Source organism: Streptomyces sp. NPDC087420 (assembly GCF_044744165.1).
GTDB lineage: Bacteria > Actinomycetota > Actinomycetes > Streptomycetales > Streptomycetaceae > Streptomyces.
The window spans coordinates 297,114-354,784 of record NZ_JBIUXU010000004.1 but is presented as its reverse complement, the minus strand read 5'-3'; the positions used below and the strand labels follow the sequence as shown (position 1 = coordinate 354,784).

General features: G+C 70.8%; 43 protein-coding genes (2 of these 43 cut by a window edge). 14 read left to right on the top strand and 29 right to left on the bottom strand.

Annotated elements, in window-relative coordinates; all coding sequences use genetic code 11:
- Positions 1 to 101: the start of an NAD-dependent epimerase/dehydratase family protein gene (locus tag ACIO1C_RS10175; protein ID WP_401860620.1), read on the bottom strand. The gene continues 892 nt to the left of window position 1, outside the view; only the first 101 of its 993 coding nucleotides appear in the window; it begins with the start codon at positions 99 to 101; its stop codon lies off the left edge, out of view.
- A gap of 290 nt (positions 102 to 391) precedes the next feature.
- On the opposite strand from ACIO1C_RS10175, the gene ACIO1C_RS10170 reads away from it, so the two are divergent.
- Together ACIO1C_RS10170 and ACIO1C_RS10165 are read left to right on the top strand one after the other, a co-directional pair.
- A complete protein-coding gene (locus ACIO1C_RS10170) occupies positions 392 to 1,147 on the top strand; it encodes a hypothetical protein (RefSeq protein ID WP_401860617.1) in 756 nt (251 codons plus the stop codon).
- Positions 1,148 to 1,203: 56 nt separating this feature from the next.
- Positions 1,204 to 2,742 carry a PepSY-associated TM helix domain-containing protein gene (locus ACIO1C_RS10165; protein ID WP_401860615.1) on the top strand — a complete coding sequence of 513 codons (1,539 nt, stop codon included), beginning with the start codon at positions 1,204 to 1,206 and terminating at the stop codon, positions 2,740 to 2,742.
- An 83-nt stretch (positions 2,743 to 2,825) separates the two neighbouring features.
- On the opposite strand, the gene ACIO1C_RS10160 is transcribed toward ACIO1C_RS10165, so the two are convergent.
- The 4 genes from ACIO1C_RS10160 to ACIO1C_RS10145 form a co-directional block, all read right to left on the bottom strand.
- Positions 2,826 to 3,464 carry a winged helix-turn-helix domain-containing protein gene (locus ACIO1C_RS10160; RefSeq protein ID WP_401860612.1) on the bottom strand — a complete coding sequence of 213 codons (639 nt, stop codon included), beginning with the start codon at positions 3,462 to 3,464 and terminating at the stop codon, positions 2,826 to 2,828.
- Positions 3,465 to 3,906: 442 nt separating this feature from the next.
- Positions 3,907 to 4,926, bottom strand: a complete 1,020-nt coding sequence (glnII, locus tag ACIO1C_RS10155; protein ID WP_401860609.1) for a glutamine synthetase — start codon at positions 4,924 to 4,926, stop codon at positions 3,907 to 3,909.
- Between the two features lie 99 nt (positions 4,927 to 5,025).
- Positions 5,026 to 6,225: an ARPP-2 domain-containing protein gene (locus ACIO1C_RS10150; protein ID WP_401860607.1), complete on the bottom strand. Its 1,200-nt coding sequence runs from the start codon at positions 6,223 to 6,225 to the stop codon at positions 5,026 to 5,028.
- Positions 6,222 to 7,760: a hypothetical protein gene (locus ACIO1C_RS10145; RefSeq protein ID WP_401860604.1), complete on the bottom strand. Its 1,539-nt coding sequence runs from the start codon at positions 7,758 to 7,760 to the stop codon at positions 6,222 to 6,224. Before ACIO1C_RS10145 ends, ACIO1C_RS10150 begins: the two co-directional genes overlap by 4 nt.
- 163 nt (positions 7,761 to 7,923) lie before the next feature.
- On the opposite strand from ACIO1C_RS10145, the gene ACIO1C_RS10140 reads away from it, so the two are divergent.
- Positions 7,924 to 8,838: a Gfo/Idh/MocA family protein gene (locus ACIO1C_RS10140; RefSeq protein ID WP_401860601.1), complete on the top strand. Its 915-nt coding sequence runs from the start codon at positions 7,924 to 7,926 to the stop codon at positions 8,836 to 8,838.
- A gap of 65 nt (positions 8,839 to 8,903) precedes the next feature.
- Here the strand turns inward: ACIO1C_RS10140 and ACIO1C_RS10135 are convergent, their stop codons facing one another.
- Entirely contained in the window at positions 8,904 to 9,563 is a 660-nt protein-coding gene (locus ACIO1C_RS10135) for a hypothetical protein (RefSeq protein ID WP_401860598.1), read from the bottom strand.
- Between the two features lie 298 nt (positions 9,564 to 9,861).
- On the opposite strand from ACIO1C_RS10135, the gene ACIO1C_RS10130 reads away from it, so the two are divergent.
- Positions 9,862 to 10,137 (top strand): hypothetical protein, encoded by a 276-nt coding sequence (locus tag ACIO1C_RS10130; RefSeq protein ID WP_401860595.1) that lies wholly within the window; start codon positions 9,862 to 9,864, stop codon positions 10,135 to 10,137.
- Between the two features lie 89 nt (positions 10,138 to 10,226).
- On the opposite strand, the gene ACIO1C_RS10125 is transcribed toward ACIO1C_RS10130, so the two are convergent.
- Together ACIO1C_RS10125 and ACIO1C_RS10120 are read right to left on the bottom strand one after the other, a co-directional pair.
- Positions 10,227 to 10,853 (bottom strand): GNAT family N-acetyltransferase, encoded by a 627-nt coding sequence (locus ACIO1C_RS10125; RefSeq protein WP_401860592.1) that lies wholly within the window; start codon positions 10,851 to 10,853, stop codon positions 10,227 to 10,229.
- A complete protein-coding gene (locus tag ACIO1C_RS10120) occupies positions 10,850 to 12,538 on the bottom strand; it encodes an SMI1/KNR4 family protein (RefSeq protein ID WP_401860590.1) in 1,689 nt (562 codons plus the stop codon). Before ACIO1C_RS10120 ends, ACIO1C_RS10125 begins: the two co-directional genes overlap by 4 nt.
- Positions 12,539 to 12,710: 172 nt before the next feature.
- Here ACIO1C_RS10120 and ACIO1C_RS10115 point away from each other — a divergent pair, with 172 nt between their 5' ends.
- Both ACIO1C_RS10115 and ACIO1C_RS10110 read left to right on the top strand, forming a co-directional pair.
- Positions 12,711 to 13,418: an RraA family protein gene (locus ACIO1C_RS10115; protein ID WP_401860588.1), complete on the top strand. Its 708-nt coding sequence runs from the start codon at positions 12,711 to 12,713 to the stop codon at positions 13,416 to 13,418.
- Between the two features lie 103 nt (positions 13,419 to 13,521).
- Positions 13,522 to 14,379 carry an NAD-dependent epimerase/dehydratase family protein gene (locus ACIO1C_RS10110; protein WP_401860586.1) on the top strand — a complete coding sequence of 286 codons (858 nt, stop codon included), beginning with the start codon at positions 13,522 to 13,524 and terminating at the stop codon, positions 14,377 to 14,379.
- Positions 14,380 to 14,420: 41 nt separating this feature from the next.
- On the opposite strand, the gene ACIO1C_RS10105 is transcribed toward ACIO1C_RS10110, so the two are convergent.
- Complete coding sequence (locus ACIO1C_RS10105; RefSeq protein ID WP_401860583.1) at positions 14,421 to 15,539, bottom strand: Gfo/Idh/MocA family protein; 1,119 nt, start codon at positions 15,537 to 15,539, stop codon at positions 14,421 to 14,423.
- A gap of 303 nt (positions 15,540 to 15,842) precedes the next feature.
- Between ACIO1C_RS10105 and ACIO1C_RS10100 the strand changes: the two genes are divergently transcribed.
- A complete protein-coding gene (locus ACIO1C_RS10100; protein WP_401860581.1) occupies positions 15,843 to 16,415 on the top strand; it encodes a dihydrofolate reductase family protein in 573 nt (190 codons plus the stop codon).
- Between the two features lie 43 nt (positions 16,416 to 16,458).
- Here ACIO1C_RS10100 and ACIO1C_RS10095 read toward each other — a convergent pair whose 3' ends face one another.
- Complete coding sequence (locus ACIO1C_RS10095; protein WP_401860578.1) at positions 16,459 to 16,932, bottom strand: hypothetical protein; 474 nt, start codon at positions 16,930 to 16,932, stop codon at positions 16,459 to 16,461.
- A gap of 79 nt (positions 16,933 to 17,011) precedes the next feature.
- A complete protein-coding gene (locus ACIO1C_RS10090; protein WP_401860575.1) occupies positions 17,012 to 20,482 on the bottom strand; it encodes a DNRLRE domain-containing protein in 3,471 nt (1,156 codons plus the stop codon).
- Between the two features lie 504 nt (positions 20,483 to 20,986).
- Between ACIO1C_RS10090 and ACIO1C_RS10085 the strand changes: the two genes are divergently transcribed.
- Together ACIO1C_RS10085 and ACIO1C_RS10080 are read left to right on the top strand one after the other, a co-directional pair.
- Positions 20,987 to 27,700, top strand: coding sequence for an RHS repeat domain-containing protein (locus ACIO1C_RS10085; RefSeq protein ID WP_401860573.1), 6,714 nt, complete (start codon positions 20,987 to 20,989; stop codon positions 27,698 to 27,700).
- A gap of 146 nt (positions 27,701 to 27,846) precedes the next feature.
- On the top strand, positions 27,847 to 28,773 hold the full coding sequence (locus ACIO1C_RS10080; protein WP_401860570.1) for a hypothetical protein: 927 nt from the start codon (positions 27,847 to 27,849) through the stop codon (positions 28,771 to 28,773).
- Between the two features lie 134 nt (positions 28,774 to 28,907).
- Here the strand turns inward: ACIO1C_RS10080 and glnA are convergent, their stop codons facing one another.
- Complete coding sequence (gene glnA, locus ACIO1C_RS10075) at positions 28,908 to 30,317, bottom strand: type I glutamate--ammonia ligase (protein WP_401860568.1); 1,410 nt, start codon at positions 30,315 to 30,317, stop codon at positions 28,908 to 28,910.
- 223 nt (positions 30,318 to 30,540) lie between these two features.
- Here glnA and ACIO1C_RS10070 point away from each other — a divergent pair, with 223 nt between their 5' ends.
- Complete coding sequence (locus ACIO1C_RS10070) at positions 30,541 to 31,008, top strand: RDD family protein (RefSeq protein ID WP_401860565.1); 468 nt, start codon at positions 30,541 to 30,543, stop codon at positions 31,006 to 31,008.
- 113 nt (positions 31,009 to 31,121) lie between these two features.
- On the opposite strand, the gene ACIO1C_RS10065 is transcribed toward ACIO1C_RS10070, so the two are convergent.
- The 4 genes from ACIO1C_RS10065 to lipB all read right to left on the bottom strand — a co-directional run bounded on the left by ACIO1C_RS10065 (position 31,122) and on the right by lipB (position 34,314).
- Positions 31,122 to 31,820, bottom strand: a complete 699-nt coding sequence (locus ACIO1C_RS10065) for a DUF4191 domain-containing protein (RefSeq protein ID WP_327236938.1) — start codon at positions 31,818 to 31,820, stop codon at positions 31,122 to 31,124.
- Positions 31,821 to 31,830: 10 nt separating this feature from the next.
- A complete protein-coding gene (locus ACIO1C_RS10060) occupies positions 31,831 to 32,025 on the bottom strand; it encodes a hypothetical protein (protein WP_401861023.1) in 195 nt (64 codons plus the stop codon).
- 364 nt (positions 32,026 to 32,389) lie between these two features.
- Positions 32,390 to 33,358 carry a lipoyl synthase gene (lipA, locus tag ACIO1C_RS10055; RefSeq protein ID WP_401860562.1) on the bottom strand — a complete coding sequence of 323 codons (969 nt, stop codon included), beginning with the start codon at positions 33,356 to 33,358 and terminating at the stop codon, positions 32,390 to 32,392.
- A 146-nt stretch (positions 33,359 to 33,504) separates the two neighbouring features.
- Positions 33,505 to 34,314, bottom strand: coding sequence for a lipoyl(octanoyl) transferase LipB (lipB, locus tag ACIO1C_RS10050; protein WP_401860559.1), 810 nt, complete (start codon positions 34,312 to 34,314; stop codon positions 33,505 to 33,507).
- A 329-nt stretch (positions 34,315 to 34,643) separates the two neighbouring features.
- On the opposite strand from lipB, the gene ACIO1C_RS10045 reads away from it, so the two are divergent.
- The gene (locus ACIO1C_RS10045; RefSeq protein WP_401860556.1) at positions 34,644 to 36,167 is read left to right on the top strand and encodes a regulator; all 1,524 of its coding nucleotides are present in this window, start codon (positions 34,644 to 34,646) and stop codon (positions 36,165 to 36,167) included.
- Between the two features lie 59 nt (positions 36,168 to 36,226).
- On the opposite strand, the gene ACIO1C_RS10040 is transcribed toward ACIO1C_RS10045, so the two are convergent.
- The 4 genes from ACIO1C_RS10040 to ACIO1C_RS10025 form a co-directional block, all read right to left on the bottom strand.
- Positions 36,227 to 37,636, bottom strand: a complete 1,410-nt coding sequence (locus tag ACIO1C_RS10040) for an FAD-dependent oxidoreductase (protein WP_401860553.1) — start codon at positions 37,634 to 37,636, stop codon at positions 36,227 to 36,229.
- Between the two features lie 343 nt (positions 37,637 to 37,979).
- The gene (locus ACIO1C_RS10035) at positions 37,980 to 40,751 is read right to left on the bottom strand and encodes a DNRLRE domain-containing protein (RefSeq protein ID WP_401860550.1); all 2,772 of its coding nucleotides are present in this window, start codon (positions 40,749 to 40,751) and stop codon (positions 37,980 to 37,982) included.
- Positions 40,752 to 41,036: 285 nt separating this feature from the next.
- Entirely contained in the window at positions 41,037 to 41,315 is a 279-nt protein-coding gene (locus ACIO1C_RS10030; RefSeq protein WP_401860548.1) for a hypothetical protein, read from the bottom strand.
- A gap of 491 nt (positions 41,316 to 41,806) precedes the next feature.
- The gene (locus tag ACIO1C_RS10025; protein ID WP_401860545.1) at positions 41,807 to 42,697 is read right to left on the bottom strand and encodes a TIGR01777 family oxidoreductase; all 891 of its coding nucleotides are present in this window, start codon (positions 42,695 to 42,697) and stop codon (positions 41,807 to 41,809) included.
- 43 nt (positions 42,698 to 42,740) lie between these two features.
- On the opposite strand from ACIO1C_RS10025, the gene ACIO1C_RS10020 reads away from it, so the two are divergent.
- Positions 42,741 to 43,235, top strand: a complete 495-nt coding sequence (locus ACIO1C_RS10020; protein ID WP_401860542.1) for a GNAT family N-acetyltransferase — start codon at positions 42,741 to 42,743, stop codon at positions 43,233 to 43,235.
- A gap of 34 nt (positions 43,236 to 43,269) precedes the next feature.
- Here ACIO1C_RS10020 and ACIO1C_RS10015 read toward each other — a convergent pair whose 3' ends face one another.
- On the bottom strand, positions 43,270 to 43,791 hold the full coding sequence (locus ACIO1C_RS10015; RefSeq protein WP_401861021.1) for a DUF4240 domain-containing protein: 522 nt from the start codon (positions 43,789 to 43,791) through the stop codon (positions 43,270 to 43,272).
- Between the two features lie 159 nt (positions 43,792 to 43,950).
- Between ACIO1C_RS10015 and ACIO1C_RS10010 the strand changes: the two genes are divergently transcribed.
- On the top strand, positions 43,951 to 44,868 hold the full coding sequence (locus tag ACIO1C_RS10010; protein WP_401860540.1) for an SDR family oxidoreductase: 918 nt from the start codon (positions 43,951 to 43,953) through the stop codon (positions 44,866 to 44,868).
- 22 nt (positions 44,869 to 44,890) lie between these two features.
- Here the strand turns inward: ACIO1C_RS10010 and ACIO1C_RS10005 are convergent, their stop codons facing one another.
- From ACIO1C_RS10005 to ACIO1C_RS09975, 7 genes are all read right to left on the bottom strand, one after another.
- Positions 44,891 to 45,856 carry a helix-turn-helix transcriptional regulator gene (locus tag ACIO1C_RS10005; protein WP_401860538.1) on the bottom strand — a complete coding sequence of 322 codons (966 nt, stop codon included), beginning with the start codon at positions 45,854 to 45,856 and terminating at the stop codon, positions 44,891 to 44,893.
- A 95-nt stretch (positions 45,857 to 45,951) separates the two neighbouring features.
- Entirely contained in the window at positions 45,952 to 48,636 is a 2,685-nt protein-coding gene (gene aceE, locus ACIO1C_RS10000) for a pyruvate dehydrogenase (acetyl-transferring), homodimeric type (protein ID WP_401860535.1), read from the bottom strand.
- A 217-nt stretch (positions 48,637 to 48,853) separates the two neighbouring features.
- Entirely contained in the window at positions 48,854 to 49,477 is a 624-nt protein-coding gene (locus tag ACIO1C_RS09995) for a GntR family transcriptional regulator (RefSeq protein ID WP_161309229.1), read from the bottom strand.
- A gap of 109 nt (positions 49,478 to 49,586) precedes the next feature.
- The gene (gene sucB, locus ACIO1C_RS09990) at positions 49,587 to 51,491 is read right to left on the bottom strand and encodes a 2-oxoglutarate dehydrogenase, E2 component, dihydrolipoamide succinyltransferase (protein WP_401860532.1); all 1,905 of its coding nucleotides are present in this window, start codon (positions 51,489 to 51,491) and stop codon (positions 49,587 to 49,589) included.
- Positions 51,492 to 51,544: 53 nt separating this feature from the next.
- Complete coding sequence (lpdA, locus tag ACIO1C_RS09985) at positions 51,545 to 52,933, bottom strand: dihydrolipoyl dehydrogenase (RefSeq protein WP_401860529.1); 1,389 nt, start codon at positions 52,931 to 52,933, stop codon at positions 51,545 to 51,547.
- 297 nt (positions 52,934 to 53,230) lie between these two features.
- The gene (locus tag ACIO1C_RS09980; protein ID WP_401860526.1) at positions 53,231 to 54,763 is read right to left on the bottom strand and encodes a leucyl aminopeptidase; all 1,533 of its coding nucleotides are present in this window, start codon (positions 54,761 to 54,763) and stop codon (positions 53,231 to 53,233) included.
- 213 nt (positions 54,764 to 54,976) lie between these two features.
- A complete protein-coding gene (locus ACIO1C_RS09975) occupies positions 54,977 to 55,831 on the bottom strand; it encodes an adenosylcobinamide-GDP ribazoletransferase (protein WP_401860524.1) in 855 nt (284 codons plus the stop codon).
- 130 nt (positions 55,832 to 55,961) lie between these two features.
- Here ACIO1C_RS09975 and ACIO1C_RS09970 point away from each other — a divergent pair, with 130 nt between their 5' ends.
- Positions 55,962 to 56,720: a hypothetical protein gene (locus ACIO1C_RS09970; RefSeq protein WP_401860521.1), complete on the top strand. Its 759-nt coding sequence runs from the start codon at positions 55,962 to 55,964 to the stop codon at positions 56,718 to 56,720.
- A gap of 39 nt (positions 56,721 to 56,759) precedes the next feature.
- Here the strand turns inward: ACIO1C_RS09970 and cobT are convergent, their stop codons facing one another.
- Positions 56,760 to 57,671, bottom strand: the 3' portion of a protein-coding gene (gene cobT, locus ACIO1C_RS09965) for a nicotinate-nucleotide--dimethylbenzimidazole phosphoribosyltransferase (RefSeq protein WP_401861018.1). The gene runs 198 nt beyond the window's last position; 912 of the gene's 1,110 nt are visible here — the last part of the coding sequence; its start codon lies beyond the right edge, outside the window — the gene reads right to left on this strand; the stop codon is at positions 56,760 to 56,762.

Genomic DNA, 57,671 nt, shown 5'->3' with positions numbered 1-57,671 from the left:
CGGCCGCGGTGGAGGGCGGTCACCTCCCACCCCCGCTCCACCGCCGCCTCCGCGACGGCGCGCCCGACAAATTCCGTACCACCGAGGAGGAGAAGTCTCATGGAACCGACTCTGCCCGCCGCCGCGCCCGCCGCACAGAGGAGTTCGCTGCTGGGGCGTGTCCGCAAAGTGGGGTCTGGCTCGCGAAGCCTGGCACGCGCACGCGCGGCGTTGTCGGACCCACCCCGTACGTCCAGTACGGGGTAGGTCCTCCGCCTTGCGATTGCACGCACCAGACGCCGCGAGCCCCGCCCTGCGGGCGGACGACCCCACTTTGCGGACACGCCCCAGGCGAATCGGCGGCTTTTGGGACCTGCCGCGCGCCCGGTCGGGATGGCAGCATGTGCGCACCATGACAGATGCCCGGTCGCCGATGCGCGCCCTGCGGGCCGCGGCCTTCGCGGCGGTGTGTGTGACGCTGGCGGCGCTGGGGCATTTGTACACGTCCGGGCACGAGATCCCGTTCGGGGCGCTGTTGACCGCCTTCGGGACGACCGGAGGTGTCGCCTGGCTCGCCGGTGGGCGCCGCCGGGGGTTCCTGTCCCTCGGGGCCGGACTGCTCACGGTCCAGGGCACGCTGCATCTGCTCTTCGCGGGGGTGCTGCCGTACGGACCGTCCCCGGCCTCGCACGACCGGCACGCCATGACGGGGGGCGCGGCGGGCGGCGGGACAGGAGCAGGGCCGGGCGCGGGGGCGGACCCCGGCCTCGGCATGGGCTCCGGCATGGGCGGGCGCTCCGGCATGGACATGGGTACGGGCGGCGCGGGCGAGCCCGCGCTCGCCGCCGTCACGGACACCCCGGTCGCGATGATCGCCGCGCACGTGCTCGCCGCCGCCGTCTGCGCCCTCTGGCTCGCCCGCGGCGAGGCCGCGCTCTTCCGGCTCGCGCGGACGCTCGGCGCCCTCGCCCTCATCCCGCTGCGGCTGCCGCTCACCCCGGCCCGCCTGCCCGCCGTACCCCGGCCGGCCCCGCTCGCCCCCGGCGCACCAGCCCCGCGCCGCTTCCGTGGCGTGGTCCTCGCGCACAGCCTGTCCCGGCGTGGTCCGCCCGTCGTGCGCACCGCTCGCACCACGGACCCGGGAGCCGCGCCCACCCTCACTGTCTGACGTCGGCCGGCACCGGGGCCGCTTCCCCCATGCCCACGCCAACACCTAGGACAGTCATGGCCATTGACGATCCCCTCAAGGACGCGGACCCCATCAAGGGCACCGACGCCACCGTCTCCGACACCCTGACCGACCCGGCCACCCCCACCGCCCCCTCCACAGGCGCCGACCCGGCCACCCCCACCCCCACCGGCACCCCCTCCGCGTGGAGTTCCCTGCGCCCGCTCGTCCTGCGCCTGCACTTCTACGCGGGCGTCCTCATCGCCCCGTTCCTGCTCGTCGCCGCCGTCAGCGGGCTCCTCTACTCGCTCTCCTTCCAGGCGGAGAAGGTGGTCTACCGCCAGGAGCTGCGCGTCCCGGTCGGCGACCGTGCCCTCCCGCTCTCCACCCAGGTCAACGCGGCCCGTACCGCCCACCCGGACGGCAAGGTGACGTCCGTACGCCCCTCGTCCGAGGACGGCGCCACCACCCGCGTCCTGATGTCCACCCCCGAGGTCGGCGAGGGCAAGTCCCTCGCCGTCTTCGTCGATCCGTACACCGCGGAGGTACGGGGACAGCTCGCCAGCTACGGCAGTTCGGGCGCCCTCCCGCTGCGCACCTGGCTCTCCGAACTGCACCGCCATCTCCACCTGGGCGAACCCGGCCGCCTCTACAGCGAACTGGCCGCCAGCTGGCTCTGGGTGGTGGCGCTCGGCGGGCTGGTCCTGTGGCTCGCCCGCAGGCGCACCTCGAAACGCGCCCTGATCCTCCCCGAGAGCGGGGCCACGGGCCGGCGCAGGACACTCACCCTGCACGGCTCGCTCGGCCTGTGGGCCGTGACCGGACTGGTCCTGCTCTCCGCGACGGGCCTGACCTGGTCGACGTACGCGGGCGCGAACATAGGCAAGGTCCAGGACCAGCTCGGCGGCTCCACCCCCACCGTCTCGGCCACCCTCGACGGCGGGACCGGCTCCACCGGCGGGGGCCACGAGGGCCACGAGGACATGCCGGGGATGACGGACGACATGCCCGGCATGGAGGGCATGGACGTCGGGGTGGACCTGGCGGTCGTCGCCGCCCGCCAGGCCGGCCTCGACGGACCGCTCCAGGTGACCCTGCCGACGGAGGGGACCGGGTATGTCGTCGCGCAGACCGACACGCAGTTCCCGGTCCGGCTCGACTCGGTCGCGGTCGACCCGGCCAACGGCATGGTCATCGACGAGCTGCGCTTCGCGGACTACCCCGTGCTCGCCCAGCTCACCCGCTTCGGCATCGACGCCCACATGGGGGTCTTCCTCGGGCTCGTGAACCAGCTGGCCCTCGCCGCCCTCGCCCTGTCACTGATCCTGATCATCCTCTGGGGCTACCGCATGTGGTGGCAGCGCAGGCCCACCCAGGAGCGGAAGACGGGCGTCGGCCGGCCGATGGCGCGCGGCGCCTGGCGGCGGGTGCCCCTGAAGGTGCTGCTGCCGCTGGCGGCGGTGACCGCGGTGGTCGGCTGGTTCGTCCCGCTGCTGGGGATCAGCCTGCTCGCGTTCCTGCTGCTGGACGGGGCGCTGGGCCTCTCGGCCCGGACGCGGACGCGGGCGCGGCAGGATCCGAAGACGACGGCCTGAGGCGTGAAGCGAGGACGCACCGGCCCGTCAGGGTCCCGGTGCGTCCTCGTGCCGGTACTTCGTGGCCGACGGCAAGGCACTCCCTAGGGGGCGTACTTGTACCCGACCCGCCGTACCGTCTGGATGGTGTGGCGGTGCTCGACGCCCAGCTTCCGGCGCAGCCGCGCCACATGGACGTCGACCGTCCTGCCGTCGCCCACGTGTCCGTAGCCCCAGACCGTCGTCACCAGCTGGTCCCGGGTGTGCACCCGGTGGGGGTGCGCCACCAGGTGCGCGAGCAGCTCGAACTCCAGGTAGGTCAGGTCCAGCTGCTGTCCGTCCACGAGGGCCGTCCTCTGGACGCTGTCGATCCGTACCGGACCGCCGGCGCTCTCGGTCCTGGGCGCGGCGCCCCGGCCCGCCCGGTCGGCCGGGTCGGCGGCGAGGTACGGCACGGAGGCCGCCAGCGCGGCCGCGTGCTGGTCGGCCGGGACGAGTACGAGGTAGCCGACCATCGGCGGCTGGCCCGGCAGGGAGGGCAGGGTGTGCTGCGGCGCGGGCAGCCAGGTGGCGCCCGGCGGCAGGAAGTCCACGGCCTGCCCGGCGGTGACGGCGGCGGGAAAGGCGGCGGGGACGGTCTCGTCACGGTCGACGGCCCGCAGCCGGTGACGGCCGGGGACGGGCGGCTTCTGGTTGAGCGGGGCGGCGGCGGTCGCCGTGGAGAAGGAACGGGGGTTCGCCATGAGAGGTCAGCTCTTTCGCGCGAAGGAGTCGTCGTGTCGACAGGACGTACGTCATGCGCGGCGGCCGAAGGCCAGAAAGGAAGCTTTAGAGGGCCGGCGCGTTCTTCGCGCGACAACACACCCGGTCGAAATCGTGATGCTGCCGGGACGGCCAGAACGGCTCCAGGTCGATGCGACCCGTCGCGGTGTGCTGGAAGCTGGCCATGCCCCCCATTGAAGCAGATAGCTGTCCGGGGCAGCAGACCCTTTTCACGCGACTACGCGCACGCCGGGCGCAGGACGGGTCGCGCGCCACCTCCCGGCGGCCCCGAAGCCGCTTTCCGGACGCCTCCCGGCTCCCATGCGGAAGGGGCGACCGCCTTGCCCGGCGGTCGCCCCTCAGCTGCGATTTGTCGTGTTTATGCGACTTCGTACGTGCTTTGTATGTGCTTCGTACGAGCGGTCAGACCTGCCCGGCCTTCTCCAGCGCGGTGCAGCAGGTGTCCACGATCAGGCGCGTGACCACGTACGGGTCGACGTTCGCGTTCGGACGGCGGTCCTCGATGTACCCCTTGCCGTCCTTCTCGACCTGCCACGGGATGCGGACGGACGCGCCGCGGTCCGAGACGCCGTAGCTGTACTCGTTCCACGGGGCGGTCTCGTGCAGACCGGTCAGGCGCTCGTCGATGCCCGCGCCGTAGTTCTTGACGTGGTCGAGCGGCTTCGAGCCCTCGCCCAGCGACTCGGCGGCCGTGATGATCGCCTCGTACGTCTCGCGCATGGCCTTCGTCGAGAAGTTCGTGTGCGCGCCCGCGCCGTTCCAGTCGCCCTTCACCGGCTTGGGGTCGAGCGTCGCCGAGACGTTGAAGTCCTCGGCGGTGCGGTAGAGCAGCCAGCGCGCGAGCCACAGCTGGTCCGAGACCTCCAGCGGCGACAGCGGGCCGACCTGGAACTCCCACTGGCCCGGCATGACCTCGGCGTTGATGCCGGAGATGCCCAGACCCGCCTTGAGGCAGTTGTCCAGGTGCGCCTCGACGATGTCACGGCCGAAGATCTCGTCCGCGCCGACACCGCAGTAGTAGCCGCCCTGCGCGGCCGGGAAGCCGCCCTCGGGGAAGCCCAGCGGGCGCGCGCCCTTGAAGAAGGTGTACTCCTGCTCGATGCCGAAGATCGGCTCCTGGCCCGTGAACTTCTCCGCGACCTCGGCGAGCTGTGCCCGGGTGTTGGACTCGTGCGGCGTCATGTCGATGTTCAGGACCTCGCACATGACGAGGACGTCGCCGCCGCCGCGGATCGGGTCCGGGAAGGAGGCCACCGGCTTGAGCACACGGTCGGAGGCATGGCCCTCGGCCTGGTTGGTGCTCGATCCGTCGAAGCCCCAGATGGGCAGCTCGGCACCGTCGTCCAGGATCTTCGTCTTCGAGCGGAGCTTCGCGGTCGGCTCGGTGCCGTCGATCCAGATGTACTCAGCCTTGAAGGTCACGGGGCCTCATCCTTTGCGGGTGCAGCAGTTGTGGCCAGAAGCGTCGCAATCTGTCATGTCCCGGTTGTTGCCCGTTCATGAACTGCGTGTTACTCAGGTTTATTTTGTTTCCGCGATCCTCCGCGCGACCACGTGCGCGTTCAGCAGGGGCGCGAACCCGGCGGCGCGGATCCGGCGCACCAGCTCCTCGTACGTGGTGCCCAGCGCCGCCGCCGTCCCGTCCAACCGCCAGTCGTGCGCGGCCAGCACACTCAGCAGATGGCCGCGCCTGATCTGCGCGTCGGACAGCCGGAACGTCTTGAGGTACGCCGTGCGGCCCTTGTGGTCCGTGATCAGCTCACCGATGTGCTGCTCCTGCCGCCCTCGGTGGAACGGCGGCAGGAAGCGGCGCAGTTCGTACGAGCCCATCCGGTAGACCCGCTCGGAGGCGTACGACTCCGTGAGCAACTCCCGTGCCAGGACGGCCTCGTGGTTCTCGCTCCACAGCCGCTCCTGCGCCACCGCGCGGGCCCGGAGATCGGCGAGGGTCGTCACGTACCGGCCGGAGATCCGCGCCTCGAACTCCGCGACGGGCGCGCCGAAGCGGGCGTACTGATGGACCAGTTCGCCGTACATGTCCTGGAGCAGGCTCGGGTGCAGCGCGCGGTAGTCGTCCGGGTGCGGTACGACGAAGGCCGCGGCCAGCGAGTCGGCCGTGTAGACCAGCACCCCGCACTGTCCGGGATGGATCTCGAAGACGCGCAGCGCGTCGGCCAGTCCCCGGACGTCGAGCCCCAGGTACGCCTCCTCCTCGCGGGGCGAGAACCCCTGCCGTACCGCCTGCCGCGACCACTCCTCCCAGGCGACGGAGGGACCGCCGAAGTGCAGCGCCAGATAACCCTCCAGGGCCAGGTGGAGCGGCAGGAAACGGCAGCGGGTCGTGGCGGCGCCGCCGGACAGCCCCTTGCCGGGCCTGCGGCGCTTCACCATGCGGTGGTGGCGGTGGACGGTCACGGTGTCGGGCCGCCCGGCACCCAACCGCGTTCCGTAGGAGGCCCGCTGGGCAGTCCTCCGCCCGCCGTCCTGCCCCGGTGCCGTCTCCTCCCCCTCCTCCCCGGACCAGTCCGCGACAAAGCCGTGCGGGATGTACGACACGTACGCGGTGGAGTCGTCGAGCGCGACCGTCCCCAGCCCCGCGTAGATCTCCGCGTGCAGCCGCAGTCCGGGCACCGGCTCCGCGCGCACCAGCGGCACGAGCCGGATGCCGCCCCACACCTGCGCCGGGCGCGTGGTCAGCCCCGTCAGGTCGAGCCGGTTCATCGCCGTTCCTCCTGCGTGGGCCCGTCCGGTACGCGTACCGGCTCACCCGGGAAGTAACAGAACGGATCGTCGTCCACGAAGAGCTCCACCCGCCGGTCCAGGTACTCCCGCAATTCCGCCATGCCCGTACGCCCCTCCGCGAACTGCGCGATCTCCACCAGCGCGGGCAGATCCTCCGCGTCCCTGATCCCAGCCGTCGGCACGCTCGGTGCGAGCCTGCGTACGTCAAAACCATCCGTGTCGTATACGGGGTTGAGATGAACCACGCTCGTCCGCCCCTCCCGGTCGAGCCGCGACCGCCACACCCGCAGCACCTCACCCGCCAGCCCGGGAGGCGCGTTGTCCCACCCGTCGGAGACGATCACCAGCCGCTCGGGGGCGTGCTCCAGGGCGTCGAGGATCCGCGTCCCGAGCGGGGTCGGGCCCCAGGGCCGTACCAGCAGCGGATCCGTCGTGCCCGAGGTCCACCACGCCGTGTACGCGCCCGGCGCCGCCAGGGACTCCAGCAGGTAGTGGCAGGCCAGGGCGGTACCCAGCGGGCGGCGGCGCTTCTCGCCGGAACCGGACGACGAGTAGCTGTCGTCCAGCACGGCGGCGACCCGCCCCCACGTCCCCCGGTACGGCCCCGCCGTGCGGCGCGCCGCCGCCCGCAGCGCCTTCGTCAGCTCCGCCCGCCGCCGTACCCGCTCGTCCACGGGCAGCGACAGGACGTACAGCGCCAGCCGGGTCGGCGGCATGACGGTCAGATCCGTCCGCACCCCCGTGGACCCCTGCGTCCGCAGCCGCTCCAGCCGGGTCATCCGGGGCACCATCCGTTCCACGAGCGCCTCGCGGCCCACGCCGCGCCGGGCCGCGAACCCCTCGGCGACCGTGAACGGCAGCTCGTACAGCGCTCCCCGCTCGAAGTGGGCGCGGCGGTGCGCGTCCAGCAGGGGATGCAGGTACTTCGTGCGCCGGCCGGGCGCGAAGAGGAAATCACCGACCTCGCCGGGCGTACCCTTCGTGCCCGCCCCGAGCGAAAGATGGGCGTGCCGCGCGGCGGTCTTCAGGCCCCGCCGGTACTTCACCGCGTCATGGCCCAGATCCGGCCGCGCGGCCAGCCAGTCGCGCAGGATCGCGCGCGTACGGCGGTTGTTCACCCGGGCCGCGCGCAGCGCGCGGAACAGCCGGTAGACCCGCTGCGGCGGCAGCACCGCCAGCCGCCGGGCGATCAGTCGTCCCTCCACCCTCTTCTCCTCCGCGCTCGCCTCACCGGCACCGCGCAGCAGCGTCTCGATGATCCGTGCCGCGTTGTGGTCGTTGATGTCGAGCGCGAGCGTGGCGGCGTACAGGGGGCGGTAGTTGACGCACACGTACTCGTGCAGGAAGTCCAGCGACAGCCGCTGCGCGTGCGCCTCGGACCGGAACTCCCGCTGTCCCGTCGCCGTCACGGCCGCGTTGACGAACAGCAGCACGTCCTCGGCCGCGATCAGGTCGGCGAAGGTCTCCGCCACGGTGTCCCCCCGGTTCGTGCGGTCGGATGCCGGCCGGGGCATGGGGGCGCGAACAGCGAAATGTTTGCTTAAGAGGCAAGTCCCGGAAGTCGCACCGGAGGCCCGCGGCCGGCCCGTGCAACGTAACACCGACCCCCACCACCCCGGCCAGGGAATTTCCCCCCGGCCGTGTCCCCGCCGTGGTGCCCGGTGCACACTGAGCGCCATGAGCAAGCCACCACGTATCGGACTCCTCGGCGCGGGCCCCTGGGCGGAGCGCACCCACGCCCCGGCCCTGGCCGCCCACTCCGGCCTCGAATTCAGCGGTGTCTGGGGGCGGCGCCCCGAGGCGGCCGCGGCCCTCGCCGCCGCCCACGACACCACCGCGCACTCCGGCGAGGCCGGGATCGACGCGCTCTTCGCCGAGAGCGACGCCATCGCCTTCGCCCTGCCGCCGGACGTCCAGGCGCCGCTCGCGGTGCGGGCCGCGGCCGCCGGCTGTCACCTGATCATGGACAAGCCGGTCGCGACGACCGTCGACGCGGCCCGCGCGGTGGCGGACGCCGCCGCGGCCGCGAACGTCGCGTCGGTGGTCTTCTGCACGCTGCGCTTCTCGCCCGTGACGTCGGCCTGGATCGACGAACAGGTGGCCACCGGCGGCTGGTTCACGGCCCACGCGCACTGGCTCGGCTCGCTGTACGGGCCCAGCGCGGTGAGCAGCCCGTTCGCGGACTCGCCGTGGCGCCGGGAGAAGGGCGGGTTGTGGGACGTCGGCCCGCACGCGCTGTCCGTACTGATACCCCTGCTCGGTGACGTCACCGAGGTGACGGCGGTACGGGGCGAGCCCGACCTCACCCACCTCGTCCTGCGGCACACGTCGGGCGCGACGAGCACCGCCGCGCTGAGCCTGAGCGCGCCGGCGAAGGGGTCGGGCACGGGGTTCGTCGTGAACGGGGAGCACGGCATCGCGTCGCTGCCCGAGGAGTGGGGCGACCCGATCGGTTCCTTCGAGGCGGCGGTCGACGCGCTGCTGTTGTCGGTCCGCACGGGGCTGCCACACGCGTGTGACGTGCGGTTCGGACTGCGGCTGACCGAGATCCTGGCGGAGGCCGAGGAGCGGGTGGCGGCGGCGGGGAAGTAGGCGCGAGGGGTACGGGTACGGGTGCGCGCACCCGTACCCGTACCCGCGCAGGTCTTGCGTCCCCCTCAGCCGACGCGCTCGATCCGGGCCTTGCGGATCAGGAACTTGCCCGGCTCGCGGACCTGCTCGAAAGCGGCGTTGTTCAGCAGGACGCAGCTCGCCGACGTCGAAGTGACCTTCACCGTGGTCGACTTGGAGTTGTCGAGGTTGGTCACCCGCAGGGTCGTCCCGACCGGGAACTGACCGCTGGAGGCGCCCGGGGCGCCTTCCTCGTTGAAGAGGGTGACGGTCGAGCCGGGGCAGACGACCTGCCCCGCCCCGGTATTGGCCCCACCCGTCGCGGGCTGCTGCTGCGCCGGCGGGGTGTTGACGGGAGCCGTTTGCGCGGGCGGCGTCTTCACGACCGGGGGCTTCTGCGCCGCGCCACCGGCGAGGACCCCCTTGCCGCCCTCGCCGACCTGGCAACCGGACGCCTTCTGCTGCACCTTGATCTGCTCGATGACCGCGACCCGGTTGGCGATCCGCGCCTCGGACTGCGCGTCCGGCGCGGAGCGCTGCCCGGCGATGAACGACTCGTTGTTGCCGAGGGCCGTCGCGAACCCGTCACAGGCGACGGACGCCTGGCTCGTACCGGTCATCACCACCGCCGTACCGCCGACCAGGGCTGCCGCCCCGACGAGCAGGGAGATCTTCTTCTTACGGCTGAGCGTCTTCTTGCGGGACACGTGTGGGGGCTCCTGTTCCCGGCCGCGCGCGGCGGGCCGGCTGGGGTTCCGTGTGCCCTGGGATACGGGTGGGGCGGTCGTTGCGCTCAATCGCGGGGGCGTCAACTTCCCCTTCCCGCTGATTCAGCGGTGGTGACGTCACCGACTTCGGCACCGCCGTTTCAGCCTCTTCCGCCACTCTTGCCACCGGGCCGTACTTCTGTCGTCAAACAGCCTCTGGCCAGGCGCGATTGTCAGTGGGGGGCGGTAGAATTGAGGGAGTTCGTGAGGGTTCCACCACCGTGCCGGGAGGTCGCCGATGGCCGTTGCCACAGTCACGACAATTACCACAAAAACGATCCGGATCCAGCCGACGCCAGAGCGCAAGCCACTGCCCGCGGGACAGCCGCGTGAGTGGTACGAGACCCACAACCGCCGACTGAAGGCCATGCGCCTTGCCATCGCCCTGCTGGACTCGGGCGTGTACCACCCGGCGAACGCCGGCAACCGCAGGATAAGGAGCACGGCGGCCAGGATCGGCATCCACCCGCCGTCCGACACGACGTGCCGCATGGTGCGCGCGCTGATCGGGTAGGGGCGCGGGCCGGGGCGCCGGGCGTACGGGATTGTTTCCGGCGTCCGGCGTCCGGCGTCCGGCGTCCGGCGGTCCGGCGTCCGACACCGTCAGCTGCCCGCTTTACCGCTTACCCCCTCTCCATCACCCGCCGCTCCACCGAGCCGCCGTTCCCAGCGAACCTCCCCGTCGTGCCACACGTCGGTCGGCGTCAGACCGCACGCGCGGGCCACGGCGGCAGACGCGCCGTGCTCCGGGTGGATGTGCGCGACGACCGTGCCGACCCCTCGCGCCTCCAGCCACCGTACGAGCGCCCGCGCCGCCTCGGAGGCCAGTCCGCGGCCCTGCCACGGAGTCCCCACCACCCAGGCGATCTCGGCGACGGTGCCCCGGCCGGGAGCGCGGCCCGGGTCGGCCGGCGTGACCGTGGCCTGTACGGTCCCGGCCGGCGCGCCCTCGCCGCCCCGGCCCACCTCGGCACCCCCGGCGCCGTCCACGCCCTCCGTACGGAGGCTCAGCACCCAGTTGCACCACGACACGTCCGGGTCGGGGGAGCCCCCGACCATCCGCGTGTAGCGCGCCCGCAGTTCCGCCTCCGTCTCCGGGGCCCCGCCGATGAAGCCGTGCAGAGCGGGATCGGAGAGCACCACGGCCATCTCCCGCGCGTGCCCGACCCTCAGGGGGACGAGCGTGAGCCGTTCCGTTTCGATCGGTTCGGGCCGCAGTGTGGTTGTCATCCGGCGGCGATCCACGGCTCAGCGACGACGGCGTGCAACCGTCCCCGCCGCAGGGCGAGTTGGGGCAGCGCCACACCGAAGGCCCCGGTGACCGCGTCGAGCGCTTCGTACTCGTCGTCCACGTCCAGCGCGACCTGCCCCGACCCCTCGTCCTCCTCGGACTCCTCCGTGCCGGGAAACAGCTCCTCAGGATCGAGGGCCTCGGGAACGTCCCCCCACTCCTCGATCTCGTCCCCGCGCACGGTGAATCCGTACCCGCGCTCTCCGTCCTCCGCGCAGGAGAAGTAGAAGACGCCGGGCCGTCCCGCCGAGGTGTCGCCCCGCTCGACCCATATGGTGACCGCCTCGGTGCCGCGTGAGGCCCGCTCGCCCGGATCGTTCAACCGCCCCGATCCGAAGGGCTCCAGGACCGTCCCATAGGCGAAACTCCACCCCTCCCCGGCCGACCCCACCCGGACCACCGGCCGGCCGTCGGGGCCGAACGACCTCCGCCGGACGTCCCCTTCGTCGCTCGGCGGGAGCAGCGGCCCCTCTCCGACCCGCGCGGCCACCTCCTCCGGTGACACACCCCGGACGAGGACAAAGCGGTAGTCGCCGGGCTGTGCCACGTGATCGGCGAGCCAGGTGAGCCCGATCTCCCGGGACACAAGCCCGGCCGCGTCCCACGCCCCACCGTCGTGTCCTCCGCCCCGCCCACCCCCGCGCGGCGTCTCCAGCAGGTACCCCCCCCGCTCCGGAGTGATCACCGGACCGAGTATCGGATCGGCGAGGAGTCCGACCGGGGCGACGTGTTCGTTGCCGTACGGCTCCCACGTGCCCACGGCCGTCGCGAGTGTGCGCCAGGCCGCGTCGGTGTCGCCCCAACGGGCCTGTTCCCGCGCGGTGTCGACCGCCGTGCGGAAGGGCCCGACCGGCTCGTACGGCAGCAGTCGGCCCCCGGCGCCACCGGGCCGGCCGTTCAGCAGGGCCCTCAGCTCGTCGCGGAACCCGCCCGCCCGCGGCCGGCCGTGCTCCGCCGCGTCCTCGAACACATCGAGCTGTTCGTCGATGTCCTCACCCGCCAGACACGCCACCCGCGCCTCCTCCACGGACGCGTCGAGCTCGCGTGTGGTCGCGTTGACGAACTCCGGGACCGCGCTGCGCCGGTGGAAGTCCCGGAAGAGTGCCTGCATGAGGTCGAGGAACGACTCGTGACGGACCGGCAGTTCGCCCGACCACGCGCGGTGGAGGTACGCGGCCCACTCGCCGTCCGCGTTCACGTCACCCGGGTCGAGCAGGAGGTCGGTGGCGTCCGACGCGACGGACAGCTGGAGCGCGCGCCCCCACATCCCCGCCCGGACCACCTCGTCGTCGGACGACTCCTCGTCCAGCGCGCTCTCGTACAGCTCCTGGAGCTCGGCGCCCTTGTGCCAGTGGACTCCGTCCACCGTCCCGAGCAACTCGACGGCCGTCCCGGCCGGCCGCCACCCGTCCGTGACCGCGAGGAAGGACCGGTAGGACGGCGGCAGCTCCGCGCCCAACCGCTCCTCCAGGGCCGCGATCCGCTCCGCACCGGCCGGCGCGAACCCGAGCCAACGGTCCCGCACGATCTCCTCGGCCGCGTCCTCGCGCCCCTCCGCGCCGGGCGAGTCGATCCAGTCCGCACTCCACCGGTCCAGGAACGGGCGCCAGTTGTAGATCTTCATGCGGTCATGGTGCCAGCGCCCACTGACAAGGGACACATCCCGGCGGCCGATGCCACACTTTCCCCAGCACAGGGAGTAGCGGGACGCGAGAATGACAGACATGACACACACGGCAGGCACCCCAGGCACCCCAGGCACCCCAGGCACCCCAGACACGACAGGCACCACAGGCGTGAACGGCAAGGATCTCCAGAGCCGGTTCGCGGCGGTGACCACCGCCCATCTGGCGGACGCGTGCATCCGCGCTGGTATCCCCGTGCGCTGCGCCCCCACCGCCCTGCGCGCCCTGGAACCCGGCAGCCGCCTGGCCGGCCGGGTCGTCCCCGCCCGTCACGCCGGCAGCGTGGACGTCTTCCTGGAGGCCTTCGAAGGGGCCGACCCCGGCGACGTACTGGTCGTCGACAACGCCGGACGGCACGACGAGGCCTGCGTGGGCGATCTGATGGCCCTGGAGGCCCGTACAGCGGGACTGGCCGGGATCGTGATCTGGGGCCTGCACCGCGACACGGCGGACCTGCGCGCGATCGGACTCCCGGTCTTCAGCCTGGGGGCGCTCCCCACCGGCCCGCAACGCCTCGACCCCCGCCCCCAGGACGCCCTGACCTCCGCCACGGTGGGGGAGTGGACCGTGGGCCGCGACGACCTGGTCGTCGCCGACGAGGACGGCGCCCTCTTCCTGCCCGCCGCCGGGGTCGAGGATCTCCTCACCCTGGCCGAGACGATCCGCGACACGGAACGCCGGCAGGCGGAACGGATCCGCGCGGGGGCCTCCCTCCGCTCCCAGGTCCGGTTCGGCGCGTACCTGGACGAGCGGGGCCGTAACCCCGCCCTGACCTTCCGCGACCACCTCCGCGCGGTGGGCGGGGCGGTCGAGGAGTAGGCGTACGCCGGGGGCGTGACGCGGTGGTGGGGGAGGCACCGACAGGGGAGGATGGAACGACGTGTCACCGATCGATATACGCCGTCGAGCAAGGAGCGGACCCATGACCACCGTCGCTGTCACCGGAGCCACCGGAAAGACCGGCAGGGTCGTCGTAGCGGATCTCCTGGATCACGGCTTCGACGTCCTGGCCGTGGACATCGCGACCGACGGCGGTGAGCGGGGCAGGACGGCCGACACGGACGTACCGCTCCTGCTCGCCGACCTGACCGACTACGGGCAGGCCGTCGACGCCCTCAGCGACGTCGACGCGGTGGTGCATCTGGCCAACATCCCGGCGCCCGGGCTGTTCCCCGCCGCCCACACCCTCCACACCAACCTGGCGATGAACAACAACGTCTTCCTCGCCGCCGCGCACAACAAGCTCTCCCGCGTCGTATGGGCGTCCAGCGAGACCACCCTCGGCCTGCCCTTCGACGTCCCGCCCCGGTACGCGCCGGTGGACGAGGACCACTACCCGTACCCCACCTCGACCTACGCCCTCTCCAAGGTGGCGAGCGAGACGACCGCCCAGCACGTCGCCGACTGGTCGGGCATCCCCTTCGTGGCGCTGCGGCTGTCCAACGTCCACGTCGAGGACGACTACCGGCTGGTGCCGGGCTACTGGTCGGACCCGCACCTGCGGAAGTGGAACCTCTGGGGCTACATCGACGCCCGGGACGCCGCCGCGGCCTGCCGCCTCGGGCTCACCGCGCCCGTGACCGGCGCGCCCAGCTTTGTCATCGCGGCGGCGGACACCGTCATGGACCGGCCGTCGGCCGAGCTGCTGGCCGAGGTGTTCCCGGGGGTGAAGCTGACGCGTGAGATCGGCACGTACGAAACGCTGTTGGGCATCGACCGCGCCCGCGAGGCGCTCGGCTTCGAACCGAGGCACTCCTGGCGGAACACGATCACCTCCTGACGCCTCTCCCCGCGGTCCCCGGCCCTCGGCCCGCCCGCGCCTCAGCCCGCCCACGCCTCCCGGTCCGTGGTGACGGGCCGCCCGGTCCGTACGGACTCCTGGATCGCCAGGCTGAGCAGATGGTCCTGGCACCCCTCGGCGAGGGGGTACGGCTCCGGCCCCTCGCCGCGCACCCACGCGCCCGTACGGCACAGCAGGTCGACAACGGCGAGGTCGTCCTCGGACAGCTGCGCCCCGACGTACTCGTTGCGGTAGACCACCCGGCCGTCGAAGGAGATGTGGTGCAGCTCCCGCCCCTCCAGATTGAGGTCGGTCCCGGTCAGGCGGCGGACCAGGGGTGATTCCACGGGTGTACGGGGGTCGGCCATGCGGACCACCTGGTCGTCGACGATCTCGCCCAGCGAGCCGCGTACGACCATGCGCCGGCCGCGCAGCGGGTTCCACCACTGGTTATCGGTGAAGTCGTACAGCCCCATCCGCCCGCCGCCGAAGTCGAGGAAGGCCAGGCATGTTTCCGCGTCCCGGGGCGTCAGATCGTCCGTCCAGCCGTCGCGGGACAGCGGATCGGCGAGCGGGGCGGTGAACGCCCGGGCCGTCACGGTGGCGGGCTCGAAGCCGGCCCCGAGCAGGTGCCGGATCAAGGACACCGCGTGGTAGAGGTGCGTGGACGACAGCTGTACGGAGGTCACGTCGCCGATGACTCCGTCCCGTACCAGCCGCAGCCGCGCCGCGTGGCCCGGCATCAGCGGATACTGCTCGGCGACCTGCACCAGCCCGCCGGCGCCGGTCGCCCGCCACAGGTCCCGCAGGCCTTCGGCGTCGGGGGCGGGGGGTGTCTCGGCGAGGACGGGGACGCCGAGGGCGACCAGCTCCTTGGTCACGCCGGGAGTGGCGTCCCACGGCACGGAGGGAATGACAAACTCCGGCCGTACGTCCGCGTCCGCGGCCCCGCCCCCGGCACCCGCCATCAGCGCGTCGACGGTGCGGTGGACGGGCACTCCCCACGCGGCCTCCACCTCCGCGGCCCGCTCGGCGGACCGGCTGACCACCCCGACGACCGTGAGCCGGCCGGGCAGCGCGCGGGCGAGCCGTACGAAGAACTCCGACCGCCACCCGGTCCCGACCAGCCCGAACCGCACCGGTGCCGCACTCGCACTCACGTCATTCGCTCCTCGTACCTGGACCGGTTTTGTTTCGCTGCTGAACGATAAACGCACCCGCCGCCCGCCCGTGGAGGTACCCGATCGACGCCGACTCGGGCGACGCCGCTGCCGGGCCCGTACACAAGGAAGCGTACGGTCGGTCCGCGTCGGCACAACGGTGACAACACACTGGCACCACACCGAACAATTCCGATGAGTTTCCCAGCGATCACCAGTCAATCAATCACCGAGAGTCGGCGAACCGTCCTGACCGACCGACCGACCGACCGAGCGACCAACCAGTCACAACAGGAGAGCAAGATGCGCACCCTGATCAGCACCGCCTTCGTCTCACTCGACGGCGTCGTGGAGGCCCCGGGCGGCGAGCCGGGCTACCGGAACTCGGGTTGGACCTTCAAGGACGTGGAGTTCCTCCCCGAGGCGTTCGAGATCAAGGGCCGCGAACAGGAGGAGGCCGCCGCGATGCTCCTGGGCCGGACCAGCTATGAGTCGTTCAGCGCGGTCTGGCCTGACATGGAGGAGTTCGCCACGTACAAGGTGATGCCGAAGTACGTCGTCTCCACCACCCTCACCGACGACGACCTGGTCACGAACTGGGGCGACACCACGATCCTGCGCTCACTCGACGACGTCGCCGCACTGAAGAAGACCGAAGGCGGCCCGATCATCATCCACGGCAGCGCCACCCTCAACCGAACCCTCTCGGACGCCGGCCTGATCGACCGGTACCACCTGCTGGTCTTCCCCCTCCTCCTCGGCGCGGGCAAGCGCCTGTTCAGCACGGCGGACAGAGACACCCAGAAGCTCCGCCTCACCGAGCACGAGACCTACGCCAACGGCCTCCAGAAGAACGTCTTCGACGTCCTCCACTGACCACGACGGCGCGACACCGGCGGACCACCCCGGAACGGACGTGTCAGTCTCCTGAGAAACCGAAGATTCCCAGGTGAGTCGGACGGTCGTCGCGGTAGAGGACGACGTAACAGCCGGTCCACCGCGTCCGACACTCGCCGAGCAGGCTCCGCTCGTGCTCGTCGTGGCTCGCGGCCTCATTGGCGGCAGCCACGAGCTCCTCGTACTGCCCGACCGACGGGCGGTCCGTGCCGAAGTGGTGCACCACACGGCTGAGTGCCAGGGGGCGGAGGGTGCCGTGGTCGGCGACACCGGATCGCGTCGGCGGGGCATCCGTGGCAACGATCCTGTCGATGTCGAGGACCGTATGGGTCCCCTCCGTGCCCATGAACTCCTCGTCCTTGTACAGGTTCTCCAGGCTTCGGTACAGAGTGCCGTCGCCGTACTCCTCCTGGAACACCCTTGCCCGCAAAGTCGCCAAGGCCGCCTCGACGCTGCCGTCGTATCCGGTGACGTAGTCCCATCCGCTGGCACCCATCGAGTCGCCTTTCCCGAAGATGGTGAATGACCGAACCGTAGGGGTTTCCGGGCCCCCTGTTCCAGGGCGGGACAGGGGGTCAGCCGATGGCCATCTTGTTCTGCCATCCGCTGCCGATCTGGGTCCCGGACCCGGAGAGCGCGGTGCGGGAGCCGGCGTAGAAGCGTGTGGTGCCGTCGGCCTTGAGTGCCCAGATGTCGGGGATGAGGTCGCTGTTGGCGTCGGGGGTGCCGAAGAGCAGGCGGATGTTGTCGGATCCCCAGCCGCTGGTTCCGTAGGCGGTGTCGACGCCTCCGGCGGAATTGGCCGCGGAGGCCAGGGAGTTGAGGTCGACGCCGCCGCCCGTGGCCTTCTTGCCGGTACGCAGGAGGAGGCGGCCGGAGTCCTCGGAGCGGTAGACGAGGTCGGTGGCCCCGTCGCCGGTGATGTCCTGGGCGGTGACGATGTCCCGGTTGGTCCAGGGGGAGCTGGAGAGCTGGAGGGCCTGTTCGACGGTGGCGCCGTTGTACCCGACAAAAGCCCAGATCGCGTCGCCGACGGTGGCGAAGAAGTCGGTCTGTCCGTCGCCGGTGGCGTCCCCGGCGGAGACGATCTGGCTGATGGTGTCGGGTTTGGGCGCGTTGGCCGGCAGGAGGATTTCCTGGCGCTTGCCGATGTTGACGGCGCCGTATCCGTCGCCGGGGTAGACCCACAGTTTGCCCTCGCGGCGGGCGACGAGGTCCTGGAGCCCGTCGCCGCCGTAGATGTCACCGAGGTGGGTGATCAGGGTGTTCTTCCAGTATCCCTTGGGCGCGGCGACGTAGAGGGGTTTGTCGTCCTGTCCGTTGGGGTTTCTGTCGGGGTTGTCCTGGTAGGCGCCGGACCCGGAGTACGAGAGGCGCCCGGTGCCCTTGGTGAGATCCGTGGAGTACTCGGAGGGGTAGGCGCGCAGGTCGCCGTTGCCGTCGATGACCATGAGGTCGGGGAGCTTGTCCCCGGCGAAGTCGCCGGGGGCGTCGGCCTGGTCGCGGGGGGTGACGTAGAAGAAGTATTTCCGCGGTTCTGACTTGTTCCCCGCGTCGTCCACGGTTCGCGCGTAGAGGACGTTGGGTCCGGCCAGCGGTGGTTTGGCGTTGGAGAGGGTCGTCAGGGTGGTCACCGGGGCGCCGTTGGTCCGGGTGAGGGAGGCGTTGTACGTGCCCTGGTTGAAGCTGTACTCGTACTTGACCACGTCGGTCTGGGCGGCCTTGAGCGTGAAACTGCCCCCGGTGCCGAACTTGACGGTGCTCCACCTCGAGTCTTCGGGGGCGTTCGCGAACCCGTCGTCCGCGGCGTCGGCGTCCGGGAACTGGGTCGAGGTGATGGTCGGCGGTGACGGCTTCGCGTTGTCGAAGACGAAACGGCACGGGACGGCCGAGGACGGGGTGTAGCCCGAGGTCGCGCCGTACTTGTCGACGGATCTGGCGCGCCAGGAGTACGTCACGCCGTTCTTGAGGCCGCTGGTGGAGAAGGGGTCGGTGTGGACGCGGGCCGAGGAGGTGCCGCTGCCCACGGACACGTTGGCCTTGGCGCCGAGCAGGTTCCCGGTCCCCTTCGTGGGCCACAGTTCGAAGCGGACGGTGGCGAGGTTCCCGTCCTTGTCGGAGCTGTTGGCCCAGAAGGTGATCTGTGAGGCGGCGACGTTGAGATAGGGGGAGGTGGTGTCGCAGCTCAGCTCGGGGTCGAGGTCGAGGCTGGTGGGCGCGGCGGGCGGCCGGTTGTAGAGGAGATCGACGTACGGGTCGTTGCCGCCGTCGGCCTGGAGCTTCTTCCAGGAGTACTGCGAGTTCTCGTCGGTGGCCCGGAAGCCGAGCGTCATGCTGTCCCAGCCGCCGTTAACGGCGCGCTGCGCGGTCGGTTTGACGTTGAACGCCTCGTACTTGTCGGGACAGGAAGACGATTTCCACCCGTGCGCGAAGCTGCGGCTGGCCAGCTTGTTGCCGCTGGTCATCTTCGGCGCGTTCTTCCAGGTGGTCTTGGAGCTGATCTCCCCGGTGAGGTAGATGTCCATCCGGCGGGGGCTGCACGACCAGGAGTACGTCTCCAGCACGCGCAGGGTCGCCTCGTGGACGGTGGCGCCCTTGAGGTCGTCGTCCCAGTCGATGGTGAAGAAGGACCGGGAGGTGCCCCAGGTGTCGGACTCGAAGCCGACCCGGGCCTCGTGCGTGCCGCCCTTGTTGAAGTTCCGGCCGTTGTAGAAGTTCGCGTTCGGGTGGCGGCTGTAGGCCGTGGTCCAGTCGTTGGTGTGCTTTTTCACCGAGGGGTCGATGAAGACCGGATAGACGGTCCGGGTGTCGGTGAGGAAGTCCTGGTCCGGTGTCAGGATCCAGTCCGCGCCCGAGAGATCGGCGCCGACGAGGGTGCCGCGGGAGTCGGGCTGCGGTCCGGACAGGGCGGGCAGCGAGAGGGTGGCGGCCGGTCCGGTCCGCGTGGGCTCAGGAGAAGGATCCGGCGGTACGGGAGGCGCGGAGCCGGTCGGTTCGGTGGCCGAGGGGTCGGGCGCCTCGTCGGTCGCCGAGGGCAGGACTTCGTTCCAGATGTCGTCCTGGTCGCCGTCGTTGACCGTGTCGGACGGTTCTTCCGAGGGGGTGGGCGACTCGTCGCCGACGGTTCCGCCGTCGGGCGTGTCGGTCGGTTCCGGCTCGGGACCCGGCGGCGGGCTCGAACTGCCGGCCTCGCTGTCGGTGAGCGCGGGGGTTCCTGAGCTGTCCCACATCAGCGGGGTGGGGGAGACGGCGATCTCCCCGCCCTCGGCGTCCTCGACGCTGAGGATCCTGCTGGTCGGGTCGAGCAGGAACTTCAAGTCCGGTGAGGACAGCCCGTACGAGAGCTGGGCCACGCGGGGATCGGCGGCGGCCTGACGGTTCTTCACCACGACCAGCTGCGCGAATCCGCCGTCGTCCGCGGTCAGGACGAGGTCCGCGCCCGGAAGGATCTCGGGGTAGAGCGCCCGAGGTCCGTCGATGATCGGCTGCGGTACGGGACCCGGCCAGGTCAGCACGATGTCATGACCGCCGACCGTCAGCGTCACCAGAGGACTGCCGTTCGCCGCCACGGCCGAGGGCGCGGTCAGAGAGGCCCGGCGGACGCTGCTCCGCGACGACCGTTCCGTACCCTCGCCACCCGCCGATCCGGCGGAGAAGATCATGCGCGTATTGGTGGCCCTCGGCGACCAGCCGTTCCTCACCCGGGCCAGCGACGCGTCGATCGCCTTCCACTGCCCGCCCACCTTCGCGCGCACCGGACTGGCGTGGATCCGCCGCTGAAGCTGACCGTCCGGCCGGGCCCACGTCGTCGAGTACGCGGTACGCAGCGCCGAAGCCTCCACCGGCGAACCCGTCCGGACGGCCCGCGCCGCCGCCGCGCCCTCGTCGAGCGGCGCGCTCGGACCACGGTCGGGCCGCGCAGTCCCGCGGTCCGGCGCATCCGACCGCTGAAACCCGGCATAGGTCACCCCGGACGCCACGACAACAGCCACCGCGATCGCCGCCGTGGACCTGCGTGTGACCGGACGCCGCCAGCTGCTGCTCATACGCGCGTTCCCCCGTTTCCGTCCTCGCCTCGTCCCGGCCGCAGTTGTGCGTAGGGCGTGAAGACGCGAGCAGATCATCACCCAAGAAGTCGGTTCCGTCACGCCTTGCCGAGAGCGGGGCGCGTGCATCGGCCGACGCTCCGTCATCGGCGCGTCCAGGGGCCGGAGTTCATTTTCTCCGGCTGGCCGGATGTCCATTGAGTGTCTAAACAGTCAAAGTTTGGTGCCAAGTAGGCTAAATTCACCACTAGTTTTAGATATTTTCAGGTTCATTTGGTGTGGAAATTACCAAGTAGCTGGTAAGTGCTCTCTCTGTGGCTATGGCGGTCTCATGAGCCTTGTTCGCCACTCGATGGATTTGATCGATTTCGCGGAGTGATGATCATCACTTGATCGTCTCTCTGCTGGGTTTCTTCACAACGTGCCCACAGAATGCGTGTGTTGTTCAGTGGCATCGCCTGTGGTCTGCCAGGCGCCGCTCATGCCGTCCGGGGGGACCACTCCATGTTCTTTCTGTCCGCACGCCGTTGGCTCCGCCGCTCCGCCGCCTTCTCGGCCGTTGCCGTGGCCCTGGTGCTGGCTCAGCTGCCGACTCAGGCATTCGCCCTGCCGCCGGATCCGACGAGGGCGGAGGTGCCACGCGAGGAACTCGTCCTGGAAAAACTCAACCAGGAGAAGCTGGTTGACGGGACGACACGCAACCCCGGCCTCGAGAGCATCGCGCTGGAGACTCCCGAGAACACCACTGAGGCGCCGGCCGGAACCACCACCCCGCCGCCGGCCGCGACGGCACCCGTCACCTTCAGCAGCGCGGTCCAGCGAAACGGGGCCGGCGCCCCCAGCGCCGCCCCACAGGCCGACCCCGCGCCGGTTCCCGCAGGCTCGCTCCCCGTGAAACTGGGCCGCGCCCCGGGCGCCGCGATACCGACGGGCACCTGGCAGGTGGGCATCGCGGCCCGTACCGACGCGGTGGCCGACGGTGTGGACGGTGCTGTCCTCACCGTCACCGCACCGGTCGGAGCCTCCGTGCCGGTCTCCGTCGAACTCGACTACAAGACGTACCAGAACCTCTACGGCGCCGACTGGGCCTCCCGGCTGCGCTTCGTCCAGTTCCCCGAGTGCTACGTCACGACTCCGGACGTCGAGGAGTGCCGGACCTACCAGGAGCTGGAGACAGCCAACAACACCGGCTCCAAGACGATCACCGCCACGGTCGACACAGCCGCCGACGGCACGGTGACACCCGTACTCGCTCCGCCGGCCCCCCTGGCCCCTGGCGCCGTACAAGCGGCATTCGTCACGCCCTTCGCGATGGCGGCCGAGGGTGACAAGGCGGTGATCGGGGCGGTCGACTCCGGTGCCGGCGAAGGAGGTTCGTTCAAGGCGACCCCGCTGATCAGCGACGGCAAGTGGTCCGCGGGCAGCTCCTCGGGCGGATTCAACTGGTCGTACCCCCTGGCGGTGCCCCCGACCCCGGCCGGTCCCGCCCCCGAGATCTCCTTCACCTACTCGTCGCAGAACGTGGACGGCAAGACCGCCGTCAGCTCACCGCAGGCCTCCTGGATCGGCGAGGGCTGGAACTACGAGCCCGGCCACATCGAGCGCCGCTACCGCAGTTGTCTGGACGACCGCGAGGACATCGCCGCGGGAGCGCCCAACAACAAGGACAAGAAGTTCAAGACGTCGGACCTGTGCTGGGTGTCCTCCAACGCGGTCATGTCGCTCGGCGGCAGGACGACCGAGTTGGTACGCATCGGTGAGACGGACTTCTACCGGCCCCAGAGCGACGACGGCACACGGATCGAGCTGCGGAAGGACGGTGACAACGGGGACAACAACGGCGAGTACTGGGTCGTCACGACCACCGACGGCACCCAGAACTTCTTCGGTCTGCACAAGGTGGGCGGTGGCCACGCGGACACCAAGTCGGTACTGACCGTTCCCGTCTACGGCAACCACCCCGGAGAGCCCTGCCACGCCACCGCCTTCGCGGACTCCCGCTGCGCCGAGGGGTCCGCCAAGAAGCAGCAGGCCTGGCAGTGGGGCCTGGACAAGGTCGTCGACGTCCACGGCAACACGATGATCGTCAACTGGGCCCAGGAGACGAACTACTACGCGCCCAACAAGAAGTTCAAGACGCCTGAGCAGTACCACCGGGCCGGCTACCCGACGAGCATCGAGTACGGGCTGCGCCCCGGCACGCTGACGTCGCCCGCGGCCCGGGTCGTCTTCAACACCAGGGAACGGTGCCTGGAAGCGGGAAGCGTCTGCGACGAGGCCAAGTTCGACAACACCAAGGACCCGGCGTCCTACCGCCCCTGGTGGGACGCGCCGGGCAACCTGAACTGCAAGGCCGGCTCCAAGCTCTGCCCCGCCTTCCCGTCCTTCTGGACCAGGAAGCGCCTCGAGTCCGTCACGACCGAGGGCGTCCGCCCCGGTGCGACCGGCCTGGCCAAGGTCGACACGTACTCACTCCACCAGAGCTTCCCGCGCGACTGGTACGACACCTCGCCGGGACTGTGGCTCAACAGGATCACCCGGAGAGGCTTCGCCCCCGGTGACACCACCGGCACCCCGCTCTCGGACTCCGGTGTGAGCTTCGGACCGTACGTGGTCGGCAGTGACCATCCGCTCGGCAGCTACCTGAAGGACCGTCAACTCCGCAATCTGGTCCCGGACTCGGCGAACGACGCCAGGCCGGGTTTCACCCGCCCGCGCATCGGTACCGTCTCGACCGAGCACGGCGCCGACATCGAGGTCGTCTACAAGGGCGGCTGCCGCGTCCGTCCCGATGTCGCCCCGGACAAGAACACCACCACCTGCTATCCGACCCGGTGGTCACCCGACGGCGAGGAGGAGAAGCCGGCCCTCTCCTGGTTCAACAAATACGTCGTGGACTCGGTGACCGAGACGGACAAGATCACCGGTGTCTCCGACCGCATCACCACGAAGTACACGTACACAGGTGCCGGCTGGGGCAAGAGCGACGACGAGTTCACCAAGCCCTCACTGCGCACGTACAGCGAATGGCGCGGTTTCCGGCAGGTCGTCACGGTCAAGGGCGGCAAGAACGTCCCGACCGCGGACCGGCCGCAGACGCAGTCGTACGCGGTCAGCAGGTATTTCCTCGGAACGGGCGGCCCGGTCAAGGACTCGCTGGGAGCCGTCACCCTCGTCGACGACGACCAGCCGCAGTACGCAGGTCAGCTCGCCGAGACGCTGTCGTACGACGGCGCCGGAGGGCGGCTGCTCAACCGGACCCTGACCTTTCCGTGGTCGAAGCAGACCGCTTCGCGCACCCGGGACGGGACCGAGGCCCTCCTGGCACACCGGACGGGAGTCAGGCGCACCGACGACATCCGTACGGTGGGAACGAGTTGGCAGGCGATCCGCACCACCTCCGAGGTGGACGCCGAGTACGGGCTGCCGGTCGAGGCGGAGAGCGCGGTCGTCAAACCCAGCGGCACCGGCGAGGCACTGAGCGACCGCGCGTGCTCCAGGACGCAGTACGTGCACAACGTGGGCGCCCACATCATCGGGCTGCCCTCGCTCGTACGCTCCACGGCGACTCCGTGCTCGGCCTACGACTCGGCCGACCCCGCCACCCAGCTCACGGGCGCCACCCGCACGTCCTACGACAATCAGGCCTGGAACGCCGCCCCCACGAAGGGGCTGGCCACCACGACCTCGGAGATCAACGGCGAGGGGACGGCGTACTCGGTCAACACCACGATGACGTACGACCCCCTCGGACGGATCCGGACCGTCACGGAACCGGAGACCGGTGTCACGGAGACCCAGTACACCCCCGCCGACGAGGGCGGTGCGGTGACCTCCGTGAAGACGATCAACTCCAAGAAACACGCCACCGTCACGGCTCTCGACGCCGGCCGCGGGCTCACTCTCTCCGCCACCGACGCCAACAGCCGTGTGACGCGCAGTGAGTACGACGCGCTCGGCCGGCTGGTGAAGGGATGGGCGCCGGACAACTCCGCGTCGGGCGCCCTTCCCAACATTCAGATCTCCTACCAGATGGCGGTCGCCACCCCCACGGAGACCAAGCCGACCACCGTCACCGTCCAGACCCTCGGCGACAACGGCGGCTATTCCAAGCAAGTCACCGTCTACGACGGTCTGATGCGCTCGGTCCAGAGCCAGAGCGAGGCGCACGGCGCGGGCCGGGTCATCACGGACACCCGGTACGACGACCACGGTCTGCCGTACGAGCAGACCAGTCCGTACCTCGCCGAGGGCGACCCGCGACCCGCACAGTTCAAGCGCCCGTCGGACAGCTTGGTGCCCAGCCTCACCCGCACCCGTTTCGACGGTCTCGAACGACCCGTCAGGGTCACCACCTTCCACACCGGCAAGGCGATCCACTCCTCGGTCACCAGCTACGGGGACACCAGCACCTACACGTCACCGCCGATGGGCAGCGGCGCCCCCGCGACCAACACGTGGACCGATCCGCGGGGCCGGATCGTGCGGATCCAGCACTACACGAACACCGCGACCAACCAGTGGCGCACCACGAACTACAGCTACGACAGCCGCGGTATGCGCGACAAGGTGACCGACCCGGCGGGCAACGAGTGGACCTACACCTACGACGCCCGGGGGCGGATCGTCCACGCCACCGATCCCGACACCGGCGCCACGTCGTTCACCTACGACAACGCGGACCGGCGGACGGTGATCAACGACTCACACGGTGACACCTACACCAGCTACGACGAGCTCAGCCGGATCACCGCGGTGCGCGAGGGCTCGAAGACCGCCGCACCGGTGAAGGAGTACACCTACGACTCCCTGCCCGGCGGACTGGGCCAGCCCGTCTCCTCGGTGCGCCACGACAAGAGCGGCGACTACGTCAACCGCGTCACCGGGTACGACGCCGGGTACCGGCCGACCGGCCGGCAGGTGGTGGTCCCGGCCAACTCCATGACGCAGGGACTGTCGGGCACCTACGGCTACGGCTACACGTACACACCGACCGGCAAGCCGCTGTCCGTCACGATGCCCGCGGCCGGCGGGCTCGCGACGGAGAAGGTGATCACCCGGTACAACAGCGACGGTCTGGCGGAGTCCACCTCCGGCAGTGACTGGTACACCACGGACGTCACCTACTCTCCGTACGGCGAGCCGCTGAGAACGGTGAGCGGCCCGCAGCCCTACCGGGTGTGGACGACGAACTTCGTCGACGACAACAGCGGCCGCCTCCAACGGACCGTCGCCGACCGGGAAACCGCCAACTCGCACCGGATCCAGGACAGCCAGTACGCCTACGACGCGGTCGGCAACATCACCGCCAACGCGCGCAAACTGACGGACGGCACCGTGTCCGCCTCGGACAACCAGTGCTTCACCTATGACGCGATGGGTGAGCTGGTCCACGCCTGGACGTCGAACCTGGCCGTGTCCGGCGGTGGTACGGGCTGCACATCCGCCGGGGGCGCTTCCTGGGGACCGCGGACGGACGGAGCCGACTCCGCCGCCCCGGTGGCGGACGCGGCCAACGAGGTCGCCGACACCGAAACCCCGGACGAGTCGCTCAGGACCACGCTCCAGGCCGCGGCCCCGGCCGCCGGGACCGTGACCACCGGCGGCACCGCCTACTGGGACAGCTACACCTTCGACGTCATCGGCAACCGCCGTTCCCTCACCACCCACGACGCGGCCGACTCGGGCGCGGCGGTCACGTCCACCTACCGGTACGGAACGACCACGGTGGCCAACGGGGCTCTCGCCCCGGTCGCGACCCAGCCGCACGCCCTCACCTCGATCAGCTCGACCAAGGCGGGCGCGGGCAGCGCGTACACCTACGACGCGGCGGGCAACACCACCGTCCGCGATCTGCCCGACGTCACCCAGAGGCTGGTCTGGAACGAGGAGAACAAGGTCGAGTCGGCCACGGTCGACGGCGTCACCACGACGTACGTCTACGACGCCGACGGCAACCGGGTCCTGGAGAGCTCGCCCCGGGGCAGCACCCTCTACCTCGGGGAAACCGAACTCACCACGGTGGCCGGCAAGATCACCAAAGCGGCCAGGGCGTACGTCCAGGAAGGCGCGCCACCCGTCCTGCGCACGGCCGTCAACGGAGCGGCCACCGGCCAGCAGCTGGCCGTACTGCTGGAGGACCACCTCGGCACGGCGACCACCGCGGTCGGGCTGTCGGCGGGGCAGCCGGTCATCCGGCGCGCCTTCAAGCCCTACGGCGAGAAGAGGGGCCCGACGTCCGACTGGCCCACCAAGCGCGGTTATCTCGGCGTCGGCATCGACGACACGGCAACCGGCCTGATCCATCTGGGTGCCCGCGAGTACGACCAGTCGGCAGGCCGCTTCCTCTCCGCGGACCCGCTGATCGACATCGGCGACCCGCTCCAGATGAACGGCTACGCCTACAGCCACAACAGTCCCATCACCCGAAGCGACCCCACCGGGCTCTACGACCCCGACCAGCGCGAGTTCGAACGGCAGAAGGCCGAGAAGAAGAAAAAGGCCTTCGACTGGCGAACGATGTGGATCAACCGCCACGACACGGCCGTCATGCTGCGGGCACTCATCCTGCGGGCCTGGGTCTACCTGCGCAGGATCAAGCCGGGCACGGTGACCACCAGCAGGAAGGACAACTTCATCAGGGGCGGGTCCTACGACACGAGGGGAAAGCCGGAAAAGAAGAAGAAACCCGGCTACGCGGACCTCATCTACTGGACCGAGGACAAGGTCTACGTGTGGGAGATCAAGCACGCGGGCGGGGGAGCCGAGGCGCAAGGACCCGACCAGCTGAAGAACTACATCAGGCAACTGACCAAGCAGTTGCGCAAGGCCGGGGACAACCGGCAGGTGGTGGCGGGGTTCAAGCTGCCGAGTCCGCAGGTCGGCACGAACCAGGGCAATGTCCGGGAACTGATATCCGTCAGCTCGTCCCCGACCTCCCCGGGCATCGAGGCGTACACGGTCAGCAAGGCCAAGGAAGTGAGACCCAAACCGCGCACAGAGCCGAGAACGGTGCCGGTGCCCCAGCCCGCGCCGCAGGAGGCTCCCGTACCGGTCCATCCGGACACGTCCGTGAACACCACCGACGGGAATGAGTGGTCGGTGGAGTGGAACACCGGCGGCCTCGATGCCAAACAGGTGGGCGCCGCGATCGGTACGGGCCTGCTCTTCGTCGTCGCGGGCGCCTTCCACACCGTCACCGGATGTGCCACCTGCTGATCCGGATATGATCGCGTCCCCCGGTCTCGGTGACGGGGCCGGGGGACGGCCGGGCGGGTCAGTGGCACACCGGCCGGCTGAGCCGTGCTCCGTGACCTGGACAACGCCGACTCGAGGACGAACCCGACATGCCCGACAGTTTTTCCGTGACATCGCTCAACGACAGCGTGACCGTGACGGTCAGCCGGGCGATTCCGGCCGACGCGTCGGCGTTCCGGGCCTGGGTGGAGTCGTGGCTGCTCGACGCTCTCGGCGTCCTGACGGGGCCGCGCCTGGACCCGTTCGCCCATGCGCTCGACCTCAAGGGCCGGGCGTCGGTGCTGCGGCGCCCGGGGGTGCCGTACGGCGAACCCGGTGAGCTCTGGGGCACGCTGTGGGTGTCTCCCGCCTACAGGCCGGGAAAGTCCACGAAGCTCTCCGGCCAGGTGTGGACCCCGGGGAACTGGGACGCCTTCCTCGGACGGCTGGAAGAAGTACCGGCGAAGGCATGGGTGTCGCTGGGGCGGCTCGCCTCCAACGGGTTTCCCGGCCCGGAACACTGGGCGGCGTCCGTGGTCCGGGACGTCGACGCACCGGAGTTCGCGACCCTCGCGGTCCGGGCCTCCAGCCAGGAGTTCACCGATCCCGCGACGAGCCGGGACGTCCAGCGGCGCTGGCTCGACTTCCTCGACCGGCGGCTGCGCGCGGATCCGGAGATCCTGTTCGGTTCGCTGGCCGACGACGGGGAGGACGCCGACCGCACGGAACTCGAGGTCGCCCTGGGGCTGTTCCCCGACGAGACCCTCCCCGGCCTCGACTCCGTCCTGCGTGGCTACTCATGGGTCACGGTCTGCTCCGCCGGCGTGACGCGGCGACTGGGCGGCGCCGAGTCCCTCGCCGAATCGCCCGCGTTCGCCCGTGTCGTCCCCCTGGGCGGCGGCGGGGTGCTGCTCCAGGCGACCGACGACATCAGGGAGTACGGCCCGGAGCGCGTCGCGGCCGTCTTCGACCGGCTCCGCACCGCCCTCCCTCCCGGCACGCCGAGTCCCGCCTACATGGACCGCGTACCCAGGCTTGTCTTCGAGGCCCCCTGACCGGCGTTCCGACGCCCGTACGACATCAGGCCCCCGCCGCTCTCCGTGAGAAGAGCGACGGGGGCCTGACCGATCCTGGCGAGCCCTCGGGCTCCGCGAGATCCGTACCGGGGCGACCGTGACGGCCGGGGGGCCTAGATGTCGAAGTACAGCTCGAACTCGTGCGGGTGCGGGCGGAGCTGGATGGGGGCGATTTCCTTGGTGCGCTTGTAGTCGATCCAGGTTTCGATCAGGTCGGACGTGAAGACTCCGCCCGCCTGGAGGTACTCGTTGTCCGCCTCCAGGGCTTCCAGGACCGCCGGGAGCGAGGTGGGGACCTGGGCCACGCCCGCGTGCTCTTCCGGGGCCAGTTCGTAGAGGTCCTTGTCGATCGGCTCGGCCGGCTCGATTTTGTTCTTGACGCCGTCGAGGCCCGCGAGGAGCAGGGCCGAGAACGCCAGGTACGGGTTCGAGGACGGGTCCGGGGCGCGGAACTCGACGCGCTTGGCCTTCGGGTTCGAGCCCGTGATCGGGATGCGCATCGCGGCGGAGCGGTTGCGCTGCGAGTAGACCAGGTTGACCGGGGCCTCGAAGCCGGGGACCAGGCGGTGGTACGAGTTCACCGTCGGGTTCGTGAAGGCCAGCAGCGACGGGGCGTGCTTGAGGATGCCGCCGATGTAGTAGCGGGCGGTGTCCGACAGGCCCGCGTAGCCCTGCTCGTCGTAGAACAGCGGCGTGCCGCCCTGCCACAGGGACTGGTGGACGTGCATGCCGGAGCCGTTGTCACCGAAGATCGGCTTGGGCATGAAGGTCGCGGTCTTGCCGTTGCGCCACGCGACGTTCTTCACGATGTACTTGAAGAGCATCAGGTCGTCGGCCGCGGCGAGCAGCGTGTTGAACTTGTAGTTGATCTCCGCCTGGCCGGCGGTGCCCACCTCGTGGTGCTGGCGCTCGACCTGGAGGCCGGAGGCCTCCAGCTCCAGGGAGATCTCCGCGCGCAGGTCGGCGAAGTGGTCGACCGGCGGGGCCGGGAAGTAACCACCCTTGTAGCGGACCTTGTAGCCGCGGTTGTCCTCCAGGGCGCCGGTGTTCCACGCGGCTGCCTCGGAGTCGATGTGGTAGAAGCTCTCGTTCGACGTGGTGTTGAAGCGCACGCTGTCGAAGACGTAGAACTCGGCCTCGGGGCCGAAGTACGCGGTGTCCGCGATGCCGGTCGACGCGAGGTAGGCCTCGGCCTTCTTGGCGATGTTGCGCGGGTCGCGGCTGTACTGCTCGCCCGTGATCGGGTCGTGGATGAAGAAGTTGATGTTCACCGTCTTGTCACGGCGGAACGGGTCGACCCGGGCCGTGGACAGGTCCGCGCGCAGCGCCATGTCCGACTCGTGGATGGCCTGGAAGCCGCGGATCGACGAACCGTCGAACGCGAGCTCCTCGGTGGGGTCGAACGCCTTCGCCGGGATCGTGAAGTGCTGCATCACGCCAGGCAGGTCGCAGAAGCGGACGTCGACAAACTTGACGTCGTTGTCCGCGATGTACTTCTTTGCCTCGTCGGCGTTCTGGAACATCCAGCTCCTCCTCCTCCCGACCCGAGGAGGGGCGGGGGTTTGTCGCTCGGTGGTGCGGCCAGTGCGGTGGCACACGCTGGACCCGACCATAGGTTTCCGGGATTTCTCAAGCGTGACCCATTTGTTTCGTAGAAGTTAACCAGGCCCGGTGCGTACGGGGCCGCCGGGATGCTCCCCGACCCCCGTCAAGAGGGGGTAAATCCCCGCCCAGTACCGTGGACGGGTGGACAACAGGCAAGTAATCGGATCCTGGCTCTCCGGACCACGCGCCGCCGCCGAGAACATGGGCGTCGACTTCGGCTACCGGGGCGAGCGGCTCGGTCTCCCGGAGCACGGCCCGGGGTCCGTCGCCCCGCTCGGCCGCCGCTTCGGCGCCCTCTTCCTCGACTGGGCGCTGTGCATGCTGATCGCATACGGGCTGCTCGCGGCGGGTGACTGGCAGAAGACCGGCAACTGGGCGCTCGGCGTCCTCTTCGTCCTCAGTCTTCTCACCGTCGGTACGGTCGGTTTCACGCCCGGAAAGCGCGTCTTCGGCCTCCGCGTCATCGCCGAGCACGGCGGCCGGCTCTCCTTCGTACGGGTCCTCGTGCGCACCGTACTGCTCTGCCTCGCCGTCCCCGCCCTCATCTGGGACCGGGACGGGCGCGGCTTCCACGACCGCCTCTCCGGCGCCGTACAGGTCAGGACCTGAACAGGTCAGGATCTGAACGGACGAAACGACGGAGGAGGGCGGCGCGGGAGTCTTCCCGCGCCGCCCTCCTCCATCAGCAGCACGTCAGCGGTACGTCAGCAGTACGCGACCGCTCAGCGCATCTTCCCGCCCCTCGGCATCCGCATGCCCTTCGGCATCGGACCCTTCGGCAGCGGCATGTTGCTCATCAGATCGCCCAGCGCCCGCAGCCGGTCGTTGGTCGACGTCACCTGCGGTCCCGCCAGCACGCGCGGCAGCTTGAGCAGGGTCGTCCGCACCTTCTTCAGCGGCACCTGGCCCTCGCCGTCACCGACGATGATGTCGTGCACCGGCACGTCCACCACGATCCGTGCCATCCGCTTCTTCTCCGCGGCCAGCAGGCTCTTGAGCCGGTTCGGGTTGCCCTCGGCCACCAGCACGATGCCGGCCTTGCCGACCGCCCGGTGCACCACGTCCTGGCTGCGGTTCATCGCGACCGCCGGAGTGGTCGTCCAGCCGCGCCCGACGTTCTCCAGCACCGCGGCCGCCGCCCCGGGCTGGCCCTCCATCTGACCGAAGGCCGCCCGCTCGGCACGGCGGCCGAAAACGATCGCCATCGCGAGGAACGCCAGGATGAAGCCCAGGATGCCCAGGTAGATGGGGTGGTTGATCAAGAACCCGACCGCGAGGAAGACACCGAAGGTGACGATTCCCACACCCGCGACGACAAGACCGACCTTCGAGTCGGCCTTCCGGGTCATCTTGTAGGTAAGGGCGATCTGTTTCAGTCGCCCGGTGTTCGCAGCAGAGTCTGCGTTTTCCTTCGCCGCCATGTACGGGAGTTTACGTGGCCCGGGAAGTGCGGTCCGACACCGCCTCCAGCACATGCTGTGCCTCGACCCGGTCCTTGGCCCTGCGGCGGTCCTCCTGGACGGCTGTCCAGGCGTTGCGGCGGGCCGTGCGCTGCCCGCCGCTGAGGAGGAGGGACTCCACCACGCGCAGCGCGGTACCCACCGACGGGAGGGCGACGGCGGGCAGGGAGGTGGTGGGGCGGATCACTGTCGCCCTGGCGTCCGCACCGGATTCGGTGACGGAGCGAACGGGCCGTATGTGCGCGACCTGCATGGTGGCATTCCCCCTGGAGCGGCGTGGAGCGTGTCCGTGGCGCGTGGTTTCAGCGTCACGGACTGGTGTTACCAGGGCGTGACCGACCGGTCAAACGCCCATGAAGCCTGGGTACGCGGCCGGTGTACGCCCCCGTCGGCGCCCGGGAACGCGGACGCGGCCCGTAGGCCGCCCCCGACCTGCGGGGAGGGTACGGACCGCGTTCCGCCGGGGTTCCACCGGCGCGCTACTCAGAGGTAATCGCTTGTGCTGGGATTCACACGGCGGCTGTACGACCTCACACCACGGCCTCGGCGCCCACCACCGCGCCCCGCCGGTCCATCGCCTGCTGGTACAGCCGGCCCGCGCGGTACGACGAACGCACCAGCGGCCCAGACATCACACCGGAGAAACCGATCGCCTCTGCCTCGTCCTTCAGCTCGACGAACTCGTGCGGCTTCACCCAGCGCTCGACCGGGTGGTGCCGTACCGAAGGACGCAGGTACTGCGTGATCGTGATCAGCTCGCACCCCGCCTCGTGCAGGTCCCGCAGCGCCTCGCTGACCTCCGCGCGCTCCTCGCCCATGCCCAGGATCAGGTTGGACTTGGTCACCAGACCGGCCTCGCGGGCCCGCGTGATCACGTCGAGGGAGCGCTCGTACCGGAAACCGGGGCGGATCCGCTTGAAGATCCGCGGCACCGTCTCGACGTTGTGCGCGAGCACCTCGGGGCGGGACGAGAAGACCTCGGCCAGCTGCGCGGGCTCGGCGTTGAAGTCGGGGATGAGCAGCTCGACCTTCGTACCGCCGGCCTCACGCCCCGCCGTCATCCCGTGGATCTGGCGCACGGTCTCCGCGTACAGCCACGCGCCACCGTCCTCCAGGTCGTCGCGGGCGACACCGGTGATCGTGGCGTAGTTCAGGTCCATCGTGACGACGGACTCACCCACGCGGCGCGGCTCGTCACGGTCCAGCGCCTGCGGCTTGCCCGTGTCGATCTGGCAGAAGTCACAACGCCGCGTGCACTGGTCACCGCCGATGAGGAAGGTCGCCTCGCGGTCCTCCCAGCACTCGTAGATGTTGGGACAGCCCGCTTCCTGGCAGACGGTGTGCAGGCCCTCGGACTTCACGAGGCTCTGCATCTTGGTGTACTCGGGACCCATTTTCGCCCGGGTCTTGATCCACTCGGGCTTGCGCTCGATGGGAGTCTGGCTGTTCCGGACCTCCAGACGCAGCATCTTGCGTCCGTCGGGTGCGACAGCGGACACGTCCGGCACCTCTCTCTGCTGGCGCGGCATTCGATTCTTCGGCGAACACCAGGTTACGCCCGTTGTTTGCGCGGCATTACGTCTGGCCAACCCGGGGCCGCGAGGGCGCATTCCCCCGGTCGGCCCCTTCCACGGGCAGACCGGATCTACGCGGTCGCGTGCTCCGGCTCGCGCACCACCGCGCGCGGCTTCGGCTCCGTGCTCTCCAATACGTCCCGCAGGTGCCTTTCCACGGAGGGCAGCACCTCCGCGATCGTGACGTCGCGGCCCAGTTCGTACGCGAGCGAGGTGACCCCGGCGTCCCGGATCCCGCACGGCACGATCTTGTCGAACCAGGTGTTGTCCGGATTCACGTTCAGCGAGAAGCCGTGCATCGTCACGCCCTTGGCGATACGGATCCCGATCGCCGCGAGCTTGCGGTCCTCCCGGCGCTGGCCGGCGTTGGACGGCGCGTACTCCGGTCCGTTCAGCCGCGGGTCGAACTCGTCGTCCTGGAGGCGCGGGTCGAAGTCCAGCGTCAGCCCGCCCGTCGCCGGCCGGTCCTCCACCGCGTCCCCGAGCACCCACACCCCGCTGCGGCCCTCCACCCGGGACGTCTCCACCCCGAACTCGGCGGCCACGCGGATCAGCGCGTCCTCCAGCCTGCGGACGTGCGCGACGACGTCGACCGGGCGCGGCAGCTTGAGGATCGGATAGCCGACGAGCTGACCGGGACCGTGCCAGGTGATCTTGCCACCGCGGTCCACGTCGACGACCGGAGTGCCGTCGAGGGGGCGCTCGCTGTCCGCCGTGCGCCGTCCGGCGGTGTAGACCGACTGGTGCTCCAGCAGCAGACAGGTGTCGGGAAGCTCGTCCGCGAAACGGGCCGCGTGGACCCGGCGCTGCTCCTGCCAGGCCTCCCGGTACTCGACGGATTCCTCGCCGAACCCCAGATGGACGTACCGCAGCTCACTCACGGCCGTGCCTCCTCTTGAGAAGCTTCATGGCGCGTTCGTCACGCCCTCGCCACTGTACGGCGGCGCGGGACGGAGCCGCCGGGCAGGTGTACGGGGCGTCCCGCCCGGGTCGCCCGGCGCCGGTGACCGGGCCCCGGCCGGACTGGCAGTTGCCGCCGGCACACGCCGCCCGCCCCTGCCGTACGCGCTTGCGTCAGCCGCGCCGTGAATCCTCACACGATCGGATGAATGTAGGACGAAGGTGGCGGTACGGACCCCCCGTGCCGCTAAATTCACGCCGTTCCATGAGGGCTGCTCCGGGGCCCGGAAGGCAGGAGACCCTACAGCTGATGTCGGAACGACCACCCCAGCGCACCCCCAACCGCCAGCTCGCCGCGCTCATCGCGGAGGCCGGGTTCTCCCACGCCGGGCTCGCCCGCCGCGTGGACCAGCTCGGCGTCGAACACGGCCTCGACCTGCGCTACGACAAGACCTCGGTGACCCGCTGGTTACGCGGGCAGCAGCCGCGCGGCACCACCCCCGCGCTGATCGCCGAGGTCTTCACACGCCGGCTCGGACGCCGGCTCTCCGCCCAGGATCTCGGCCTCGACGCGTGCGCGCCGGTGTACGCGGGGCTCGAATTCGCCGCCTCGCCCGAAGAGGCCGTGGACATCGTCGGCGGGCTCTGGCGCAAGGACTCCGGCAGCCAGGCCGAACTGCGCAAGATCGCGTTCACCCCGGCCGGGCTCGTCGTCCCCAGCCGCGACTGGCTGATCGGCCGCGCCGACGAACGCGTCGGCCACCCCGACCTCGCCACCGGGAGCGGGGCAGGGGCCAACGGGCCCGGAGCCCCGTACGACAAGAGCCCGCGCCGGCCACGGGACCCCGCCGCCCGCGAGGGCCCGGCCCGCGTCCCCGCCCAGGGCCGCCCCGCCACCGTCCCCCGCCCGCGCACGGAACGCACCACCGGCCAGCGGGTCACCGCCGGGGACATCGCCGCGCTGCGGTCGGTCGGCGAGCTGTTCCGCGCGCTCGACCAGGCGTACGGCGGCGGCCACGCGCGCCAGGCCCTCGTCCGGTACCTCGAACACGAAGTCGAGCCGATACTGCGCGGACTGTACGGAGAGGGCACCGGACGCCGCCTCTTCGCCGCCGCGGCCGACCTGACCCGGCTGGCGGGCTGGACCTCGTACGACATCGCCGCGCACGGCCTCGCCCAGCGGTACTTCGTCCAGGCCCTGCGCCTCTCCCAGGCCGCCGGGGACCGCGCCTACGGCTCGTACGTCCTGATCACCATGAGCCGCCAGGCCGTCTACCTCGGCCACGGCCGCGAAGCCGTCCAGCTGGCCCGCGTCGCCCAGCAGGGCGTCGGCTCCTCCGCGCCCCCGGTCGTCCAGGCCCTGCTGCACGCCGTCGAGGCGCGCGGGCACGGGGTCCTCGGCGAGGTACGGGCCTGCACCTCGTCCCTCGTACGGGCGGAACGGGCGCTGGAGACCTCACGGCCCGGGGACGACGTACCGCACTGGGGCCGGTACTTCGACGAGGCACAGCTCGCCGACGAGTTCGGGCACTGCTACCGCGACCTCCAGCAGTACCGCGCGGCCGTCCAGCACGCCGAACGCTCCCTCCAGCTGCGCGCGCCCGCCCTGGCGCGCAGCCGGCTCTTCTGCCGGGTGGTGCTCGCCACCGGCCGCCTCGGGCTCGGCGAACTGGACCAGGCGTGCCTGCTGGGCGCGGAGTCGGCCCAGCAGGCCGCCGAGATGCGGTCGGTACGGGCGGTGGAGTACGTACGCGACTTTGAACGCCGCCTGGAGCCGTTCCGGGACGCGGTGGCGGTACGCAACTACCGGGACCGGGTCGCGACGATCGGCTGACGCGGCGCGGGTCGGCGAGGGTCGGCGCGGGTCTCGGGCTTCGACGCCGTTCCGGCCTCCTACACCGCCGTGGGCAGCGGCGGTGTGCCGTGCGCGGGCTTCACCCCCAGGTCCCGCAGGACGGCGTGGGCGGCCCTGCGGCCCGAGAACAGCGCGCCCTGCACGGTGTTGGCGTCCCGGTGGTCGCCGCACACGTACAGGCCGGACAGCAGCCGCACCGGCCGGTGCGGGTCGTGCGGCGCCGGCATCGCGGGTACGGCCTCCGGGGTGTGGTGGACGGCCAGCAACTCCCAGTCGTCCGTGGGGGTTCCGTACACCCCCGCCAGCTGCGCCCGCACGAGCCGGTCCAACTCCCGGGCCGGGGGCGGGGTGCCGAGCACCGTGGAGGACACCAGGACCCGGCCGTCGGGCGTGCGGGACGGGTCGACCGCGCTCATCACGGCCGTGTGCGCGACCGGGCCGCCCGTCTCGGCGTCCAGGACGAGCGCCGGATCGGCCGACGGGGCGGTGGGGGCGGTGTGGTGAAGGACCGTCACCGGGTGGAAGTCCGGCACCCGCAGCCCCGGCAGCAACTCCGCGGCGGCGCGCGCGCCGGTCGCCACGAGGAGGGAGCGGCACGCGATCTCGCCGTGCTCCTTGGTGGCGACGCGGTTGATCGACGCCTCCGTCACCCACACGTCCGTCACGACGGTGCCGGGCGGCAGCGTCCGCGCGAGCAGCTCCGGCAGGGCGGACGCGCCGCCCGCGGGGACGCAGAGCCGGCCCCGGGCGTACGCGCGCAGCGCCAGGTCGGCGCGGTGGCTGGACGTCGACAGGCCCGGGTCGCCGAGCAGCGCGGTCAGCAGCGGGCGTACGAAGCCGTCGACGGCGGACGCGGGCAGACCGCTCGCGGCGAGTGCGTCGCGGGTGGGGCGGTCGGGACGCGCGCGGCGGGGGGCCGCGGGTCCGAGGGCGGTCCGGTCCTGGTGGCCCCGCCCGGGGGCGCTCGCCAGGGCGCGCGCGGTGGCGAGTGCGCGGTGTGCGCGCCTGGGTGGGCGGGGGTTCAGCTCGACGCCGCGGCGCGTTTCGGTGGTGCCGGTCCTTCCGGCGGGGCCGGGCCTTTCGGCGAGGCCTGCGCTTCCGGCGGGGCCGGGCCTTTCGATGGTGCCGGCCCGGTGGAGCCGCCCGTCCCTCCGGACGAGCACGCCGGGCGAGAACATCCGGAGCGCGATGCCCTCCAGGGCGGGGGTGTGGAGCAGCTCCGGATACGCGGTACTGAGCAACGGCCCGACCCGGTCGAGGCGGAAGCCGTCCACGTGCTCCGTGCTCATACGACCGCCGGGGTGAGGGGCGGCCTCCAGAACGCGGACGCTCACGCCCGCGGCGGTCAGATGATGCGCGGCGGCGAGGCCGGCGATGCCGGCGCCGATGATGACAACGTCCGCGCTTTGCGCTGTGTGCGCGGTGCCGGTGTGTGCGCTGTGGAGCACGTGGCCCTCCCCGAGGTCGACTGCCCGAGTTCACGACGAGCGTAGGAAGAGGACGGGGTGGGGGTGGCCGCGCGTGGGGTGGGGCATGGGGGCATGGGCGGCGCGTGCGGTCGGTTCTTGGCCGCGCTTCCTGCTTTTGTCCTCAATCGCCGGACGGGCTGGGTTTGCCGTGGTGGCGGGGGGTGGGGGCCGCAGGTCCTTGCCGTCGTGCCCTGGAGGTTCCGGGCAGGCAGGGAGGCCCTGCGCCGCGAGTGCGCGGCGCAGGGCCTCCCGGGTCCAGTCCCATTCCATATCGAGCCGAAGGGCCTGCTCCCTGTCGCCGAATCGCATCTGCCGGGATGGATCAGGCCGGATTTTCGATCATATTCACCCAGGGCAAGCAGAAACCCTGACCTATGCAGTGGCCCGTGATGATTCCAATGTTACTGCCGTCATACTTTCGGCCACTGAAGTCGACGACAACTCTCACGCGGGTGCTGTCAAGAAGCTTGCATTTTGGGTGATCGTGAGATTCCCAGGGGAGCGAGAAGAGGGGACAGTCGACGAGGCGCAGGTTGAGTTCGTAATTCCACCGCCATGGGTCTTCGACTTGCTGATACTTCCCCGTCCCGGCCAGCGCTCTTCTGGTCACGGTGCGCGCGACGGTCCAGTCCAGACCGTGTTTGTCTTCCATCTTGGTCATTCCAAAGCCGTCACCCGTCCGGTAGTCGTACCAGCCCTCGCGGAGGTTGATCCGTTTGTTGTCGCGATCGGGCCAGAACTGGACCAGTTTGTCGCCGCGCTCCTCCACGGGCCACGGATCGGCTGCTGTGCCGTGCCGCGCCTTCGATGCGGGTGCGGATGAGTCGTCCGTGTACGTGACGACCAGCTTCGGTTTCTCACCCTCGGTCGTTCGGGAGGAGAGGAAGCCGCGGTCGTACTCCGCTGCGGCGCTCTCGTCTGCCGCGCTCAGGACCAGCCCGTGGTTCGGCTGTCCCGACGCCCATGCCTTGGCCATGTCGGTCAGTGACCAGGTCCACCCGTCGCCCGTGGACGGGCTGTCTGCCGTGCACGGCAGCGGATCCGTCGCGACGGCGGCTCCGCCCTCGGTCGTGCTGGGCTGATTGGCCCAGTTCACGCTGTCCGGCGTCCAGTCCGAGACGACCCGTCGGACTTTCAGCCCTGCCCCGGCACCACCGCAGCCGAAGGCGTAGGAGTTCTGTAGTTCAAGCCTGGCGTTGGTCACGGTCTTCCCCGACAACTGAGACGTGTCGAAGCTGAGGTAGGTACGTTCGCGGACCAGCGGTCCGCTGAAGGAGTAAAGCCCGGCCCACAACGTCTCGCTGTCTCCGCCGACGTATCCGCTGTCATCGAGCCACAGGTCCGCCTCCACCGGCAGGGTGACCGTCTGTTGACCCGGAGGGTCCGTCGGGGGATCTTCCTCATAACCCGGCTCGCCCGGCTGGGGTCTCGTGTGGGGAATGCTGGGCTCGTGGGTGGCGGGCTGAGTCCAATCCTCGCCGCCTTCCTGTGAGGGGAGAGGGCCGGGCAGCTCGCCGGTTTCACGCAGTCTGTCCAAGTTCTCCGTGGTGAAGCCCGGCAGACCGTAGAAATTCTCAAAGGTGAAGGGCGCGCCTTCGAGGGCGCCGGCGGGCAGGCTCTCGTCGCCGGCGACGGCGAAACTCACCCGCTTGACCGGCTCGTACTGGACGAACAACTGAGGGGCGTGCCCGCGCGGGTCAGCGTGATTGCGCTCGGCTGAGACGTATTGCCGGTAGTTCGGCGTGGTGTTCTCGACCACCCCGCGCAGAAGCAGACCGTGGTCAGGCGTGGTTCCATCGGCCCACGCCTGCACGATCTGTTCCACGGAGTGGATCAGTTGGCCTTCTCCCCAGGAACACGTGTCGCTGTATGCGGCCTGGTTGGCGGCTTGGCCGGTCTGGGTGGTGGTCGGCTGAGTCGCCCAGGTGAAGGTGGCCGGGTTGAAGGACGAGGTCACCATCCGGGCCACAATGCCGGAACCGACAGCTGAGCCACAGGTGGTGGACCGCCAGTTCCACATCTGTAGGTCGGCGTTGAGGATTTTTCCGCCGGCGATGTCGGTGTCGCTGACCAGAAAGCGAAGGTAGACGCGGCAGTGCCCCTGGCTGTTGGAACCGGCTCGGAGATAAGTGGAGGCGATCTGAGTGGTGGTTGGTCCGTTGGAGCACATGAAGGTGTCGGCGTCGAGACCGGCTCCGACCCAAACGGGATCAGCCGCGATCGTGACCGGGTACCGCACTGTGTGATCGGCGAGGAACTTCGCATCGGGCTCGATCACCAGCGTGGGATCTGTCGCAGAGCCTGCCAGCCGCGCATCGGTATCGCCGATGCGCCCCTTGCCCGGAGACGACCCGGCCGCGGCGTCGAGCATCTCGGTGACGACCGGCCTGGCGGCTGCGGTCCTGCCGCTGGTGAGCAGCTGGGGTTTGCCATCCTTCGTGCGCCCGTACGTCATCGATTCGGGCAGAGCGAGAGGAAGCCGTACGGCCAGCGGGACCTTCGGGCGTTCCCGAATCACCACGTGCAGGGAAAAACTCTCTGGTAGCGCCCGCACCACCAGGTCTGTCCCCGGCGTCACCGCATCGGTGTACGTGGCAGTGTCCTTGTGCAGCTGAGGGCGCGGCAGGTCGCCGGGCCAGTCGATACCCGCCTCCCCCTTACTGGTCATTACAGTCAACAGTCGCTTGCCTTCACCTGAGGAAAGCGCCAGCTGACCTTTCACTCGCCTGGGCTTGATCACTCCATTGGTTTCGATCAGCGTGGTGTCGACCGGCTGCCAGTCGCCGGACGACTTGCCGGTCCTCACCCGTACCGGTTCCGTGCTCAGCGTCGCAGACAGGGTCTTCCCGTCAGGATTGGCCCAGACGGTTGTGAATTCGCTGTTCCTGGAGGCAACTTCGACGCGCTCGCCACTTTTCTTCGCCTGCGCCCACGCCAGCTCGGTATCCGGGTTACGGACTGGGCCGGCGCCTTCCTCCCCGGTCGCCCGAGTGCTCTCACGCGAGGAGGGTTCCGCTTGTACGTTCGCCCAAACAGGAACGCTCCCTATCAGGACAATCAGCAACGCACCGAACAACGTGGCGGCATGCGGCAATCCTCTGGGTCTGCGACGCCACAGAAGCGGTGGGCGCCGGCGTCTACCAGAAAAATTCACGGAGGAATCTCCCAGCGGAAGGAGGCCCGCACCGACGATGCGGCGGGACCTGCGAGTTGATGTGATTTCTCGTTCCTGCCGCTCCGGATTCGACGGTGGCAGTCGGTGCACGGGCTATGAGTCCCAGACGTGTTTCCACGTGCAGAGGCGCGTCTCATGAATTCCGTCCGCGCCTCTTCTCCGGGTCACACCGACCCGGTCGTGGCGACGGTGTCGTGGCGACGGTCAGGAGGAGCCGTCGTGGTAGAACTTCCGCGAATCACAGGCGAAGTCCATGCCGCCGGCGCCGTTTCGCAGGCACACGGTCAGTGTGTAAGTGCCCGTGATCGGCGAATCGAGCCAGCCACTGGTATAGCCGTCCTCGGATCCGCCGACGCAGGATCCGCTCCCGCCGACGTTCTGCGTCTGATCGTAGAAGGACCCCTTGACCAGCCGTGCGACCACTCTGTAGCCGTCCGGATTTCCTTGGTCACAGACGCGGAGAAAGTAGCCGTCGCTGGTCATGAAGGCGCTCGCGGTCCCGTAGCCCCCAGCCGTGGAGGCGTACGTCGCCAGTACTCCGGACGACGAGTACGCGGAGGCCGGAGCGGCGCCGAGAGCAGTGAGCGCCGCAGCGGAAGCTGCGGCTCCAACGACTGTCGCGAAAATTCGTGATCGCACGTGTCTCTCCCTGGTGTAGACGCTGTCCGGCTCCGCCTGCCGGACCATTCGTCCGCCGCCGCGCGTCGACCACACTGTGGCGGCGAGGTCTTGCGTAAACCTTGGAGAAACCTTGTAGCCGCAGGTCACGAAGTTGCGGGAGAGGGAGAAGCCGGCCCGGCCGGTGACCGATCGCCCAGGCGCCGCGCATGCGGAGGCCGGCGACGCTGCCCGACGGAGATCGGCGCGGACCTCGAAGCCGTGCCGGACGACCCCTGCCCGGCAACCGGCCCGCGCATGCGCGACCGGCTGCGGCAGGCACCATCAAGCCCTTCCGGCGATTGAGGACAAAAGCCTCAGGACAAGGCTGCCCCCACCGCCTCCCCCACCGTGGGGAACGCGAACGTGAAGCCCGACTCCCGCAGCCGCGTCGGCAGCACCCGCTGACTCGTCAGGATGTCCGACGACAGCTCCCCCAACGCCACCCGCAACACCGCCCCCGGCACCGGAAACAGCGTGGGCCGCCGCAACGCCGTCCCCATCGCCTCCGTCACCTCGCGATTGGTCGCCGGCGACGGCGCCGTCACGTTCACCGGGCCCTCCAGCGACTCCGTGTCGATCAGGTGCCGCAGCGCCGCCACGTGGTCGTGCAGCGCGATGAAGCTCCAGTACTGGTTCCCGGAGCCCAGCCGCCCGCCCAGACCGGCCCGGAACAGCGGGAACATCCGTCCCCACGCACCGCCCTTGGGCGACACCACGAGCCCCGAGCGGGCGAACACCGTGCGGATGCCGGCCTCTTCCGCCGCCGACGCGGCCTCCTCCCACTCCACGCAGAGCGACGGCAGGAATCCGTCGCCCGGCGGCGCCGACTCGTCGACCGCCCGGTCCCCGGTGTCGCCGTAGAACCCCACGGCCGAGCCGGACACCAGCACGCGGGGCGGTACCTCCAGCGACGCCACGGCCTCCGCGATCGCCGCCGTGCCGAGGACGCGGCTGTCGCGCAGTTCCTTCTTGTACGCGTCGGTCCACCGGTGGTCGCCGATGCCCGCGCCCGCCAGGTGGACGACCGCCTCGCAGCCGTGCAGCCCCGCCGTGTCGACGTACTGCCGTACCGGATCCCACTCCACCTCGTCGCCCGTTCGCGAGGGGCGTCTCACCAGGCGCACCACCTCGTGCCCGTCCGCGCGCAGGGAGCTGACAAGAGCCGTACCGATGAGCCCGGTGGAGCCGGTGACCGCGATCCTCATGCGCCCATCCTGCCCGCGGGACCCCCCATGGCACAGTTGCGCCATGTCGCAATCGCAGATACGTCCCGCCGTCCGGGACGACGACGAGGCGCTGGGGGAGCTCGACCGGGAGACCTGGTCGCCGCTCCACGCCGTGTACCCACGGCCGCGCCCGCCCTACGAGCCGTTCTTCGACTCCGGGCACCGCCCCGAGGAACACCTCGTCGCGGAGATCGGCGACCGCCTGGTCGGGTACGTCAGGATCGGCCGCCCCACTCCGCTCGCGTGCAACACGCACGTACGGCAGATCCAGGGCCTCGCGGTACGGGAGTCGGCGCGCGGCCACGGCGTGGGCCGCGCCCTGCTGCGCGCCGCGGCGCTGCACGCGCGCAACCAGGGCGCGCGCCGGCTGACCCTGCGGGTGCTGGGGCACAACGTGCCGGCGCGGCGGCTGTACGAGGCCGAGGGCTTCGCCGTCGAGGGCGTGCTGCCGGGGGAGTTCCTGCTGGAGGGGGAGTACGTGGACGACGTGCTGATGGGCCGCTCGCTCCTGGCGTGAGCCCCTGGCGTGAGCCCCTGGGGTTGAAGACCCCTCAGGGCGTACCGAAGCGCTCCGAGAGCCGGGGGAACCGGTCCGCGAGCGCCGTGGTGTCCTCGAAGTCGACCGGCGTGCCCTCCGGCTCCGCCGGTTGCGCCGCCACGCCGAGGTCCGGCGCCACCACACCCGTCAGCTGTTCGTACGCCTCGTCCGCCGCGTACCCCAGCTCCTCGCCGTCCCCGTCGAGATCCTCGTCGAACTCGTCCAGCAGCTCCGCGAGGCTGTCCGGGTCGTGGAGTCCGCCCTCGAAGACCTCGCGGCCCTGGCCGATGAGCCAGCAGCGGAAGTAGTCGAAGGCGTCGTCGCTCGCGCCGCCGAGGAGGATGGCCGCGGCGCCCCACAGGTCCCAGTGGTACGCGCGGTTGTACCGGGCCTCGAAGTGCCGCGCGAAGTCCAGGACGGAGTCGGGGTCGAGCTGGAGCAGCCGCTCCACCAGCAGCTCGGCGTGGTCCTCGGGGTCGCCGTCGGCGGCCTCGCGGGTGCTGTCGATGATCTCCCAGAACTCCGTCTCGTCCATCACGGGTCCAGCATCGTGGTTGGCGGGGGCCCGCGCACGCGGAGGCGCCGAAATGAGGGAGTGAATCGTGAGTCGGAAGAAGCCGGACAGAAGATGTCGCCTTTTTGTGTGACGGTCGGTGGACGGCCGGGAAGCGGCCGGAACCGATGGAGGTGGCGGATGACGGAACAGCCGTTGACGGGGAGGACCGCGCTCGTGGCGGGAGCGACCCGGGGCGCGGGGCGGGCCATCGCGGTGGCGCTCGGGGCGGCCGGTGCGACCGTGTACGCGACCGGGCGTACGACCCGGGAGAAGGTCAGCGAGGTCGGGCGGACCACGGAGACCATCGAGGAGACGGCCGAGCTGGTGACGGCCGCGGGCGGCGAGGGGATCGCCGTACCGACCGACCATCTGGAGCCGGACCAGGTCCGCGCGCTGGTGGCCAGGATCGACCGGGAGCAGGGCCGGCTGGACGTGCTGGTGAACGACGTCTGGGGCGGTGAGCACCTGGTCGAGTTCGGCAAGAAGATGTGGGAGACGGAGCTGGAACGGGGGCTGCGGATGCTGGAGCTGAGCGTGAAGACCCACGCCATCACCAGCAGCTGCGCGCTCCCGCTGCTGGTCCGCAGGCCCGGCGGGCTGGTGGTCGAGGTCACGGACGGCACGGCCGAGTCGAACAAGAACTTCCGGGAGAACTTCTACTACGACCTCGCCAAGAACGGCCCGATCAGGATGGCGTTCAACCTCGCCGAGGATCTCAGGAGCGTCGGCGGTACGGCCGTCTCGGTCACCCCGGGGTTCCTCCGCTCGGAGCAGATGCTCGACGTCTTCGGCGTACGGGAGGAGAACTGGCGCGACGGGGTACGGAAGGACTCGGCGTTCGCGATCTCCGAGTCCCCGGTCTTCGTCGGCCGCGCGGTCGCGGCCCTGGCCTCGGACCCGGAGCGGCACCGGTGGACCGGGCAGTCGCTGTCCAGCTTCTCGCTGGCCCAGGCGTACGGGTTCACCGACGCGGACGGCAGCACGCCGGACGCCTGGGGGTACATCACGGACGTCGTGAACGGCGGGAAGGACGCCCCGGCGAGCGACTACCGCTGAGCGGGGAAGAGCCGGCCGCCCCTCACCCGTACAGTGCCCGCATCCGCTCCGCCGACTCCGCGAAGCGCCTGCGCAGGGTGAGGGGCCCCAGCACCTCCACCTCCGCCCCCAGCACCAGCAGTTGGGTGTGCGCCACCTCCTCGGACTCCACCGGCAGCGTCAGCGTCACGCGGCCCTGGTCGTCCGGGGCAGGGGCCGCCTCGATCGCCTCGCGCGCCGTCGCGCGGTCCACGGCGTACGGCAGGGCGCGGACGCCCTCCGGGGAGAGGCGGATCCGGATCTCCGTACGGAGGAGGGAGCGTGCGAACTGCGCCGCGCGCTCCTCCCAGAAGCCGGGCAGGTCGAAGGACTCGTCCCGTACGAAACGTTCCGCCAGCGGCTCCACCGCCGTGAAGCGGTCGAGCCGGTAGACCCGGAAGCTGCCCCCGGTGCGGGCGCACAGGTACCAGACGCCCGCCTTCAGCACGAGCCCGTACGGCGCCAGCTCCCGCTCCACCACGCCGTCCGCGCGCCGGTAGCACGCCGCGAGCAGCCGATCGCCCCACACGGCCTCCGCGATCGCGGGCAGCACCTCCGGGGTCTCCGGCTCCTGGTACCAGCCCGGCGCGTCCAGGTGGAAGCGCCGCGCCGCCGACTCCGGGGCGTCCCGCAGCGACGGCAGCAGCGCCGCCGACACCTTGAGCCGCGCGGCGGAGGACACGTCGTCCAGCCCCATCTCACGCAGCGCGCCGGGCACCCCGGAGAGGAACAGCGCCTCCGCCTCGCCGCGCGCCAGCCCCGTCAGCCGGGTGCGGTAGCCGCCGACCAGCCGGTAGCCGCCGGTCCTGCCCCGGTCCGCGTACACCGGCACCCCGGCCTCGGAGAGCGCCTGGGCGTCCCGCGTGATGGTGCGCTCCGAGACCTCCAGCGCACCGGCCAGTTCGGCGGCCGTCATGGACGGTCTGGACTGGAGGAGAAGCACCATCTTGATCAGCCTGGCTGCGCGCATGGCCCCCATGATGCCGCGAAACCCCTGCCGCGCGGCGACAGGGGTTTCGGGGTGGAATCCGTGCGGGGAGGCAGGATCCCCGTACAGGGGAAAGCTCAGAGGCCGTAGCGCTCGCGCGCCTCCAGGACCTTCTCCGGCTTGACCTCGCCGCGCCGCGCGAGCTGCGCGAGCGCCGCGACGACGACCGACCTGGCGTCCACGCCGAAGTGCCTGCGGGCCGCCTCGCGGGTGTCGGAGAGGCCGAAGCCGTCCGTCCCGAGCGAGGTGTAGTCCTGCTCGACCCACTGGCTGATCTGGTCGGGGACCTGGCGCATCCAGTCGCTGACCGCCAGCACCGGGCCCGGCGCGCCGGCCAGCGCGCGGGTCACGTACGGCACCCGCTCCTCGCCGCGCAGCAGTGCCTCGTCGGCCGCCAGGCCGTCGCGGCGCAGCTCGCCCCAGGAGGTGGCGGACCACACGTCGGCGGTGACGCCCCAGTCGGCGGCCAGCAGGTCCTGGGCCTCCAGGATCCAGTGGATCGCCGTGCCCGACGCGAGCAGCTGTATGCGGGGCGAGTCGGCCGTGGCGGGCACGCCCTCCTTGAAGCGGTACAGGCCCTTGAGGATGCCCTCCTCGACGCCCTCGGGCAGCGCGGGCTGCGGCATCGGCTCGTTGTAGACGGTGAGGTAGTAGAAGACGTCCTCGCCCGACGGGGCGTCGGGGGTGGGCGTGTACATCCGCCGCAGCCCGTCCTTGACGATCACGGCGATCTCGTACGCGAACGCCGGGTCGTAGTTCAGCGCGGCCGGGTTCGTGGACGCGATGAGGTGGGAGTGGCCGTCGGCGTGCTGGAGGCCCTCGCCCGTCAGGGTCGTACGGCCCGCGGTGGCACCGACGATGAAGCCCTTGCCGAGCTGGTCGGCGAGCTGCCACATCTGGTCGCCCGTGCGCTGCCAGCCGAACATCGAATAGAAGATGTAGAACGGGATCATCGTTTCGCCGTGCGTCGCGTACGACGTCGCGGCGGCGATGAAGTCGGCCATCGAACCGGCCTCGGTGATCCCCTCGTTGAGGATCTGCCCGTCCTTGGCTTCCTTGTAGTAGAGCAACTGGTCGCGGTCGACCGGGTCGTAGGTCTGCCCGAGCGGCGAGTAGATGCCGTACGCGGGGAAGAGCGCCTCCATGCCGAAGGTGCGCGCCTCGTCGGGGACGATGGGGACCCAGCGCTTGCCGGTCTCCTTGTCCCGCATCAGGTCCTTCATCAGCCGGACGAACGCCATGGTCGTGGCGACCGGCTGGGAGCCCGAGCCCTTGTAGACCGTCTGGAACGGCTTCTCGGCGGGCGCGGGCAGCGCGACCGTGTGCGTCCGGCGGGCCGGGGCGGGACCGCCCAGCTCCGCGCGCCGCTCCTGGAGGTAGCGGACCTCGGGGGAGTTGACGCCGGGGTGGCCGTACGGCACCAGCCCGTCGTCCAGCTTCGAGTCCGGGATCGGCAGGTCGAGCAGGTCGCGCATGGTACGGAACTGGTCGCCCGAGAGCTTCTTCATCTGGTGGTTGGCGTTGCGCGACTCGAAGCCGGCGCCGAGCGTGTAGCCCTTCACCGTCTGCGCGAGGATCACGGTCGGCGCGCCCTTGTGGGCGAGGGCCGCGCGGTAGGCCGCGTACACCTTGCGGGCCTCGTGGCCGCCGCGCGAGGTGAAGAAACACTCCGCGATCTTCGCGTCCGTCAGCAGCCTGGCCAGCTCCACGAGGGCGGGCTCGGCGCCGAAGAAGTGCTGGCGGATGTACGCCACGTCGCGGGTCGCGTACGTCTGGAACTGCGCGTCGGGCACCTCGCGCAGGCGCCGTACGAGCGCGCCCGTGGTGTCCAGGGCGAACAGCTCGTCCCAGGCGGAGCCCCACAGCGACTTGATGACATTCCAGCCGGCGCCGCGGAACTGCGCCTCCAGCTCCTGCACGATCTTGAAGTTCGCGCGGACCGGGCCGTCGAGGCGCTGGAGGTTGCAGTTGATGACGAAGGTCAGGTTGTCGAGCTGCTCGCGGGAGGCGAGGGCGAGGGACGCCGTCGACTCGGGCTCGTCCATCTCGCCGTCACCGAGGAACGCCCACACGTGCGAGGCGGAGGTGTCCTTGATGCCGCGGTTGGCCAGGTAGCGGTTGAAGCGCGCCTGGTAGATCGCGGAGAGCGGGCCGAGGCCCATGGAGACGGTGGGGAACTCCCACAGCCAGGGCAATCGGCGCGGGTGCGGGTACGAGGGGAGTCCCTGGCCGCCCGCCTCCTGGCGGAAGTGGTCCAGGTCCTGCTCGCTGAGCCGGCCGTCGAGGAACGCGCGGGCGTAGATGCCGGGGGAGGCGTGGCCCTGGATGTAGAGCTGGTCGCCGCTGCCGTCCCCCTCCTTGCCCTGGAAGAAGTGGTTGAAGCCCGTCTCGTAGAGCCAGGCGGCCGAGGCGAAGGTGGCGATGTGGCCGCCGACGCCGTAGCGGGCTCCGCGGGTGACCATCGCGGCCGCGTTCCAGCGGTTCCAGGCGGTGATCCGGGACTCCAACGCCTCGTCGCCGTCGAAGGCGGGCTCGGCGGCGGTGGGGATGGTGTTGACGTAGTCGGACTCCAGCAGCGCCGGCACCTGGACCCCGGCGGTCCCGGCGTGCTGGAGGGTGCGGCGCAGCAGGTACGCGGCGCGGTGGGGTCCGGCATGCTCGGTGACGGCGTCCAGGGAGGCCGCCCATTCGGCGGTCTCCTCGGTGTCACGGTCCGGGAGCTGGTCGAGCTCGCTCGGAAGCTTGCCTACGGGGTCGGGCATGGTCGCCGCCTTCCGGACAGGAGGGGGGTGGAGAAGGGCCTTGTCTGGCAGGACAGGGCGAAGGACTGGGTGCAGCCCGTGCTCGACTGTAAGTCGCTGATCGATGATCGATCAAAGGGGTACGGGGTAAAACTTCACGTTCTGAAGAAAGTGGCATCCGGTGCCGTGGGCAAGGGCACCCAGTGACGCTCGATAAGTCATGTCAAAAGGGTATGAATCAGGCACGTGGCGCGCATCCGAGCACATGCACCTTCACCAGAGCGCCGATGGTCGGATCCCGCCGCCGGAACGCCTCGACCAGATCCTGGTGCTCCTCCGCGTACGACTTCTGTACGGTGCCGAGCCAGCGGATCGACAGCGCGGTGAACACCTCGATCCCCAGCCCCTCCCAGGTGTGCAGCAGCACGGCGTTCCCGGCGGCCCGCACCAGCTCCCGGTGGAAGCCCACGGTGTGCCGCACCTGCGCCGTCCCGTCGGCCGTGCGGTCCGCGTCGTAGAGCGCCGCCACGTGCGGCTCCAGCGCCGAGCAGTCCCGCGCCAGCCGCTCCGCCGCCAGCTCCGCCGCGATCTGCTCCAGGCCGGCCCGGACGGGGTAGCTCTCCTCCAGGTCGGCCGCCGTCAGGTTCCGTACCCGTACGCCCTTGTTCGGCGCCGACTCGATCAGCCGCAGGCTCTCCAGCTCCCGCAGCGCCTCCCGCACCGGCGTCTGGCTGACCTGGAGCTCGGTGGCGATCCGCCGCTCGACGATCCGCTCGCCCGGCTTCCAGCGGCCACTGACGATCCCCTCCACGATGTGCTCGCGGATCTGCTCGCGCAGCGAGTGGACGACGGGCGGAGTCATGGGAGGCGCTCCTCGGGGACAGGGTCGATGGGTAGACGATACGGCGGCGCCCCCGCCCGGAGTGATCCGGACAGGGGCGCCGTCGCCGTACTGGGTGTCTCCGAGAGCCTTACAGGCCGAGTTCGACCTCGAACTCGCCGGCTTCCAGGATCGCCTTGACCGCCGTCAGGTAACGGGCCGCGTCGGCGCCGTCCACCAGGCGGTGGTCGTAGGAGAGCGCGACGTACGTCATGTCGCGCACCGCGATGGTCTCGCCGAGGTCCGGGTGGTTGATGACCACCGGGCGCCGGACGGTGGCACCGATGCCGAGGATCGCGGCCTGGTTCGGGGGCACGATGATCGTGTCGAACAGCGCGCCGCGCGAACCGGTGTTGCTGATGGTGAAGGTGCCGCCGGCCAGGTCGTCCGGCGTGATCTTGCTGGCGCGGACCGCCGCCGCCAGCTCCGCGGTCTTCTTGGAGATGCCGGCGATGTTCAGGTCGCCGGCGCCCTTGATGACCGGGGTCATCAGACCGCGCTCGGAGTCCACCGCGATACCGATGTTCTCGGTGTCGAAGTAGGTGATCGTGCCTTCGCCCTCGTTGATCCGGGCGTTGATGACCGGGTGGGCCTTCAGCGCCTGGGCCGCGGCCTTGACGAAGAACGGCATCGGCGAGAGCTTGACGCCCTCACGGGCCGCGAACGACTCCTTCGCCTGGTTGCGCAGACGCATCAGCTTGGTGATGTCCACCTCGACCACGGAGGTCAGCTGCGCCTGCTCGTGCAGGGCCTTCATCATGTTGTCGCCGATGACCTTGCGCATCCGGGTCATCTTGACGGTCTGCCCGCGCAGCGGGGACGACTCCAGCTTCGGTGCCTTCGACGCGGCGGCCGGGGCCTGCGCGGCGGGGGCGGAAGCGGCTGCCTTCGCGGCGGCCTTGGCGGCCTCCGCGGCGGCGAGGACGTCCTGCTTGCGGATCCGGCCGCCGACGCCGGTGCCCTTGACCGAGCCCAGCTCGACACCGTTCTCGGAGGCGAGCTTGCGGACCAGCGGGGTCACGTAGGCGCCGTCGTCACCGGAGGTCGCGGCGGGAGCCGGGGCCGGGGTGGCGGGCTTGGCCGGGGCGGGGGCCGGGGCGGCCTTCTGCGGGGCCGGGGCCGGGGCAGCCGGTGCCTGAGCCGCCGGGGCGGGCGCGGGCGCGGCCTGCTGCGGGGCCGGGGCGGCCGGTGCCTGCGGAGCCGGAGCCGGAGTCGGAGCGGGAGCCGCCGGAGCCGGTGCCGGAGCCTGGGCGGCCGGGGCGGGAGCCGGTGCCGCCGCCGGGGCGGGAGCGGCCGGAGCGGCGGCCGGGGCCGGGGTGGCACCCGGAGCGCCGATGACGGCGAGCCGGCCGCCGACCTCGGCGGTCTCGTCCTCGGCGACCACGATCTCCAGCAGGACGCCGGCGACCGGGGCGGGGATCTCGGTGTCCACCTTGTCGGTGGAGACCTCCAGGAGCGGCTCGTCGGCCTCGACCGACTCACCGACCTCCTTGAGCCAGCGGGTGACGGTGCCCTCGGTGACGCTCTCGCCGAGCGCGGGAAGGACGACGTCGGTGCCCTCGGCGCCGCCGCCACCCTCCGCCGCCTGCGCGGTGGGGGCGGGAGCCGGTGCCTGGGTCTCGGTCGAGGGGACCGCCTCGGCAGCCGGGGCCGGCTGCTGCGGGGCCGCCTGGGCCGGGGCCTGCTGGGCGGGGGCCTCCTGGGCGGGAGCCGGTGCGGGCTCGGCGGCCGGGGCCGCGTCGGCCTCGGGCGCGCCGGAGCCGTCGTCGATGACGGCCAGTTCGGCGCCGACCTCGACGGTCTCGTCCTCGGCGACCTTGATGGACGCGAGCACACCGGCGACGGGCGCGGGAATCTCGGTGTCGACCTTGTCGGTGGAGACCTCGAGCAGCGGCTCGTCGGCCTCGACGCGCTCCCCCTCGGCCTTCAGCCAGCGGGTGACAGTGCCCTCGGTGACGCTCTCGCCGAGCGCCGGCAGGGTTACGGAAACCGCCATGGTTTCAGTTGCTCCTAACGAATGTGCGGTAGGTGGTCGTCGCCCGGACTGAGTCAGTCGTGGGAGTGGAGGGGCTTGCCCGCGAGCGCCAGGTGGGCCTCGCCGAGCGCCTCGTTCTGCGTCGGGTGCGCGTGGATGAGCTGCGCGACCTCGGCCGGCAGAGCCTCCCAGTTGTAGATCAGCTGAGCTTCGCCGACCTGCTCGCCCATACGGTCACCGACCATGTGGACGCCGACGACGGCGCCGTCCTTGACCTGGACGAGCTTGATCTCGCCCGCGGTCTTGAGGATCTTGCTCTTGCCGTTGCCCGCGAGGCTGTACTTGAGGGCGACGACCTTGTCCGCGCCGTAGATCTCCTTGGCCTTGGCCTCGGTGATGCCGACGGAGGCGACCTCGGGGTGGCAGTACGTCACCCGGGGCACGCCGTCGTAGTCGATCGGGACGGTCTTGAGCCCGGCCAGCCGCTCCGCGACGAGGATGCCCTCGGCGAAGCCGACGTGCGCGAGCTGGAGGGTCGGGACGAGGTCGCCGACCGCGGAGATCGTCTCCACGTTCGTGCGCATGTACTCGTCGACGACGACGTAGCCGCGGTCGATCGCGACGCCCTGCTCCTCGTACCCGAGGCCCTGCGAGACCGGCCCGCGGCCGATCGCGACCAGCAGCACCTCCGCCTCGAAGGTCTTGCCGTCGGCCAGCGTCACGCGGACGCCGTCCTGCGTGTACTCGGCCTTGTCGAAGAACGTGCCGAGGTTGAACTTGATGCCACGCTTGCGGAAGGCCCGCTCCAGCAGCTTGGAGCTGTTCTCGTCCTCGACCGGGACGAGGTTCTTGAGGCCCTCGATGATCGTGACCTCGGTGCCGAAGGACTTCCACGCCGAGGCGAACTCGACGCCGATGACGCCGCCGCCCAGGATGATCGCGGACTCCGGGACGCGGTTCAGCGTCAGCGCGTGGTCCGAGGAGATGATCCGCTCGCCGTCGATGACGAGACCCGGCAGCGACTTCGGTACGGAACCGGTCGCGAGCAGGACGTGACGGCCCTGGATCCGCTGCCCGTCCACGTCCACGGAGGTGGGGGAGGACAGCCGGCCCTCACCCTCGATGTACGTCACCTTGCGCGAGGCGACCAGGCCCTGGAGCCCCTTGTACAGGCCGGCGATCACGTCGTCCTTGTACTTGTGGACGCCCGCGATGTCGATGCCCTCGAAGGTCGCCTTGACCCCGAACTGCTCGCTCTCGCGCGCCTGGTCGGCGATCTCGCCCGCGTGCAGCAGGGCCTTCGTGGGAATGCAGCCGTTGTGCAGGCAGGTGCCGCCCAGCTTGTTCTTCTCGATCAGTGCGACGTCCAGGCCCAGCTGCGCTCCGCGCAGCGCCGCGGCGTAACCGCCGCTCCCGCCGCCGAGGATCACTAGGTCGAAAACGGTGCTGGCGTCGTTCGCCACGTCACGTCCTCCATGCATGTGCGCCGGGCGCGGTCATCGATGACCGTCGCGGCGGCTGGTCTTCGGCCGCTGATTCTTCGGCCCTGTGGTGGGGGCCCTGTCCTGCCGAGAACCCATCTTCGCACTTGTTCACGGCACGCGGGACGCGGGGCCGGGGTCCGGGACGTGTGATGGAGCACCCCGGATGGCGTAACGCCCGCACGAACGTCCGTATTTCTTTCGCTCCCCGGAGCCGCCCGCCACCGGGGCCCGCCCGATCCGGCCCGCGCCGAGGCGGGACCGGACCGGGCGGCAGGCTCAGCCCAGGTCGCCGGAGGCGGTGCGCTCGGCGAGCTTGACCAGGGTGCGGATCGCGGAGCCCGTACCGCCCTTGGGGGTGTAGCCGAACGGCGCCCCCTCGTGGAAGGCCGGGCCCGCGATGTCGAGGTGCGCCCACGTGATGCCCTCGCCGACGAACTCCTTCAGGAAGAGCCCGGCGACCAGGCCGCCGCCCATCCGCTCGCCCATGTTGGCGATGTCCGCGGTGGGGGAGTCCATGCCCTTGCGCAGGTCGGCGGGGAGCGGCATCGGCCAGGAGGCCTCGCCGACCTCCTCGGCGATCTCGTGGATGGAGGTACGGAACGCGTCGTCGTTCGACATGATCCCGAAGGTGCGGTTGCCCAGCGCCATGACCATCGCGCCGGTCAGCGTCGCCACGTCGACGATCGCGTCGGGGCTCTCCTCCGAGGCGCGGGTCAGCGCGTCCGCGAGGACCAGTCGCCCCTCGGCGTCGGTGTTGAGGACCTCGACGGTCTTGCCGCTGTACATGCGCAGGACGTCACCCGGGCGGGTGGCGGAGCCCGACGGCATGTTCTCGGCCAGGGCGAGCCAGCCCGTGACGTTGACGCGCAGGCCGAGCCGGGCGGCCGTGACGACGGCGGCGAACACGGCGGCGGCGCCGCTCATGTCGCACTTCATCGTCTCGTTGTGCCCCGGCGGCTTGAGCGAGATGCCGCCCGAGTCGTACGTGATGCCCTTGCCGACCAGGGCGAGCGTCTTCTCCGCCTCGGGGTGGGTGTAGGCGAGCTTCACCAGGCGCGGCGGGTTCACCGAGCCCTGGCCCACGCCGAGGATGCCGCCGAATCCGCCCTTGGCGAGCGCCTTCTCGTCGAGGACCTGCACCTTGACGCCGTGGTCCTTGCCGGCGGCGGTGGCCACGGCGGCGAAGCCCTCGGGGGTGAGGTCGTTGGGCGGGGTGTTGATCAGGTCGCGGGCGCGGTTGACCTCCTCGGTCAGCGCGATCGCGCGGTCCGCCGCGGCCTTGTGGGCCTTGTCGCGGGGCTTGGCGCCCAGCAGGGCGACCTCGCCGAGGGGCAGCTTCGGGCCGTTGCCGTTCTTCTTCGCCGTCTTCTCGCCGCCCAGGTAGACGGTGAAGGCGTACGCCCCCAGGAGGGCGCCCTCGGCGATGGCCTCGACGTCCTCGGAGGCCTCGACGGGCAGCGCGAACGCGGCCTTCTTCGTGCCCGACAGGGCGCGGGCGGCGGCGCCGGCGGCGCGGCGCAGCGCCTCGGAGCCGTACGCGTCGCCCTTGTCCGGCGCGGAGCCCAGGCCGACCGCGAGGACGACCGGCGACTTCAGGCCGGACGGGGCGGGGAGCTTGGTCACCTCGCCCTCGGCGCCCGACGCGCCCAGGGTCTCCAGGACGGCGGCGAGCTTGCCGTCGAACGCCTGGTCCACGGCTTCGGCGCCGGGCGCGACAACCGGCCCCCCGGCGCCCTTCGCGACGCCGACGACGATCACGTCGGCGCGCAGCGTCGCCGCCCCGGCAGTGCTGAGAGTGAGAGCAGTCACGGTGGTGAAATCTCGCTTCCGTTGAGTTTTTCGGCGGTCGAGGGATGGGCCGACCGTGCCCGCCGCATAGTAAGACCGATTCGGCCTGGTGCCCGCCGGGAAGGAGCCTACGCTCGGTGAGGTCCGGCCTTCACGGGGGCGTTGGCCGAGCGGATCGGGAGACCCGGGCCCCCGTCGGCGCCGGCCGGGGGTCAGCCGGGGGTCAGCCGGGGGTCAGCCGAGGGTCAGCACGACGAGCGTGGCGGTCGCGGCGGTTTCGGCCAGGGCGCCGAGGACGTCTCCCGTCACCCCGCCGAACCGCCGGACGCAGTGCGAGAGCAGCAGGTGCGCGGCGCCGAGCGCGGCCAGCACCGCCAGTACGTGGTGGACGGCGCCGGTGAACCCGAACGCCCCGCCCGCCACCGCGCAGACCGCCGTGGCCGCCAGCGCCGTGAGCACGGCCGCGCGTACCGGTACGGCTCCGGCGACGGCCGCGCCCAGGCCGTCGGGGCGGGCCGGGGGCACGCCCGCACGGCAGGCGAGGGTGAGCGCGAGCCGGGCGGCCACCCCGGACACGGCCAGGGCCACCGCGCCGTGCGCCCGGCCCTCCCCGTACAACTCGGCCACCGCCGCGACCTGCGCGAGCAGGACGAGCAGGAGGGTGATCACGCCGAACGGGCCGATGTCCGAGCGCTTCATGATCCGCAGGGCGTCCTCGGCCGGCTTCCCGCTGCCCAGGCCGTCCGCGGTGTCCGCGAGACCGTCCAGGTGAAGTCCCCGGGTCAGTACGGCCGGTACGGCGACGGCGGCGACGGCGGCGAGGAGGGGGCCGGTGCCCGCTTGCAGCAGGATGGCGCCCACGGCCGCCGCGGCCAGGCCGACCACGAGGCCCACGAGCGGAGCGGCCCGCATCCCGGCGCCGGCGGCGGGCCGGTCCCAGCGGGTCACCCGGACCGGCAGCACGGTGAGGGTGCCGAAGGCGAACCGCAGCCCGTTGGCAAGCGAGGCGCGTGAGGCGAGCGAGGCGCGTGAGGTGTCCGCCGGTATGCCGCCTTGGGGGTCGTCCGTGGAGCCGTCCTTGGAAGTCATCGCGCGAAGGGTAGCCGGGGGGCGCCCACGGACGCTGACACCCGACGCCCACTCAAAAGGCGCCAAACTGCCCAGACTTCCCATACCGTCACGTCGTACCGTCCCGTCCGACGCTCCGGAAGCAGGTGGCATGGGTCACTGGTTTCACCAGAACATCGTCGAGCCGGGCAAGCTGCCCGCCCTGCTCGCGCTCGCGTCCTTCGTGCTGACCTTCGCGGTGACCCGTACGGTGACCCGGCTCATCCGGGCCGGGAAGGGGCCGTTCCGGAACATCTCACCGGGCGGGATGCACATCCACCATGTGGTCCCGGGGGTGATCCTCACCGTCATCGGCGGCTTCGGCGCGGTCGGCAGCGGGACGCAAGGCGTCACGGCGTGCGTGTGCGCGGTGATCTTCGGCCTCGGCGCGGGGCTCGTGCTGGACGAGTTCGCGCTGATCCTCCACCTCCAGGACGTCTACTGGTCCGAGCAGGGCCGCCAGAGCGTGGAGGTCGTGGTCACGGCGGCGGCGCTGGCGCTGCTCGTGCTCAGTGGCTTCTCGCCGGTGGAGGTCAACTCCCTGACGACGGAGCAGCAGGAGAACAGGACGTCGGTGATCGCCACGCTCCTCGTCAACTTCGCCTTCGTGCTGATCGCGGCCTTCAAGGGCAAGCTGCGCATGGCGCTGGTCGGCACGCTGGTGCCGTTCGTGGCGCTCACCGGCGCGATCCGGCTGGCGAGACCGGGATCGCCCTGGGCCAAACGTTTCTACCGGGGGCGCCACAAGAAGCGGGCGAGAAGCACGTTGCGCGCCTACCACCACGACAAACGCTGGGTGGGGCCGCGACGCCGCTTCCAGGACCTGATCGGCGGCGCCCCGACCCCGGACCCGGCGCGGATCCCGCACTGAGAGGGCCCCGCGCGTGCCGGTAAGGGTGCGGGCGCGAGGTCAGTCCGTGTCCGCCTCTTCGCCCGTCTCGTCCTCCGTCTCGTCCTCCGCGTCCTTCTCGGCAGCGGGGGAGAGGGGCGCCTCCGGCAGCTCCGCCGCCAGGGCGGCCGCCGCCTGGACCAGGGGCAGGGCCAGCAGCGCCCCCGTACCCTCGCCGACCGTGACGCCCTGGTCGAGCAGCGGGACCAGCGCCATCCTGTCCAGCGCCTTCGCCTGGGCGGGCTCGCCGCTCATGTGGCCCGCCAGCCACCAGTCGGGCGCGCGGAACGCCGCCCGCTGGCCGACCAGCGCACAGGCCGCCGACACCACCCCGTCCAGGACGACCGGCACCCGGCGCACCGCGCTCTGGAGCAGGAAGCCCGTCATCGCCGCCAGGTCCGCGCCGCCCACCGTCGCCAGCAGCTCCAGCTGGTCGCCGAGGACCGGCCGCGCCCGGCGCAGCCCGTCCCGGACGGCCGCGCACTTGCGCATCCACGCCAGGTCGTCGATGCCCGCGCCGCCGCGCCCGGTGACCACCGACGCGTCCGTGCCGCACAGGGCGGCGATCAGGGTCGAGGCCGGGGTCGTACCGCCGACGCTCAGATCGCCCAGGACGAGCAGATCCGTACCGGAGTCCGCCTCCTCGTCGGCGATGCGCATGCCGAGGCGTACGGCCTGCTCGGCCTCCTCAAGGGTCAGCGCGTTCTCGATGTCGATACGGCCGCTGCCGCGCCGAACCCGGTGCCGTACGACCTCCTCGGGCAGCAGCCCGGGATCGCAGTCCAGGCCGGCGTCGATGATCCGCACCGGCACGCCCGCCCTGCGGGCCAGCACGGCGGCGGGGCTCGCGCCCTCCAGCACGGCCCGCACCAGCTCGTGCGTACTGCTCGCCGGACGCCCCGAGATGTTCAGCGAGGCCACCCCGTGGTCACC

Excerpts from the sequence above, each read along its gene's own strand:
- ACIO1C_RS10150 (WP_401860607.1), bottom strand. The coding sequence starts at position 6,225 with ATGAACCGGCTCGACCTGACGGGGCTGACCACGCGCCCGGCGCAGGTG.
- aceE (WP_401860535.1), bottom strand. The coding sequence starts at position 48,636 with ATGCCCGACCCCGTAGGCAAGCTTCCGAGCGAGCTCGACCAGCTCCCG.
- ACIO1C_RS10120 (WP_401860590.1), bottom strand. The coding sequence starts at position 12,538 with ATGAAGATCTACAACTGGCGCCCGTTCCTGGACCGGTGGAGTGCGGAC.
- ACIO1C_RS10010 (WP_401860540.1), top strand. The coding sequence starts at position 43,951 with ATGACGGAACAGCCGTTGACGGGGAGGACCGCGCTCGTGGCGGGAGCG.
- ACIO1C_RS10110 (WP_401860586.1), top strand. The coding sequence starts at position 13,522 with ATGACCACCGTCGCTGTCACCGGAGCCACCGGAAAGACCGGCAGGGTC.
- sucB (WP_401860532.1), bottom strand. The coding sequence starts at position 51,491 with ATGGCGGTTTCCGTAACCCTGCCGGCGCTCGGCGAGAGCGTCACCGAG.
- ACIO1C_RS10065 (WP_327236938.1), bottom strand. The coding sequence starts at position 31,820 with ATGGCGGCGAAGGAAAACGCAGACTCTGCTGCGAACACCGGGCGACTG.
- ACIO1C_RS10045 (WP_401860556.1), top strand. The coding sequence starts at position 34,644 with ATGTCGGAACGACCACCCCAGCGCACCCCCAACCGCCAGCTCGCCGCG.
- ACIO1C_RS10170 (WP_401860617.1), top strand. The coding sequence starts at position 392 with ATGACAGATGCCCGGTCGCCGATGCGCGCCCTGCGGGCCGCGGCCTTC.
- ACIO1C_RS10015 (WP_401861021.1), bottom strand. The coding sequence starts at position 43,791 with ATGGACGAGACGGAGTTCTGGGAGATCATCGACAGCACCCGCGAGGCC.
- glnA (WP_401860568.1), bottom strand. The coding sequence starts at position 30,317 with ATGTTCCAGAACGCCGACGAGGCAAAGAAGTACATCGCGGACAACGAC.
- ACIO1C_RS10100 (WP_401860581.1), top strand. The coding sequence starts at position 15,843 with ATGCGCACCCTGATCAGCACCGCCTTCGTCTCACTCGACGGCGTCGTG.
- ACIO1C_RS09970 (WP_401860521.1), top strand. The coding sequence starts at position 55,962 with ATGGGTCACTGGTTTCACCAGAACATCGTCGAGCCGGGCAAGCTGCCC.
- ACIO1C_RS09995 (WP_161309229.1), bottom strand. The coding sequence starts at position 49,477 with ATGACTCCGCCCGTCGTCCACTCGCTGCGCGAGCAGATCCGCGAGCAC.
- ACIO1C_RS10130 (WP_401860595.1), top strand. The coding sequence starts at position 9,862 with ATGGCCGTTGCCACAGTCACGACAATTACCACAAAAACGATCCGGATC.
- ACIO1C_RS10095 (WP_401860578.1), bottom strand. The coding sequence starts at position 16,932 with ATGGGTGCCAGCGGATGGGACTACGTCACCGGATACGACGGCAGCGTC.
- ACIO1C_RS10030 (WP_401860548.1), bottom strand. The coding sequence starts at position 41,315 with ATGACCAGCGACGGCTACTTTCTCCGCGTCTGTGACCAAGGAAATCCG.
- ACIO1C_RS10125 (WP_401860592.1), bottom strand. The coding sequence starts at position 10,853 with ATGACAACCACACTGCGGCCCGAACCGATCGAAACGGAACGGCTCACG.
- ACIO1C_RS10025 (WP_401860545.1), bottom strand. The coding sequence starts at position 42,697 with ATGAGGATCGCGGTCACCGGCTCCACCGGGCTCATCGGTACGGCTCTT.
- ACIO1C_RS10005 (WP_401860538.1), bottom strand. The coding sequence starts at position 45,856 with ATGCGCGCAGCCAGGCTGATCAAGATGGTGCTTCTCCTCCAGTCCAGA.
- ACIO1C_RS10085 (WP_401860573.1), top strand. The coding sequence starts at position 20,987 with ATGTTCTTTCTGTCCGCACGCCGTTGGCTCCGCCGCTCCGCCGCCTTC.
- ACIO1C_RS10160 (WP_401860612.1), bottom strand. The coding sequence starts at position 3,464 with ATGGCGAACCCCCGTTCCTTCTCCACGGCGACCGCCGCCGCCCCGCTC.
- ACIO1C_RS10020 (WP_401860542.1), top strand. The coding sequence starts at position 42,741 with ATGTCGCAATCGCAGATACGTCCCGCCGTCCGGGACGACGACGAGGCG.
- ACIO1C_RS09975 (WP_401860524.1), bottom strand. The coding sequence starts at position 55,831 with ATGACTTCCAAGGACGGCTCCACGGACGACCCCCAAGGCGGCATACCG.
- ACIO1C_RS10145 (WP_401860604.1), bottom strand. The coding sequence starts at position 7,760 with ATGCCCCGGCCGGCATCCGACCGCACGAACCGGGGGGACACCGTGGCG.
- ACIO1C_RS10090 (WP_401860575.1), bottom strand. The coding sequence starts at position 20,482 with ATGAGCAGCAGCTGGCGGCGTCCGGTCACACGCAGGTCCACGGCGGCG.
- ACIO1C_RS10165 (WP_401860615.1), top strand. The coding sequence starts at position 1,204 with ATGGCCATTGACGATCCCCTCAAGGACGCGGACCCCATCAAGGGCACC.
- ACIO1C_RS10140 (WP_401860601.1), top strand. The coding sequence starts at position 7,924 with ATGAGCAAGCCACCACGTATCGGACTCCTCGGCGCGGGCCCCTGGGCG.